The sequence below is a fragment of the Clavibacter tessellarius genome (genome assembly GCF_001618005.1).
Classification (GTDB): Bacteria; Actinomycetota; Actinomycetes; order Actinomycetales; family Microbacteriaceae; genus Clavibacter; species Clavibacter tessellarius_A.
Map to the genome: position 1 here is coordinate 112,321 of NZ_LQXA01000061.1, position 55,680 is coordinate 168,000.

Consider the following 55,680-nt stretch of genomic DNA (forward strand, 5'->3'; position numbering starts at 1 on the left):
GCGAGGCGTCGGCGATGCGCACGCGGTCGGGCGTGACGTAGTCGAGCAGGCGCGGGAACTTGTCGATGCCGTGCGCGGCGATGCCCGCGCGCTGGAGCGACGGCCGGAGCCGGTCGAAGTCGTCCGGGTGCACGGGGCCCGCGTTGGTCCACACGACGATGGGCAGGTGGCCGAAGATGCCGTCGAGGTTCAGGGTGTTCGGCGCCGCGAGCAGGTGGCTGAGCAGGTGCAGGCGGAGGTACGCGTCCGGCGTGGACGCGGGCGCGGCCTGCAGGTCGATCTCGACGGTGACGATGTCGACCGTGACGCCGCGGCGCGGGTCGGCGACCGCGAGCTCCTCGATCCACGCCGGTGCGATCCAGCGGTCGCGGCCCTCCGGCAGGGCGCCGAGCTCGGGCGCCGGGAACCACGTGTCGAGCACGGTCCCGTCGGAGGCGACCGTCGCGAGGCCGTAGCCCCACGCGGATCCTGATGCGGGCACGGCGGACGAGGGCGAAGCGGGGGAGGCCATGCGGCCAGCGTACCGATCGGCGCGCGCCGTCCCCGGGTCCTCCCCAGGACCCGCGTCGGCCCCCGACCTAGGATGACCGCATGCCGACCGAGACCCCCGCAGCGCCCGACATCGACCTGTCCGCGGGGAGCGTGGAGGTCACCCGCCGCATCTGCGACATCGCGTCGGTGTCCGGCGACGAGGCGGCGCTCGCCGACGCCATCGAGCGCGCGCTCGCGGGCTGCGCGCACCTCGAGGTGCTCCGCGACGGCGACGCCGTCATCGCCCGCACGCACCTCGGCCGCGACCGCCGCGTCGTCATCGCCGGCCACATCGACACCGTGCCCCTCAACCGCAACCTGCCCACGCGCACCGAGCACGAGGACGGCGTCGAGTACCTCTGGGGCCGCGGCACGGTCGACATGAAGGCGGGCGTGGCCGTGCAGCTGGTGCTCGCGGCCGAGCTCGCGGATCCCGCCCACGACGTGACGTGGATCTGGTACGACCACGAGGAGGTGTCCGACAGCCTCAACGGCCTCGGCCGTCTCGCCCGCACCCGTCCGGAGCTCCTCGAGGGCGACTTCGCGATCCTGGGCGAGCCCACCCGCGCCGAGATCGAGGGCGGCTGCAACGGCAACCTGCGCGTCGAGGTCCGCGCGTTCGGCAGGCGCTCGCACTCCGCCCGCGCGTGGGTGGGCGACAACGCCATCCACCGCATCGCCCCCGTGCTCGCGACGCTGGCCGCGTACGAGCCGCGCGATGTGGAGGTCGACGGGCTCGTCTACCGCGAGGGCCTCAACGCGGTCGGCGTCTCGGGCGGCATCGCGGGCAACGTGATCCCGGACGAGGCCATGGTGCACGTCAACTACCGGTTCGCGCCGAGCCGGTCCGGCGCCGAGGCCGTCGCGCACGTCACGAGCCTCTTCCCGGGCTTCGAGGTCACCGTGGTCGACCTCGCCGAGGGGGCGCGCCCCGGCCTCGACGCCCCCGTCGCGCAGCCGTTCCTCGCCGCGGTCGGCGGTGAGGCGCGCCCCAAGTACGGCTGGACCGACGTCGCCCGCTTCAGCGCGCTCGGCGTCCCGGCCGTCAACTACGGCCCCGGGGATCCGCTCCTCGCGCACCACGACGACGAGCGCGTCGACGTCGCCCAGATCGTCTCCTGCGAGCGCGGGCTGCGGGCGTGGCTGACGGCGCGCTGACCCGGCCGTCCCGGCGGCCGGCGCCCCGGGAGCGGGTCTCGGACGCCTCGGCCTCGCGCGTCCCGTGGTGGGCGGCGGTCCTCGGCGTCTACCTCGCGAGCCGCGTCCTCACCACCGTGCTGATGCTCGTCTCCGCGCGCAGCCAGATCCGCACGCCGTGGGCGAGCGCCTCCCCGTCGTACCTCCAGTTCGCCACCTTCTGGGACGCGGGGTGGTACCGCGACATCGCGACCTTCGGCTACCCGACCGTGCTGCCCGTCGACGCCGCGGGGCACGTCCAGTCGAACCCGTGGGCGTTCATGCCGGTGTACCCGGGCATCGTGCGCGCCATCCAGGACGCCACCGGCGCCCCCTTCGACGTCGCGGGCGTCGCCGTCTCGCTCGTGGCCGGCGCGGGCGCCGTGCTCGTGCTGCACCGGCTGCTGTCCCGCTTCCTCTCCCCGTCGTCGACCATGACGGCCGTCGTCATCGTCTGCGTCGCGCCGGTGTCGCCGATGTTCCAGATCGCGTACGCCGAGAGCCTGCAGACGCTGCTGCTGCTCACCGCGCTCCTGCTCCTCGTCGACCGCCGCTACGCGCTGCTCGCACCGGTCGCGGTCGTCATGGCGCTCACGCGGCCGCTCGGGCTGGCCTTCGCGCTCGCGCTCCTGCTGCACGGCGTCCACCGCCTCGCCACCGCGCGCCGCGACCCGTTCCCGCCGGCCGAGCGCGCGCGGCTCGTCCTCGCCACGATCGCGACGGGCGCCGCCGGGGTCGCCTGGCCCGTGGTCGCGTGGATCCGCACCGGCTCGATCACCGCGTACACCGACACGGAGCTCTCCTGGCGGGCCGCCTACGTCGGCTACCGCCACCTCGTGCCGTTCGAGGCCTGGTTCGACGCGGGCGACTTCTGGATCGGGGGCGTGGCCGGCGTCGTGGCGGTCCTCGGCGTCGTCGCGGCGTTCGTGCTGATGCTCACCCGGCCCTCCGTCCGCGCCCTCGGCCCCGAGCTCCGCATCTGGATCGCGTGCTACGGCCTCTACCTCTTCGCCGTGTTCTTCCCGCAGTCGAGCGTGTTCCGGCTGCTGCTCCCCATGATCCCGCTCGCCGGCGCGCTGGCCGTCCCGCGCTCGCGCGCGTACCGCGTCGCGGTGGTGCTCGCGATGGTCGCGGGGCAGTGGCTCTGGATCGACCTGCTCTGGCGGGCCACCGCGGGGGACTGGACGCCGCCGTGACGCCTCCTCCGCGCCCCGCGCCGCGCTCCCTCCACCGCCGTGCGGGGGCCCGCGCGGCCTAGCACGCCGTCACGCGTTCATCCATGTGCCTGTGCATACGGGATAATGGAGCCACATCCACGAAAGGGGAGCCGAATGGCAGCCATGAAGCCCAGGACCGGCGACGGACCGATGGAGGCCGTGAAGGAGGGCAGGCTCATCATCGTGCGCGTGCCCTTGGAGGGCGGCGGCCGTCTGGTCGTCTCCGTCAACGACGCCGAAGCGAAGGAGCTTCACGACGCCCTCGCCGCGGTCACCAGCGCGAGCTAGTCGGAACGCGCATCAGACGACACCGCCCGCCCCGTCGTCGACGGGGCGGGCGGTGTCGTCTGCACCCGGGCTCCCCAGCGGCCCCGACCGCGGGACGCGGCGCGGACGCCGCGGCGGTCAGCGCCCGGTCTTGGCTATCTGCAGCAGGCCGTCTCCGGCCGGTGACAGCGCGGCGACCACCGCTCCGGACCCGGCCGTCTCCTGCACCAGCGTGCGGAACGCCGCCGTCTGCGCATCCCGTGCCGCCGGGTTCTGCACGCGCCCGCGCCACAGCGCGTGCGGCACGAGCACGAGGCCGCCCGTGCGCGCGAGGCGCAGGCCGTGCTCCACGTACTCGATGACCTGGGCCGCATCGGCGTCCACCAGCACGAGGTCGTAGCTGGCGTCGCTCATGCGCGGCAGCACGTCGAGCGCACGGCCCGTGATGAGGCGCACGCGGTTGGCGGGCACCTCCGCGTCGGCGAGGATCTCGCGCGCCGCCTGCTGGTGGTCGAACTCGACGTCGATGCTCGTGAGGATCGCGCGCGGGGCCCCGCGGAACACGCAGAGGCCGGAGACGCCGGCGCCCGTGCCGATCTCGATGACGCTCGTGGCCCGGGTGGCGGCGGCGAGGAGCGAGATCTGCGCTCCGACGGCGGGGGAGACGGCTTCGATGCCGAGCTCGCGGGAGTGCTGGCGCGCGAGGGCGATGTGCTCGTCCTCGACGACGACGTCCTCGGCGAACTTCCATCCGGTCTCCTTGTCGGACACGCGGCACCTCCTCTTCCGGGTCCCCAGGGTATCGGCCCGGCGGTCGCCCTCCCGACCGGCGAGCGGGTCCTCGCGCCTGTCCGCGCAGCCGCGCGACGCCTCCAGCGACCCGCCCGCGGACGTGCGCCCGCGCACGGAGGGAGATCAGGTGCCGACCGACTAGCCTGTGATCATGTTCGGCCTGACGTTCGAGAAGCTGATGCTCATCGGCATCATCGCCGTGTTCCTGCTCGGCCCCGAGCGGCTGCCGGTCTACACCCAGAAGCTCGCCGACCTCGTGAAGGCGGCGCGGCGCATGGCCACCGGCGCCCGCGAGCGGATGCGCGACGAGCTCGGTCCGGAGTTCGACGAGGTCGACTGGAAGAAGCTCGACCCGCGCCAGTACGACCCGCGCCGCATCATCAAGGAGGCGCTCTTCGAGGACGAGCCGGTCGTCACGAAGCCGCGCGTCCCCGTCGAGACCACGATCGCCCGCCGTCAGCGCCTCGAGCGCGAGGCGGCCGCCGCGTCCGCGCAGCCCGCGCCCTTCGACGCCGAGGCCACCTGACCCGCACCATCCCGCCCGGCCGCCGGCTCACCCGCTGCCGCTGACGCGCGCATCTACCGGCCGCTCATCCGTTGCCGTCGACGCGCGCGTCGACTGCCCGCTCACCCTCCGCCGCTGACGCGCGCGTCCACCGCTCGCTCATCCGCTGGCGCTGACGCGCGCGTCCACCGCCCGGGCCTCCTCCCGGAGGGCGTCCACCACCGCGCGCACCGACGGTCGCTCCGCCCGATCCGGTCGCAGCAGCACGTGCAGGTGCCGCTTCGACGCGACGCCGGTGAGTCGCTTCACGACCACCCCGTCGTGCTGGCCTGCCGTGTAGCGGGGGAGCAGCGCGATGCCGTGCCCGGCCGCCACGAGCGACTCCGTGATCCGGGTGTCGCTGAACCGCTGCACCACACGCGCCGGCGCGCCGACGGCCTGCTCGATGTCGAGGAGGATCCGGTCGAAGGGCAGCCCCTGGGGCACGCCGATCCACGGCTCGCCGGTCAGGTCCGCCGGGCCCACGGATGCGCGTGCGGCGAGGCGGTGATCCGTCGGCATGGCCACGTCGAGCGGCTCCACCAGGAGCGGCACGATCACGAGGCCGAGCCCGCGCCAGGTGCCCGCCCCCGCGAGGGAGTGCGCGATGACGACGTCGAAGTCGGCGGTGAGGTCGGCGAACGCGGCGGAGGTCGGATCCCGGTCGCTGGCGCGCAGGGTGAGGTCGGGGATCCCGGCGACGCGGTCGAGCAGCCCCGGCAGGAGCATCTGCGCGGCGGTCGGGAACGTGGCGAGCGTGACCTCGCCGGACGGCTGGTGCCGGAAGTCCTCCCAGAGCGCCTCCGCGCGCGCCACCGCGACGGCGATGTCGGTGGCCGTGCGGGCGAGCGCGCGGCCCGCATCGGTGAGCACGACGCCCCGACCGGAGCGCTCGGTGAGCGGCACGCCAGCCTCCCGCTCGAGCACCTTCAGCTGCTGCGACACGGCCGACGGCGTGCGTCCCGCTGCACGGGCGACGGCGCCCACGCTGCCCCGGTCGGCCAGTTCGCGGAGCAGCTCGAGACGGCGGATGTCCATGTAGGCAGGCTACACAGCGAGGCAAGGACAATGAGCTTGTCCTGAACGGTCACGGGTGGTCCCATGGAGGTGCGGCGGAGTGCGCCGCCGTCCGTCTTCCCGCAGGAGCTCCCCATGACCGTCTTCCTCATCGCCGTCGCCGCCCTCTCCGTGTCCGCCATCGCGGGCACCGTCGTCGTCACCGCGCGCGACGGCTACCGCGCCGTGCCGACGCGCACGCACCGCAGCCACGTGTAGTCGACGCCCACGCACGACGAGGAGGACGGCAGCCCGCGGGCTGCCGTCCTCCTCGTCGTGCGGCGCCCCTCAGGCGGGGTGCGCCATGCGCTCCCGGAGCGCGGTGGCCGCGAAGCGCGCGGCCGCCTCGCTGCCGAAGGCGCGGTGGAACTCGGGATCGGCCTCGTAGCCGTCCGCGACGCCGCGCACCATCGCCGCGGTCGTCGGCACATCCCCCGCGTGGGCGGGCGTGCCGGGGATCTCCGCGAACCACGCCAGGTGCGCGTCCGCGTGCTCCCGGGCGGCGGCGGATCCGGGGGCGTGCCCCTCCTCCTGGATCTCCCGCCAGCGCATCAGCAGCCCCTCCGCCCGGGCCTTCCACGCGCGCTGCCGGCGGACGCCCATGGCGTGCCACCACCCGTGCGCGGCGTCGAAGGCGTCACGCCCCCAGCGCGCGACGACCTCGTCCTCGTAGGCGTCGTTGAAGCCCTGCAGCATCACGTCCATCCGGGGCCCGAGGCCCTGCCGCCGCATGTCGAGGGTGTGCTCCACCGCGGCGATGCGCTGCTCGAGGAGGGCACGCTCCGCGGCCAGCCGGACGAGGTGCGCTTCGAGCGCGCGGACCTCGGCCGCCGGGGTCTCCGGGGCGTCGAGCACCGCGCGGATGTCGGGGAGCGACATGCCCGTCTCCCGGAGCAGCAGGATCCGCTGCAGCCGGGCCACCGCGACGGGTCCGTAGTGGCGGTACCCGTTCGCCCCGATGCGGTCCGGCAGGAGCAGGCCGATGCGGTGGTAGTGCCGCAGGGTCCGGCCGCTGATGCCCGCGCGGTCGGCGAGCTCGGTGACGGTCCACTCCATGTCGCGCTCCTCCGTCGTCGATGCCGGGTCCAGTCTCACGCGCTCGGTGCCGGGTCGAGGCGCGGCAGGGCCAGGCGCAGGATCTCCGCCGCCGGCGTGCGCACGCTGCGCGCCGCGGTCGTCCCCGTCTCGGCCAGGTACCCCTCGACGATCCGACGCCCCACGGCGTAGCCGGCGCCCGTGGGCAGGCCGACCGACGCGATCCCCAGGCGCTCGGCCGTCGCGTCCCCGAGCACCCAGGCCGGGAAGTCGTGCATCCCGGTGCGGTCGAGCGCCGCGACGACCTTCGCGAGCACCGCGTCGTCGTCGCGCGTCGCGTCGGCCACGAAGTGGGTCCAGCCTGCCTCGCCGTGGAGCTCCGCGGCGAACGCGTCGGCGAGCCCCTCGGCGACGACGTGCTCGCCGACGGTCACGGTGGCGGGGTCCCAGACCACGCCGCCGGGGGAGTAGCGCACGTTGTGGTGGAGCTCGTGCACGGCGATGGCCTCGAGCCGGTCGAGCACGCGCGGAGTCGGCCAGAGGGCGACGGAGATGTAGCCGCTGATGCCGCCGAACGCCGACAGCCCCTGCACCTCGTCGACGAAGTGCGGATCGTCGGGGTCGCCGAGGACGAGGAGGACCGTGAGGTCCGGGATCGCCAGCGCGGGGTCGGCCTGCCGGAGCGCGCGGGCGCCGTCCGACAGGGCGCGGCCGATGCGCGACCACCCGTCGGCGGCGACGAGCGCGTCGAGGCCCTCCCGCGCGCGTCCGCTCGGGTCCTGCTCGTCGAAGCCGAAGCCCCGCCGGTGCACCTCGGCGAGGTCGATGTCGCCCGGGGCGAACCGGTACATGCCCGCCATCGGCTCCCACATCGCGCGCTCGAGGCCGGTGCGGGCGGTGGGCGGGGCGTCGAGGATCCGCCGCATGGCCGCGGCGCTGTCGATCACGGTGATGTCCATGCGTCCGAGCATGCGGGGTGACGCAGGGGCAGGGTCCAGCGGCGGGTCGGGCGCGACGCCGCTCGTCAGGAGACGGACAGGCCGAGCCGGCGGCCGGCGAGGCCGCGGCCGCGGGACGCGAGGTGGTCGGCGACCTCCTGGATCCGCCGGGCCGCCGGATCTTCGGGCGTCGCGAGGACGACCGGTGCTCCCGCGTCGCCGCCCGTTCGGAGGGCGAGGCTGAGCGGCACGCTCGCGAGCAGCGGCACGGGCGCATCCTGCCCGGCGGAGAGCCGTCGGGCGACCTCCTCGCCGCCGCCAGCCCCGAACAGCTCCAGCACGGATCCGTCGGGCTGGACGAACCCGGCCATGTTCTCGACGACGCCGACCACGCGCTGCCCCGTCTGCCGCGCGACGAGCCCGCTGCGCTCGGCGACGTCCGCGGCGGCGGGCTGCGGCGTCGTGACGACGAGCACCTCGGCGTGGGGGAGCAGCTGCCCGACCGTGATGGCCACGTCGCCCGTGCCGGGCGGCAGGTCGAGCAGCAGCACGTCGAGGTCGCCGAAGAAGACGTCGGTGAGGAACTGCTGGATGGTGCGGTGCAGCATCGGCCCGCGCCAGGACACCGCGGTGCCGCCGGTGGCGTCGGGGTCGAGGAACATGCCGATGGAGATGACCTTCACACCGTGCGCGACGGGCGGCAGGATCATGTCGCCGACGCGCGTGGGCTGGGCGGTGCGGCCGTCGGCGTCGACGAGACCGAGGATCCCCGGGATGGAGAACCCGTGCACGTCCGCGTCGACGAGGCCCACCGCGAGGCCCTTCGCCGCGAGCGCGACCGCGAGGTTGGCGGTGAGGGTGGACTTGCCGACGCCGCCCTTGCCGCTCGTGACGGCGTAGACGCGCGTGAGGCTGTCGGGGCCGAACGGGATGCCGCGCTGGGCGGCCGGACCCCGCAGGCGCTCGGTGAGCGCGCGTCGACGCTCGGGGCTCATGACGCCGACCGCGAGCTCGAGCCGCGCGACGCCCGGCACCGCGGTGACGGCCTCGCGGACGTCGCGCTCGATGCTGGTGGCGGCCGGGCAGCCGACGATCGTCAACGCGATGTCGACGTGCGCGACGCCGTCGGCCTCGACCCGCACGTCGGAGACCATGTCGAGCTCGGTGATGGGGCGGCGGATCTCGGGATCGACCACCCGGCTGAGCGCGCGCCGGACGTCGTCGGCGGTCACGGAGGGGGCGCGGGGATCGTCAGCGGCCATGCGTCCTGCGGGTGCCGACGCCGGTCGCCCCGTCGGTGCCCTCGGCGTCGTCCGACTCGGGCTCGTCCCGGCGGTCGAGCTCCTCGAGGAGCTGGCGGAGCTCGGCGCGGATGAAGTCCTTCGACGCCACGTCCTTCATCTGCAGGCGCAGCGACACGACCTCGCGCGCGAGGTACTCGACGTCGGCCACGTTGCGCTCGGCGCGCTGGCGGTCCTGTTCGATCTGCACCCGGTCGCGGTCGTCCTGCCGGTTCTGCGCGAGGAGGATGAGGGGCGCCGCGTAGGAGGCCTGCAGCGACAGGATCAGCGTGAGGGCCGTGAAGCCGAGGGCCGCCGAGTCGAAGCGCGCCGACTCCGGGCCGTACGTGTTGTAGCCGATCCACGCCACGCAGAACGCGGTGAGGCCCACGAGGAACCAGGGCGTGCCCATGCCGCGCGCGATGGACTCGGTGAAGCGGCCGAACCGGTCGCTGCTGCCGCGCGTGCGCAGCGGGAGGACGGTGGTGCGGAGGCCCTTGGGGGCGTCCAGGCGGATGTCGCGGTTACTCTGCCGTGCCACGGGGGATCCTCCGTCCTCGTACGGGTCCTGCGATGGGGATGGCGGCCGTGGCCGTGCCGTGGAACCGGGCGGTCGCGCGCTTGCGCGTCTCGCGTTCCGCGTCGGCGCTGCGCCAGTCGTCCGGCAGCAGGTGGTCGAGCACGTCGTCGATGGTGACCACGCCGACCAGGCGGTGGTTCTCGTCCACCACGGGCACGGAGACGAGGTTGTAGCTCGCCATGATCCGGGAGACCTCGGCCGCGCTCGTGTCGGCGCGCACGGGTTCGAGGCCCTGGTCGAGCAGCGTGCCGAGGCGCTCGTGCGGCGGGTAGCGCAGCATCCGCTGGAAGTGCACCATGCCGAGGAAGCGTCCGGTGGGCGGCTCGTAGGGCGGCAGCGTGACGCACACGGCCGCGCCGAGGGTGGGCGCGAGCTCATGGCGGCGGATGAGCGCGAGCCCCTCCGCGACCGTCGCGTCGCCCGAGACGATGACCGGGTCCGTGGTCATGAGGCCGCCCGCGGTGTCCGGCGCGTAGCTGAGGAGCATGCGCACGTCGTCCGCCTCCTCCGGCTGCATCAGCTCGAGGAGGGCCTCGCCGCGCTCCTCGGAGAGCTGCGCGATGAGGTCGGCCGCGTCGTCCGGCTGCATCTGGTCGAGGACGTCGGCGGCGCGGTCGTCGTCCAGGGTCGCCATGATCTCGACCTGCTGCGACTCCGGCATCTCCTCCAGCACGTCCGCGAGGCGCGCGTCGGGCAGCTCCTCCGCGACCTCCAGGCGCCGGGCCTGGGGGAGGTCGAGCAGGGTGTTGGCGAGGTCGGCCGGGAGGAGGTCGGAGTAGGCGGCGAGGAACTGCGAGGCGGACTGCGCGACGCCCTCGTCCTGCAGCTCCGCGACCTCCTCCCACGCGGCGAAGATCGTCGCGCCCTTCGCGAAGGGCGAGGGGCTCGTGCGGGGGCGGCGGCAGAACAGCTGCGCGACCTCCCACTCGGCCTGGCGGGACTCCTCGATCGCGACGTCCTCGATGACCGCGGTGCCGGATCCGTCGCGCATGCTCACGCGGCGGCCGAGGATCTCGGCGATGACGCGCACCTCGCCGCCGCGCTGCTCGAAGCGGCGCAGGTTGATGAGGCCGGTGGTGATGATCTGGCCCGAGCCGATGCTCGTGACGCGCCCGATGGAGAGGAACACGCGCCGCTTGCCCGGCACCTCGACGATGAGGCCCACGACGCGCGGCGGATCGTCCTTGCGGTAGACGACGAGCACGTCGCGCACGCGCCCGACGCGGTCGCCGGCGGGGTCGAACACGCTGCACCCGGCGAGCCGGGCGACGAAGACTCGGGAGGCGCTCACGAGGCCAATCTAGTCGCTCGCCCTGCCCCCTCCCGGCCGCCCGTGGAAGACTGCACGGGTGACCTCCCCACTGATCGGACGGACCCCCCGCGCGCGCATGCCCCAGCTCCCGAAGGGCGAGCCCGTGGCCACCTACGACACCTACGACGAGGCCCAGAAGGCCGTCGTCGCGCTCGCGGAGGCCGACTTCCCGGTCACGCAGGTGAGCATCGTCGGCAACGAGCTCACGAGCGTCGAGCGCGTCACCGGCAAGCTCACCTACGCCCGGGCCGCGGCGGCGGGCGGTGCGAGCGGCGCCTGGCTCGGCCTCTTCCTCGGCCTCGTCACGTTCCTCTTCTCACCCGTGCCCAACGTCTCGTCGGTCATCGGCGCGATCATCATCGGCCTCGGGTTCGGTGCGATCTTCGGCATCGTCAGCTACAGCATCACGCGCCGGCGCCGGGACTTCACCTCGGTCATGCAGGTCATCGCGACGAGCTACTCCGTGGTGGTCGAGCCCGACTCGCTGCACCGGGCGCGGAACGTGCTGGGTCTCGGGGCCCCGACCACCTCGGTGTACGGGGAGCCGGTCGTGACCCCTCCCGCGGCGCCGAGCCGGCCGCCCGCGTCGCGTCCGGCCGGCCCGTACGGGGAGCGCGTGCCCGAGCAGGGCGGAGGATCCGACGCCCCCGAGCCGACGGCGCCGCCGACGTCCACGGACCGACCCGTGGGGGAGCAGGGCGCGCAGGGTGCCTAGCCGTACTTCCCGGTGAGGTTGTGAACGCGTTCGGCGGGCGTCAGCCCGCCGAGTGCGGTATGGGGTCGGTGCCGGTTGTAGTGGTGGATCCAGTCGGGGTAGGTCGCTGAGCGTGCCTCATCGCTGGAGTAGAGCCGGTCGTAGGCCCATTCGGTCGCGAGGGTCCGGTTGAAGCGTTCGACCTCGCCGTTGGTCCGTGGGCGGTAGGGGCGGGTGCGGCGGTGCGTGATGGTGCCGAGCGCTGCGGCGAAGGCGCGGGATCGGTAGCAGGCGCCGTTGTCGGTCATGACTGCGGTGACGGTGAAGCCCGCGGTCTCGAAGAACGCATTCGCGCTCTGCCAGAACCCGGCCGCAGTCTCCTTGCGTTCGTCGGTGTGCTGCTCGGAGTAGACCAGCCTCGAGTAGTTGTCGATGGCGTGGTGGAGGAGCGCGTAGCCCCTGCCGTGCTTCGTGTTGTGCCTGTTCCCCACGACCCGGCCGAGCATGCGGTGCCCGCCGCCGTCTGGAATCCGACCGAGCTTCTTCATGTCGACATGGACGAGTTCCCCGGGTGCAGCAGCTTCGTAGCGGACCGGCCGTGCTCGCCGGACCGGGAGTCCGGTGGCCTGATCAAGGTGAGCGAGCCGTGGCATCCGGTACCGATTCAGGACCCGCTCGACCGTGGAGCGCGGGACGCGGAGGTGGTAGCCGATGCGGTGCGGGCTCCATCGTCGGGTGCATCTCAGCGCGACGATGCGCCGCTCCAGATGGCGACCCGTGCGCGTCGGTTGTCGACGCGGGCGAGAGGAACGATCCGTCATCGGCAACCCGGCCGCCTAGCGACGCGCCCACTTCGATGCGGTCGCTGGTGAGCACTGGAACCGCTCCGCCGCGCGCCGGACCGACCATCCGTCCTCGACGATCAACCGGGCAAGACGAAGCCTGCCCGCGGGCGTGGACGGGGCGTTAGCGTGAGTCACGAAGACCTCCGTGGAAGATGCGTGTGTGGTAACCCACATCGTCCCGGAGGTCTTCGTCATCTGCCCCTGCGTTCACAACCTCCCGAGGAAGTACAGCTAGCGGTCAACGCGACCGCGTCGCTCGTCGCTTGATTTAGCAGCTACTAAAGAACTCCCCCGAGGTCACTCGCATCCAGTGATGTTGATGCCAACTTACTTGATTTCAGCTCCGGCCTCGACGGTGCGACCGGCAAGGGGCTCGTTGAGCTTCACAAGGGCGGAGCCTTCGTAGGCGACAGTCGCGCACGCCTGTGGCGCATCGGGTAAAGTCCCTTGTCGAAGAGTGACAGTAATTGAATCATCGTATTCTTCGACCACTGTTCGGATCCCATAGCAATCAGGATTGTCGCCCGTATAAAAGACTCTTACGTGCGTGTCGTCGACAAGTTCTGAGCGCTTCCAGTCCAGAACCGACTCGTCCTTGAGGTCAGATCGAGACTGAACGTCTGCCGGGCCGGATGGGATTACATTCGGCGCTGCACCAGCACTCGAGCCAGTATTTCCACCGGAAGAACCCGAAGAGTTCATCGAGCACGACCCGAGTAGGAGTGCAGCACCGACTGTCGTCATGCAAACGGATAATGTGCGCAACGTCGTCTGGCTCATAGGCTCCGTTCTACCAGTCCTTGTCGGCCGCGCCGTACATGTCGGCTACAGCGCCCCGGGAGTGGGGCCCGTTGATGTTGGCATAGCCATCGGCGGGGCCCCAGGACGACACGGACATGATCACGCCCAGCCCAGAGGAATTGCTGTAGTCGCGCAACCAGGGTCCGCCCGATGCTCCGCCTCCCCAGTTGCAGCCCGACATGCCGTGGAAGCGGTAGAAGTCGAGGTACCGGTTCTCGCTGCCGCCCCAGCAGGCTTGCATGACCTCTCCGCTACTGACGTTCGCCGGATATCCGAAGAGCGTTGCGTCGAAAACATTGCCTGTCCACGTCATTCCGTGTCCTCCAACGGCGTTGACAACGGTTGATCCACTCGCGTTGGTATTAGTGGTGACCATTGCGAAGTCGGAGGCAAAGCCGCGTCCCGTTGCCCCGAATCCAATCCAGTCGTCCATTGTGCGGAAGTAGTTAGATGTGAAGGTGCCGTGGGGGCGGGCTCCGTTGTGATATTCGGGAACAAATGCCCAGTTCTGGTGCCAGCTACCACCGGGCCCCTTATGGACGCAATGGCCGGCGGTAGCAACAAGCCGCCTGGATGGGCTGTTCAGCGCAGAGCCTGAGCATATTTTGTTCTCGCCGGTACTAGCGTCACGAAAGTAGATCTTACCGTTTGTTGGCGAGAAGTTCGACACGGGAGTGACGGCTCGTGCTGCATCGCCGACAGCTTTCGCCGGGGCAGGCTTGACATCTTCGGCATGGACCTCTTCGTCAGCATACTGCTCGAAGTAGCGCTGCGCGTCTGCCATGGTGGCGTCGTCGACCTTCGGCATTTCTACGGGGGTCGCCTCGGCCATTCGCTCATCGGTCCAGTAGTCCAGAATCAGTTGATCGTCACTTGAATGTGAGCGCAACTCGGGCCGAGCTGTTGAGGGGTGGGCTTCGTCGACAAATACGGGAGCCTTGGCGCCGGTGCTGTGGCCCGACGTGGGAAGCGCATCCTGTCTTGATTCTGCCCCGGCAGGGCTTGCGATAGCAGTGGTTGCAATGAGGGCGACGGGTATTACCGCAGATATTGCGACTCGTTCTAGTTGTTTGATTATAGACAATGGACCCCCCTGGGGTTCGGCACAGCTCGGGTCTAACCGCAGTCTGTCGTCGACATAAGGCGCTAACCGTAGAGCCTTATTCGCCGATTTTGCTGCGGCAATTACGCAAGTCTGGCAGGTTCGATCATGCCCGTATAGGCCCCCGATACTGGGGCTCAAGCGTGGTCGGTTGGCGTTGATTTGAACGTTGTCCTGCTGGCGCGTTCGGTGGTCTATCGGCTGCAGGAGGGCCCGAGTCCGTACTACGAATAGAGGTAAGAATCAGGCGCTTTGGGTGATGGCGACCGAGCCCCTGGCGTGCCTCATGTCTCGATCCGCGTCTGCTCCTGCGCACTCCCGGTTGAGCGCGAGGTGCAGGGTGGCGTGATCGTTACGTTCGCACCGGGTGCTGGCCATTATCTGCGTCATGTCCTGAGCGCGCGCCCGATCGCGATGCCCGCACGTAAGGGGCGGCAGCCTCGCGGATGATGCGTGACTTGTTCCGGTGTCCACGGCGCTCCGCGAGCGCTTCCACCTCGGCGTCGAGCGCTGCAGTCGCGCGTACGCGCCAGAGGGGCCCGGATGTCGGCGGTGCGTCGACGCGCGGCCGCCCAAGTGCGATCTCCGCGTCGTCGTCGAGCGTGTCGGCGCCGGTCGCGGCCATGAGGTCCCCTGCGCCGGCATCCGGGTCGTCGACGTGCGTGCGCTCGGTCCCAGGAATGGGGGCCAGCTCCCCGCGCTCCGCAGCGCGCCGGATCGGCCACCCGTCCTCGATGATCAACCGAGCAAGACGAAGCCTGCCCGCGGGAGTGAAGGGGGCGTTAGCGTGAGTCACGAAGACCTCCGGTGACGACGGTGAGTGTGGTAACCCACATCTCGTCCCGGAGGTCTTCGCTATCCGCCCCCGCGTTCACGACCTCCCGAGGAAGTACAGCTAGCCGTCGGGTGCCGCGGAGCGGTCGCTAGGCGCGGCCCGCCATCCACGCCTCGACCTCGTCGGCCGTGCGCGGGATCCCGGCGGACAGGTTCTCGGCGCCGTCGCGCGTCACGAGGATGTCGTCCTCGATGCGCACGCCGATGCCGCGGAACCGCTCGGGCACCGTGAGGTCATCCGGCTGGAAGTAGAGGCCCGGCTCGATGGTGAAGACCATCCCCGCCTCCACGAGACCGTCGATGTACATGTCGCGACGGGCCTGCGCGCAGTCGTGCACGTCGAGGCCGAGGTGATGGCTCGTGCCGTGCACCATGTACCGGCGGTGGTGCTGGTTGTCCGCCTCGAGGGCCTCCTCCGCGGTGACGGGCAGCATGCCCCAGTCGGCGACCTTCCGCGCGATGACCTGCATCGCCGCCGCGTGCACCTCGCGGAAGCGGATGCCCGGGCGCACGATCGCGAGCGCCGCGTCGGCCGCCTCGCGCACGGCCTCGTAGACCTCGCGCTGCACGTCGGTGAAGGTGCCGGAGACGGGGAGCGTGCGCGTGATGTCGGCCGTGTAGTAGCTGTCGAGCTCCACGCCGGCGTCGACGAGGATCAGGTCGCCGGGGACGACGCGGCCGTCGTTGCGGGTCCAGTGCAGGATGCAGGCGTGCGGGCCGGACGCCGCGATGGTGTCGTAGCCGACCGCGTTGCCGTCGGCCCGTGCGCGCGCGTTGAAGACGCCCTCGACGACGCGCTCGCCGCGCGGGTGGGCGAGGACGGCCGGCATGTCGGCGATGACGTCGGAGAAGCCGCGCCCGGTCGCGTCGACGGCGCCGCGCAGCTGGCGGATCTCGTAGGCGTCCTTGACGAGGCGGAGCTCGGAGGCGTCGCGGGCGAGGAGCGCGTCACCGTCGAGGTCGGCGTCGGGGTCTCCGTCGGCGTCGGTCCCGATGCGCGCCGCGTCGACGCGGGCGGCGATCACGGCGTCGGCCTCGCGGATCACGCGGACGGCGCCCGCCGCGGCGATCGCGTCGTCGACGTCGGCCAGGGGCGCGGTGGAGAGGCCGAGGTCGGCGGCCACCTGACGGAGCGACGGGCGCGGGCCGATCCAGAACTCGCCGATCTCCGCGTTGGCGTAGAACTCGTCGCTGTCGCGCCCGGCGCGCTCGCGGAAGTACAGGGTCGCCTCGTGCGCGGAGCCGTCGGCCGCGGATCCGGCAGCCACGGGCTCGAGCACCAGCACGGCGCCGGGCTCGCTGTCGGCGCCCCAGCCGGTGAGGTGGGCGAAGGCGGAGTGGGCGCGGAAGGGGTAGTCGGTGTCGTTGCTGCGCTGCTTCAGGCGGCCGGCCGGGATCACGAGGCGCGTGCCCACGTGGAGCGCGGAGAGCCGGCGGCGGCGGTCCGCGGCGAAGGGCGCCTGCTCGCGCGCGGGCGGGTCGACCTCCTCGCGGTCGGCCCAGTTCGTGGAGACGAAGTCGCTGAACGCGGTGCTGGCGGGCGTCGTGCTGCGGTTCGAGGTGGCGCGCGGGACGGGGGCCGCTCCCGATCCCGCGACCGGTGCGCCGGTGGCCGGCCCGCCCGCGGGCGCGGTGACGGCGGGCGCCGGGGTCTCGGTCGTGGCGAGCGGCGCGGCCGGATCGGCGACGATGTCGTCTGGGGTGGTCTCGGACGCGGTGTCGGTGTTCTCGGCCATCCGTCGATCATCCCACCTGCTCCGCGCGTCGGCGCGGCGGGGGCAGCGCGTCGGGCGTGCACCGGGCGACGCCCGGGTCAGCGCAGCGGCGTCAGCTGGGCGACGATCGGCCGGTGGTCGCTGCCGGCGCCGTCGCGGTCCTCGACGACGCGGAAGCCCGTGACCTCCCATCCGGGCGTGGCCATGATGTGGTCGATGGGCGTGCCGAGGAGCGCCGGGACGCCGGTCGGCCAGGTGCCGACGGCCGCGTTGCCGGACGCGCGCGCCGCGTCGACGCACTGCCCGAGGTCGGTGACCTGGTCGCGCTCGGTGGGTGTGCCGCCGTAGCGGCTCATGTGGTCGAGGGTCGCGTTGAAGTCGCCCGCGATGATCACGTTGCCCTCGTCGCAGCGCTGCCCGAGCCAGGCGAGGTCGGCGCGCCAGTTGTCCATCTGCTCGGGGATGGGGGAGACGGGGTGGACGGCCATGATGACGGGCCCGTTCCCGTCGACGGGCTCCATGATGACGGTGGGCAGGACGCTCGTGGTGCCGCGCGACTCGTCGAGCCGGTAGTCGCCGTACGCCGCGCTGATGAGGATCGTGGTGGAGCGCGCCGCGGCCACGTCGTCGAAGGCGACGGTGCGGACCCACATGGGCCGACCCGCAGCGCGCATCATGACGGCGATCTCCGCGCCGGTCTCCTCGCGCGTCTCGGGCAGCGTGATCACGTCGGCCGCGGACTCGATGGCGAGGTCGGCGACCGCGCGCGGACCCGTCGCGCCGCCGAGCGTGTTCCAGGAGAGGACGGTGACGTCGGCGTCCTGCGGATCCGCGAACGCCGTGTCGCCCGCGCCGCGCGTCGCGAGGACGGCGGCGTTGGCGCCGATGAAGACCGCGAGCAGCAGCGCGAGGCTGCCGAGGAGGCGTCGGGCCGGCCGGATCGCCAGGCAGAGGAGGAGGGTCAGGGCGAGCACCGCGGCGGACGCGGCGACGAGCGCGCCGCGGATGGCGACGGCGTGGGCGACGAGGTAGCTCTGCTCGAGGCCGAGGAGCTGGGGCCACGTGATGACGAGGAGGCAGGCGGCCGTGACGAGGATGACTGCTGCTCCGACGACCCGACCCATGACCCGCTCCACACTATGGCGGCTCTCTGGGAGAGCGCCGCCGTCGGCACCGCACGGCCGGGAGGTGCTCGGGGCGGCGGATAGGATCGCAGGATGCCGGACGAGCAGCCGGGTCCCATCGACCTGCACACGCACAGCTCCGTGTCCGACGGCACCGAGACGCCCGCCGAGCTCGTCGCGCAGGCCGCGCGGCAGGGCCTCTCGGCCGTGGCGCTCACCGATCACGACTCGACCGCGGGCTGGGCCGAGGCGTCCGCCGCCGCCGTCGCGCACGGGATCACGCTCGTGCCCGGCATGGAGATGAGCACGCAGCTCGAGTACGCGAGCGTGCACGTGCTCGCCTACCTCTTCGACCCCGAGGACGCCGACCTGGCCGCGATGACCGCGCGGGTCCGCAGCGAGCGCATGACGCGCGCCGAGGCCATGGTCGGCCGCATCGCCCGGGACTACGCCCTCACCTGGGAGGACGTGCTCGCGCAGACCACGCCCGGCAGCACCATCGGCCGCCCGCACATCGCCGACGCGCTCGTCGCCCGCGGCCACGTCGCCACGCGCACGGCCGCCTTCGAGAGCATCCTGCACTGGCAGGGCGGCTACTACCGGCCGCACTACGCGCCCGATCCGATCCTCGGCGTCGAGCTGATCACCGCGGCCGGCGGCCTCGCGGTGCTCGCGCACCCCGGCGCCCGCGGCCCCGAGCGCGTGCTGTCGGACTCGCGCATGACGGCGCTCGTCGCCGCCGGCCTCTTCGGCCTCGAGGTGCGACATCGCGACAACCCGCCCGCGTCGCGCGTGCGCCTCACCGCGCTGGCGGAGCGGTTCGGCCTGGAGGTCACGGGGTCCAGCGACTACCACGGCGCGGGGAAGCCCAACCGCCTCGCCGAGAACTCCACGGAACCGGCCGTGCTCGCGCGCATCGTCGAGCGCGCGACGGGGTGGGCGCCGGTCGTGCCCATCCCCGCGGCCTGACCCGCACCCGTCCGCGGGGACGACGAGAGGGGCCGCATCCGGTGGATGCGGCCCCTCTCGCGGTGCGGTGCGGTGCGGTGCGGTGCGGTGCGGTGCGGTGCGGTGCGGTGCGGCTAGGCCGTCGCGGTCGGGCGGTCGCCGCCCGACCGACGGCGGCGGTTCCGCGAGCGCGGGCGCGTCTCGCCGTCGGGACGCGGCGCGTCGTGGCCGCCGGCCGTGTCGGGCTGCTCGCTGCCGATGACCGCGGTGGCCTCGGCGGGGGTCGACGCCGCGGAGGAGCCGCTGCGCGAGCGCGAGCGCCCGCCCGAGCGGTCGCCCTCGCGTCCGCCGGAGCGGTCGCCGCCCCGTCCGCCGTCACGGCCCCCGTCGCGTCCGCCGGAGCGGCCGCCGTCGGAGCCGCGGCTGCCGGGACGCTCGCGCGGCGTGCCGTCGGGGTTCACCGTGGGCGTCGCGCGGAGGCGGCCCTTCGATCCCGCCGGGATGTCGAGGTCGGTGAACAGGTGAGGCGACGAGGAGTACGTCTCGGTCGGCTCCGGCTGGCCGAACTCGAGGGCGCGGTTGATGAGCGCCCACTTGTGCAGGTCGTCCCAGTCGACGAACGTGACCGCGATGCCGGTCTTGCCCGCGCGGCCCGTGCGCCCGACGCGGTGCAGGTACGCCTTGTCGTCCTCGGGGATGGTGTGGTTGATCACGTGCGTGACGTCGAGCACGTCGATGCCGCGCGCCGCGACGTCGGTGGCGATGAGGATGTCCTTCTTGCCCGCCTTGAACGCGGCCATGGCCCGCTCGCGCTGCTCCTGGTTGAGGTCGCCGTGCACGGCCGCGGCGTTGAAGCCGCGGTCGTTGAGCTCCTCCACGAGGCGGGCGGCGGCGCGCTTGGTGCGCGTGAAGATGACGGTCTTGCCGCGGCCCTCGGCCTGCAGGATGCGGCCGATGACCTCGTCCTTGTCCATGTTGTGCGCGCGGTAGACGAGGTGGCGGATGTTCGCCTGCGTGAGGCCCTCGTCCGGGTCGGTCGCGCGGATGTGGATCGGCTTCGTCATGAAGCGGCGGGCGAGCGCGACGATCGGGCCCGGCATGGTGGCCGAGAACAGCATCGTGTGGCGCACGGCCGGGGTCTGCGCGAAGAGCCTCTCGATGTCGGACAGGAAGCCGAGGTCGAGCATCTTGTCGGCCTCGTCGAGCACCATCTCGCGCACGCCCTGGAGCGACAGCAGGCGCTGGCCCACGAGGTCGAGGAGGCGGCCGGGCGTGCCGACGACGATCTGCGCGCCGGCCTTGAGCTGCTCGATCTGGCCCTCGTACGCCTTGCCGCCGTAGATGGAGACGACGGTGGTGGCGCGGTTCGCGGTGGCGAGCTGGAGGTCCTCGGTGACCTGCACGGCGAGCTCGCGGGTGGGCACGACCACGAGGGCCTGCACGCCGGGCTCGGGGGTGAGCCCGAGCCGCTGGATGAGCGGGAGGCCGAAGCCGAAGGTCTTGCCGGTGCCCGTCTTGGCCTGGCCGATGATGTCCTGGCCGGCCAGCGCCAGGGGGATGGTCTGCTCCTGGATGGGGAAGGGTTCGAGGATCCCGTGGTCGGCGAGCGCCTGGACCATGTCCTCGTCGATGTTCAGTTCGGTGAAAGTCACGTTGTGCCCTGTCTAGCGGTGCGGTCCACGCCCGGTCTGCTTCTCTGCGGGCGCGATGGGGCCCTTCCGTTGAGGGACCACGGGCGAGTTTAGCGGGCGGGGGCCCGGACGCCGCCTCCCGCTCCCTTTACACTGGCCACGTGCTCAAGATGTTCGGACGCCGGTCGACGACGATCGAGGCGCCCCGGGTCAGGTCCCGCGGCGAGTCGAAGCGCCGCGCCGCCGCGCCGACCGTGAGCGTCGACGATTTCTCGCCCGACACCCTCCGCTTCCTCGGCGCCGCCGCGTACCTGCAGCTCACCGTCTTCGAGACGCTGTCGCGGGCCGTGACCGAGGCGCCCGACCTCGCCGGCAAGGAGGCCGTCTCCACGGCCGCCGGCATCGCGCTCGGGAAGCACCAGGCGCTCGCCGCGGAGATCAAGCGGCTGGGCGGCGAGCCGAGCGTCGTGATGGAGCCCCACCGCGCGGCCTTCGACCGGTTCACGGCCGTCGTCGCGGGCGCCGACTGGTTCGAGAGCCTCATCTCCGCCTACATCACCACCGGGCTGCTCGACGACTTCTTCGTGCGCCTCGCCTCCGCCCTCCCGTCCGACCAGCGGCAGCGCGTCGTCGTGCTGCTCTCCTCGGGCATCGGGCAGCAGGGCCTCGTCGACGCGGTACGTGCGGGGATCCGGCGGGACCCGCGGCTCGCATCGCGGCTCGCGATGTGGGGCCGCCGGCTCGTGGGGGACACGCTGCTCGTGGCGGGCACGGCGATGCGGGCGTCCCTCGCGGATCCGGCCGACGCGCGCGTGCACCTCGAGCCCGTGTTCGCGGGCATCATCACGGCGCACACGCGGCGCATGGACGCGCTCGGGCTCACCGCCTGACGCGCCGCGGTCCTCGACGACCGCCCCCGATGCGACGACGCCCGGCCCCTCGGGGACCGGGCGTCGCGGCGTGCGAGGCGCGGGTCAGCCGCCGATGGCGGCCAGGGCGCGCGCGTCCGCGGCGGACCGGCGCCGCCCCAGGAAGAGGTCGACGCCCGCGGCGACCAGGGCCGAGACGCCGAGCGTCGCGATCCAGATCACGCCCTGGTCCCAGCGCAGGCCCGCCCAGGTGAGCGCGACCCACGCGACCATCGCGGCGATCGTGCCCACGGCGGGCACCAGCAGCGCGCCGTGCGTGCCGCGGTGGGGGAGCGCGTAGCGCGCGACGAGGCCGATGAGGGCGCCGAACAGCGCGACGAAGAGGAGCTCCACGGTCGAGGGCGGGCTAGCGGACGAAGCCGATGCGCGGGGCGTCCGCGCTGCCGAGCTCGACGTAGGCGAGGTGGGCGGTGACCGCGAGGTGCGTCGCGCCCTTGTCGTCGGTGAAGGAGAGGAAGGGCGCGGAGTCGCGGACGGCCGCGGCGACGGTCTCCTGGACCTCCTCGGGCGTCTGCTTGGTGCTGAAGGAGAGCTCGCGGGCGGTGTTGACGAGGCCGATACGGATTTCCACGGGAGGTGCCTTTCGATGCGTCGGATGCGACGGTGCTCCCTCAGGTTAGGGCACCCGCCCGAGCGGCCCCGCGGCGTTCACTGAGGGCGGACGGGGTGCGTCGGTCGGCCGGTCGGGAGGCCGCCGGCCCGGGATCCGCCGACGTCGGGGGCCGCCGGTAGCGTGGGCGCGTGACCATCCGGGGATTCCGCCAGCCGCCCATCGCCTCCGCCCCGGGCGGCGCGGAGCCCGCCGTCGAGCTGGACCCGTCACAGCGCGCGGTCGTGGGGCTGCCCGTCGGCGTGAGCGCCGCCGTGCTGGGCGCCCCGGGGTCGGGCCGCACCACCACGCTCCGGGAGCTCGTCGCCCACCGCATCCTCGTCCACGGGCTCGACCCGTCCGAGGTCCTCGTGCTCGCGCCGTCGCGCGCGGCCGCCACACGCCTCCGCGACGAGCTCGCCCTGCGCGTCGGCGTGCCCACGCTCGGGCCGCTCGCCCGCACCGCCACCTCGGTGGCCTTCGAGGTGCTCGCCCGGCGCGCCGCCGAGACGGCGACCGCGCCGCCGCGGCTGCTCACGGGCGCCGAGCAGGACCAGATCATCGCCGACCTCCTCGCCGGGCACGAGGAGACGGGCACCGGGCCCGCGTGGCCGGATCCGCTCGGGGTCGAGGTGCGTCGGCTGCGCGCCTTCCGCACCGAGCTCCGCGAGCTGCTCATGCGCGCGACCGAGGAGCGCGTGCGCCCCGACGCGCTCGCCGATCTCGGGCGCGCGCACGGCGTGCCCGAGTGGATCGCGGCGGCCGAGTTCGCCCGCGAGTACGAGGACGTCGTCGACTCCTTCCGCGGCGACCACCTCGACAGCGCGGAGCTGCTCGCCGAGGCGGTCCTCCTCGTGGCGCGCGGGGAGGCCCTCACGGGCATCCGACTGGTCGTCGCCGACGACCTGCACGAGGCGACGGCCGCCACGCTCTCCCTCCTCCAGGCGCTCGCGGCGCGCGGAGCCGACGTGGTGGCGTTCGGCGACCCGGACGTCGCGGCCGCCACCTTCCGCGGCGCCGAGGCCGCGGCGCTCGGCCGGCTGTCCACCGTGCTCGGGCTCCCGGAGCTCGTCACCCTCGTGCTCGACCGGGTGCACCGGCAGCCGCCCGCGCTCCGGGCGCTCACCTCGGCCGTCACGGCGCGCATCGGCGCGGCAGGGGCAGGGCGGCAGCGGCAGGCGGGATCCGCGCCGGGCCTCGTCGACGACGCCGACCCGATCCAGGTCATCGAGGCGCCCACGCGCGCCATCGAGCTGGCCCGCCTCGCCCGACGCCTCCGCGAGGAGCACCTGCTCGGCGGCGTGCCGTGGGCGCGCATGGTCGTGCTGGTGCGCTCCGGATCCCTCGTGCCGCAGGTCGCCCGCAGCCTCGCCACGGCCGAGGTGCCCACACGCACGGCCGTCGCGGGGCGCGCGCTCCGCGACGACCTCGCGGCGCTCGCCCTCATCCGCGCGGTCGACGTGGTGCTCGGGCGCGTGCCGCTCGCGCCCGACATCGCGGCGGAGCTCGCCACGGGTCCCCTCGGCGGCCTCGACGGCGTGGCCCTCCGCCGCCTCCGCCTCGCTATGCGCCAGGAGGAGCTCGCGGGCGACGGGCACCGGTCGAGCGACGAGCTGCTGGTGGAGGCGCTCGCCGCGCCCGGTCGGCTCGAGACGCTCGACCTCCCGCCCGCGCGCCGGCTGGCCCGGCTGGCCCGCACGCTGCAGGGCGCACGCGAGCTCGCCGCCGCGGACGGCACGATCGAGGAACTGCTCTGGCACCTGTGGGAGGGCTCGCGGCTCGCGGGGCCGTGGTTCGAGCAGGCGCTGCAGACGGGCATCGTCGCGGACCAGGCGAACCGCGACCTCGACGGCGTCGTCGCGCTCTTCACGGCCGCGCGGCGCTTCGTCGAGCGGAACCCCGGCCGACCCGCGTCCGACTTCGTCGAGGAGCTGCTCGGCGCCGAGGTGCCCGAGGACACGCTCTCGCCGCAGCCGCTCGCCGACACGGTGCTCGTCGCCACGCCGTCCGCGGTCGTCGGCGCCGGCTACGAGGTCGTCGCCGTCGCCGCGCTCCAGGAGGGGGTCTGGCCGAACCTGCGGCTCCGCGGATCGCTGCTGCACCCGCAGCGCCTCTCCGCCGTCGCGCGCGGGCTCGACCGCGTCGACGTCGACGAGCGCGCCGAGGTCCTCTCCGACGAGCTGCGGATGCTCGCGCTCGCCGTCTCCCGCGCGTCCCGCGTCGTGGTGCTCAGCGCCACCGCGAACGACGAGGAGGCGCCGTCGCCGTTCCTCCGCCTCGTGCCGCCCGCGCCCGGTCTCGCCGAGGCGGAGGCGGGTGCCGAGGCGGGTCGGGTGGCGAAGGACGCGCCGGCCGCGCTGCGGATCCGGCCCGACCACCCGCTCTCGCTCCGCGGGCTGGTCGGCGCGCTGCGGCGGGAGCTCGCGGTCGTGCACCGCGACGCCGTGCTGTTGGAGGACGGCCGCGTCGTCTCCGGCGACCGCACCGCCCGACGGCCCGCCGACGCCACGCGCGAGCGCGGCCGCGCCGCCGCCTCGGCCCTGGCCCGTCTCGCCGCGGAGGGCGTCACGGGCGCGGATCCGGCCGAGTGGTACGGCCTGCGGGAGCCCTCCACCACCGAGCCCGTCGTCGACCTGACCGACCCGGAGGCCCGCGTGCCCGTCTCGCCTTCGCGGCTCGAGGCGTTCGAGCGCTCGCCGCTGAACTGGTTCATCGACCAGGCGTCCGGCGGTTCCACGAGCACCGCCATGGGCATCGGCACCATCGTGCACGCCGTCATGGAGGAGGCGAGCCTCGATCCGGACGCCGACCTCCGCCCGCCCGCGCTCGAGGCCCGGCTCGACGAGCGCTGGGGCGAGCTGCCCTTCGAATCGCCCTGGGTGGGCGAGCGCGAGCGGCGTCAGGCCGGCGAGCTCATCGCCGGCGTCAGCGGATACCTCCGCGACTTCGCGGGCGCCGGCGGGCGGATGCTCGCCGCCGAGGGCTCCTTCGAGCTCGAGGTGGGCGTCGCGCGGCTGCGCGGCATGATCGACCGGATCGAGCTGACGCAGGAGGGCCGCGTGGTCATCGTCGACCTCAAGACGGGGAGGCACTTCCCCACGCGTGCGGAGATCCCCGCGCACGCGCAGCTCGGCTCGTACCAGCTCGCGTTCGTCGAGGGCGCGCTCGAGCAGGTCCCCGCGGACGCGACGGCCGGCGGCGCGAAGCTGCTCTACGTCTCGGGCGGCGCGCGCGGCCTGCCGTACCGCGAGCTGCCGCAGGAGCCGCTCACCCGCGAGGAGCTCGACGGGTTCCGGGCGCGCATCGCCGACGCGGCGACCGGCATGGCGGGGGCGACCTTCGAGGGCACGCCGGACCTGGGGGAGCGGGATCCGGGGTCGGCCCGGCGCTACCGCATCCACCTCGTGCGGGCGGTGTCGGCGTGAGCGGCGTCGGCTCGACCGGCGGCGCGGCGGCGGCGGACAACGTGCCGATCAGCGCCCGCCGCATCGCGGAGACGCTCGGCCTGCCGAGCCCCACGGAGCAGCAGCGGCGCGTCATCGAGTCGCCGCTGGAGCCCGGCCTCGTGGTCGCGGGCGCGGGCAGCGGCAAGACCGAGACGATGGCGAGCCGCGTCGTCTGGCTCCTCGCCAACGGGCATGTGGGCGTCGAGGAGATCCTCGGCCTCACCTTCACGCGCAAGGCCGCGGGCGAGCTCGGCGTGCGGATCCGCGCCCGCATCGAGCAGCTGCAGCAGGCCGGCCTCGCCGCCGTCCCCGCTGACGCGTTCGCGACGCCCACCGTGCAGACCTACAACGCCTTCGCGAACGGCATCTTCCGCGACAGCGCGACGCTCATCGGCCGCGAGGCGGAGTCCGTCGTGCTCACGGAGGCGTCCGCGTGGCAGCTCGCGCGCCGGCTCGTCGTGGAGAGCACCGACCCCCGGCTGCTCGAGCTCGGCCGGGGCGTGGATCCCATCACGCAGGCCGTCATCTCCCTCAGCCGCGCGATGAGCGAGAACGTCGCCGACCCGGCCGAGGTCGTGCGACTCGCCGGGGCGTTCACCCGGCTCGAGGAGCTGCCCTTCGGATCCGCGCGCATCAGGAAGGCGCCCGCGGCCGAGGCCGTCGCCGCCGTCGGCGCGCTGCCGCCGCTCGTCGACCTCGCCGTGCGGTTCCAGGAGGAGAAGACCCGGCGCGGCCTCGTGGAGTACAGCGACCAGGTCGCGTTCGCGCTCGCCATCTGCGAGCGGGTGCCGCAGGTCGTCGCCGAGCACCGGAGGCGCTTCCGCATCGTGCTCCTCGACGAGTACCAGGACACCTCCGTCGTGCAGACCCGGCTCCTCGCCACGCTCTTCGGCGGCACGCCCGTCATGGCCGTGGGGGATCCGCACCAGTCCATCTACGGCTGGCGCGGCGCGAGCGCGGCCAACCTCGCGCGCTTCGGGGCCGACTTCGCGCCCGCGGGCGCCGCCGCGGCCGACGTGCCCGTGTACGCCCTCTCCACGAGCTGGCGGAACCCGGCGTCGGTGCTCGGCGCGGCGAACCGCATCGTCGAGCCGCTCACCGCGGCGTCGCGCATCCCCGTGGCGCGCCTCGAGCCGCGCCCGGACGCGGGCGACGGCCGGCTCGACGTGGCCTACGAGGAGACCGTCGCCGACGAGGCCGCGAGCGTCGCCGCGTGGTTCGCCGACCGGCTGCGGCAGCCCGGATCCGGCGACCGGCCCCGCTCGGCCGCCCTGCTCTGCCGGTCGCTCAAGACCATCGAGCCGTTCACGACCGCGCTCGCCGACCGCGGCGTGCCGTTCCGCGTGCTCGGGCTCGGCGGCCTGCTCGACCAGCCGGCCGTGGTCGACCTCGTGTGCGTGCTCCGCGTGCTGCACGACCCCACCGCGGGCAGCGAGCTGGTGCGCCTCCTCACGGGCGCCCGCTGGCGCATCGGCACGAAGGACGTGCACGCGCTGTCCCGCGTCGCGTCCTGGCTCATGGCGCGCGACCCCGCGCAGAAGGAGCTCGCCGCCGAGGTGCGGGCGGGCTTGCGCGCCTCCGTCGTGCCGGACGAGGTGGGTTCCGTCGTCGACGCGCTCGACTTCGTCGTCGGCGCGCCCGAGGGCCACCGCGCGCTCGAGGGCTTCAGCGCCGAGGGCCTCGCGCGGCTCCGCGCCGCCGGGCGCCAGCTCCAGGTGCTCCGCTCGCGCGTCGGGCTCGACCTGGTCGACCTCGTCACGGTCGTGCAGCAGGAGCTGCTGCTCGACATCGAGGTCGCGGCCAACGAGACGGATCCGCTCGGCCGCGCCAGCCTCGAGGCCTTCACCGAGCAGGTGGCCGGCTACCTCCAGGGCGACACCGCGGGCACGCTCGGCCCGTTCCTCGCCTGGCTCGCCGAGGCCGAGCGGCGCGACAACCTCGCGCCGCGCACGGAGGAGCCGGAGCCCGGCACCGTGCAGATCCTCACCATCCACGGCTCGAAGGGCCTCGAGTGGGACGTGGTGGCCGTGCCGCGCATGGTCGACGGCGAGCTGCCCGGCACGCTGCGGGAGAAGAAGGGCTGGGTCGCGTTCGGCGCCCTGCCGTTCGAGTTCCGCGGCGACTCCGCCGAGCTGCCGTCGCTCGCCTGGCGCGGCGTGGAGACGCAGAAGGAGTTCGCGGAGGCCATGGAGGCATTCGGCGAGGAGCTCGAGGAGCGGAACGCCGCCGAGCAGCGGCGCCTCGCCTACGTCGCCGTCACGCGCACCCGGTCCGACCTGCTGCTCTCGGGCTCGTTCTGGTCCACGCAGCAGAAGCCGCGGGGGCCGGGGGCGTTCCTCCGCGAGATCCAGGAGGTGGGCCTCATCGCGCCCGACGCGCTGCCCGACGCGCCCGAGCTGGAGGAGAACCCGCTCGAGCCCGGATCCGCCCGCGTCGCCTGGCCGCTCCCGCCGCTCGGCCCGCGCGAGGCCCGGGTGCGCGCGGCCGCGGAGGCCGTGACGATCGCGGATCCGCACGCCGAGACCGTCTGGACCCGCGACATCGACCTGCTCCTCGCCGAGCGCGACGCCCGCGCGCGCGACGCCGAGCTCGTCGACCTGCCCACGCGCATCCCGGCGTCGCGCTTCAAGGACTTCGTGAGCGACCCGGCGGGCGTCGCCGCGCGCCTGCGCCGCCCCATGCCGGAGCGGCCCTACCGCCAGACGCGGCTCGGCACGCTGTTCCACGGCTGGGTCGAGGCGCGCTACGGGCCCGCGGGCACGGCCGACGTCATCGACGCGTCCGGCGTCGAGCTCGACCAGGATCCGACCGAGCCGCCCGTGGAGCAGGAGGACCTCGACCGGCTGCGCGCCACCTTCGAGGCGAGCGAGTGGGCCAGCCGGAAGCCCGAGGAGGTCGAGGTCGAGATCCACATGGAGCTCGCCGGGCAGGTCGTCATCTGCAAGATCGACGCGGTGTTCCTCATCGACGGCCGCTACCGCGTCGTCGACTGGAAGACGGGCCGCACCCCGAAGGACGCGGCCGACCTCGAGCTCAAGCAGCTCCAGCTCGCGCTCTACCGCCTCGCGTTCGCGAAGTGGCGGGGCATCGATCCGGAGCTCATCGACGCGGAGTTCTACTTCGTCGCCGAGGGCCGCTCGCTGAAGCCGGAGCGCATCTACTCCGAGGAGGACCTCGTGGCGCTCTGGTCGGGCGCGCGCACGCCGGACGCGTCGCGCGCGGCGTCCGGGGAGACGGTGGGCTGAGGCCGGGAGTCGAGCATCTCCTCGACCTGGTCGACGTCCATCACGGGCAGCGTCTCGTGGGCGATGCGCTGGCCCTCGTCGGCGCGCACGGTGTCGACGAGCGCGCTGAGCATGTTCACGGCGTCGTCGATGATGCCCTGGTTGCGCGTGTCGGCGCCGTGCAGCAGCCAGCGGGCGATCTCGAGCTCGGCGTACAGGAGCGCGCGCTGCTTGAGCTGGCGGTCGACCGTCACGTGGTGCGCCTGGTTGTAGGCGCGGAAGACGCTCTCGGCGACGTGCTCGGCGCGGGCGCCCAGCACCCAGTGCAGGTCGTGCGCGGGGTCGGCCACGCGGAGCTCGGACCAGCCGATCATGCCGGTCACGTCGTCGCCGTCGACGAGGAACGACGAGGCCTGCACGGCGCCGTTCACGACCGCCGGCTGGAACTGCCAGAGCGACGCGTCGTCGAGCGCTTCCTCCCACCGGGAGAGCAGCAGGCTCGGCACGAGCGCGGTCGCGGCGGCCCGGTCGATGAGCGCCGCGGTCTGGCTGTGGATCTCGGCGGCCGAGAGCACGGGCAGGCCCGCATCCGCGACGAACCCGGTCGGCAGGCTGTGCACGGCGGAGACGGCGGCGCCGATGGAGCGGGCGAGGCCCTCGCCCGCGGGGATCTCGTCGAGCGAGATGATCCGGCCGGGGACGTGCTCGTAGACGAAGCCGCGGGTCGGCTTGACGGGCGCCTGGCCCAGGAACTCGGGCACGCGGAACGGCAGGCGGGAGCGGATCCCGGTGCTGAGCGCCCGCAGCGCGACGAGGTCGGCGGACTGCTCGGACTCGGACGCCTGCGTCGTGGGGACGCGCACGAGGAGCTCGCGGCCGTCCCTCGTGGTGAGGAGCGCGGAGTCGAAGTCGCCCGCGCCGCCGGCCGTGAAGGGGGTGCTGCGGACCACGTCGAGCCCCGCGACGGCCGAGGTCGCCAACGCGGCTAGAGTGAGGTGGGATCTGGCCATGCCCTACAGGTTAGGTCGCTGGGAGCCCTCCGTCTCACCGCGCCACGCGCTTCCGGCCCCACCCGCGCACCGTCGGCGGGGCCTCGGCACCGCCGTCCCGCCCCTCGGCCCGTCCGCCCTCGAAGTCGATTGGTCACCCGTGCTCGACAGCTTCCTCTCCCGTCTGCCCCTGTCCCGCGAGGGCGTCGACCGCGACGGCCTGAACCGCGACTCGCCCGCCCTCTTCGACGAGCTGTGGGCGGATCCGGCCACGCGCGTCCTGCCGATGCGCGGCCACCGCGCGCTCGGCTCCGTGGCCGACGACCGCGCGGCGCTGGAGCTCCTGCCGGTCGACCGCGTCACCGCGGCCACCGTGCGCATCTACCTCGGCCGCACGACCGTCGCGCACGAGGGCGAGCCGGCGGGCACGCCCGTCGTCGCGGCCGTCCTCACCGACGCGGCCGCCGCCGAGCTGCAGCCCGCCGAGGACCGCTGGATCGAGCTGCGCGCCACCGCCGTCCAGCTCGACGACCGCGACGCCGCGCTCTTCACCGAGGCCCTCGCCACCGCGAACTGGCACGCCTCCCACGCGTTCTCGCCGAGGACGGGGGAGCCGACCGTCGTCGAGCAGGGCGGTTGGGTGCGCCGCGCGCCCTCCGACGGCTCGCAGGTCTTCCCGCGCACCGACGCCGCCGTGATCATGGGGGTCGTCGACCGGGACGACCGCCTGCTCCTCGGCGCCAACGCCATGTGGGGCGGCGACCGATACTCGCTGCTCGCGGGCTTCGTCGAGCCGGGGGAGTCGTTCGAGGCGGCCGTGAAGCGCGAGGTGCTCGAGGAGTCCGGCGTCACGGTGGAGGACCCGCGCTACCTCGGCAGCCAGCCGTGGCCGTTCCCCGCGTCGGTGATGGTCGGCTTCCTCGCGCGGGTCTCCGCGACGAGCGGGCCCGCGACCCCGGACGGCACCGAGATCATCGACCTGCGCTGGTTCAGCCGCGAGGAGCTGCGGGGCGCGCTCGACGAGATCGCGCTGCCCGGCCCGTCGTCCATCGCGCGCGCCATCATCGAGGAGTGGTACGGCGGCCCCCTCGACGACGGCGAGCGGGAGTGGTGACCGGCCGATCGTGACCGACCAGCTCGTCCCCGGGACGCCCGGCCGCGACCCGTACGGATCCGGCCCCTCCGGCGCCCTCCCGGCGCCCGTCGCCCTCGGCCCCGTGCCCGAGGCCGTCGACGAGCCCGCGGAGGACGTCCCCACCGCCGAGTCCCTGCTCGAGGCGCTCGACGACCAGCAGCGGCTCGCCGCCGAGGCGCTCCTCGGGCCCGTCGTCGTGCTCGCGGGCGCCGGCACGGGCAAGACGCGCGCCATCACGCACCGCATCGCGTACGGGATCCAGGCCGGCGTCTACCCGCCCAACCGGGTGATGGCGCTCACCTTCACGTCGCGCGCCGCCGCCGAGCTGCGCGGCCGCCTGCGCGAGCTCGGCGCGGGGCCCGTCGCCGCCCGCACCTTCCACGCCGCGGCGCTCAAGCAGCTCAACTTCTTCTGGCCGCAGGTCGTGGGCGGCACCATGCCCCGCCTCATCGAGAGCAAGGGCCGGATGCTCGGCCACGCCGCCGAGTCCCTCCGGCTCCGCCTCGACACGGCCGCCCTCCGCGACATGGCGGCCGAGGTCGAGTGGCGGAAGGTCTCCATGATCTCCGTCGAGGAGTACGGCCTCGCCGCTCGCACCACGCGCACCCTGCCGCCGCAGCTCGACGCCGACCAGGCCGTGGCGCTCCTGCAGGCGTACGAGGACATCAAGGACCAGCGCCGCCAGCTCGACTTCGAGGACGTGCTGCTCGCCACCGCGGGCATGATCGAGGCGGAGCCGTGGGTCGCGCAGCAGGTGCGCGAGCAGTACCGCTTCTTCGTGGTCGACGAGTACCAGGACGTCTCGCCGCTCCAGCAGACGATCCTCGACCTCTGGATGGGCGACCGCCGCGACCTCTGCGTGGTCGGCGACGCGAGCCAGACCATCTACTCCTTCGCGGGCGCGAAGAGCGCCTACCTCCTCGACTTCGCGTCGCGCTTCCCCGAGGCCACCGTCGTGCGGCTCGAGCGGAACTACCGGTCGACCTCGGGCATCACCGAGGCCGCGAACCGGCTGATGCGCGGCCGGCCGGGCGCGCTCACGCTCGTCTCGGCGGACGCGGATCCCGACGGCGACGGCACGGGCGCGGCGCGGGCGAAGGGGCGCGGAGCGGCCTCCGTGCCCGGCCGCGGCGAGGGCTTCCGCGCGCCCCAGGTGAGCGCGTTCCCGTCCGACGGCGCGGAGGCACGCGCGATCGCGGGCGCCATCGCGCAGCAGATCGCCTCGGGGATCCCGCCCGAGCACATCGCCGTGCTCTACCGCATGAACGGCCAGTCGGCGGTGCTCGAGCAGGCGCTCGGCGACGCGGGCGTCAGCTACCAGGTGCGCGGATCCCAGCGCTTCTTCGACCGTCCGGAGATCAAGCAGGCGCTCCTCGCGCTCCGCGGGGCGTCCGTGTCGATCTCCGGCGAGCCGCTGTTCAAGTCGGTGAGCGACGTGCTCCGCGGCCTCGGCTGGAGCCAGCAGCCGCCCGAGCAGCAGGGCGCGGTGCGCGACCGCTGGGAGTCGCTCGACGCGATCATGGGCCTCGCCGAGCGGATGCCCGCGGGAAGCACCTTCCGCGCGTTCACCGACGAGCTGCTCGAGCGGCAGGCGGGCCAGCACGAGCCGACCGTCTCCGCGGTCACGCTCGCGACGCTGCACTCCGCCAAGGGCCTCGAGTGGGAGCACGTCTACCTGATGGGGCTCAGCGAGGGGCTCGTGCCCATCAGCTACGCGCAGACGCTCGAGGCGGTCGACGAGGAGCGGCGCCTCCTCTACGTCGGGATCACGCGCGCGCGATCCGGCCTGCGGCTGTCGTGGAGCCGGAGCGGGCCGCAGCGCTCGGGGCAGCGGGAGCCGTCGCGGTTCCTGGCAGAGCTCGACACCCGCATAACGGGTGGGGGCGCGAAGCGCGGCGGCTGACCCGCCCGGTCCGCACGTCGAGGAGCGCCTGGTGCCCGGCGAGCGGGTTCTCGCCCGTGGCGAGCAGGCGGTGCGCCGGCCGCGCGGCGAGGGCCGCGACCTCGCCCGCGACGAGCCCGTCCTCGGATCCGCTGTCGCGCCCGAGCAGCTGCGTCGCGAGGGCGGGCCACGCCGGATCCGCGTCGCGGCGGTGCAGGTCGAGGCAGTAGCAGCAGACCGTGCGTCCCGGTTGCACCAGCGGGCCGACGGCCGCTGTCCGGTCGCCGAGCACGACCGGCAGGTGCGGCACGTCGGCGCGCGCCCACCGCCCGTAGGCGGCCGGCGCGATCGCGAAGTGGGCGACGATCACGGCGAGGTCGGGCGGGTCCTCCACGGCCGCCGGCCCGGCCGCCGGCCCGGCCGCGGCCCGGACGTCGTGGCCCGCTCGGGCGAGGGCGTCGGCGATCCGGTCGGCCGTGGGGCCCGCGCCGACGACCGCGACCCGTCCCGTCGGCGTCGCCGGTCGGCCGTCATCGCCCGGCGGGAGCAGCGCGGGCCGCACCAGGTCGAGCAGCTGCGTGACCTGCGCGGGGCCGGCGCCCTCGGTCGCCGCGATCATGTCGAGCCCGCCGCGGCTCACGCCGGTGCGGAGCGCGTGGAGCAGGCGCTCATCGAGGCGGGAGACGGCCGAGAGCACCACGGGCGGGCGGTCGACGCCGAGCTGGAGGGAGTCCGGCGTGCGCCAGACGAGGGGGAGGCGGGGATCGAGTCGGATGGCCATGGGCGCGGAGAGTGCCCGACGCGCCGACGGCGCGCCGGCCGCGTCCACAGGCGCGACCGGTGCCGGCTCCGGGCGGCCGCCCGGACGGCCGAGGCCGGCGCCGGCCTCGGCGGTGGTGCGGCACGGATCAGACGGGGCGCGGATCCGTGTCGTCGTCGTCCCGGCGTTCGTCCGTCGGCGCGTCCGGCTCGGTGGCGTGACCCTGGCCGTCCTCCACGGGGCGGCCGGCGTCGGATCCGCTCAGCAGGTCCTCGAGCGCCTGGTCGACCTCGTCCGGCTCGGGCTCGCCCTGCGTGAGCCGCGCGACGAGCGCGTGGGGCGCGTCGACGTCCTCGCTCGTCGGCAGCACGTCGGGGTGCGACCACAGCCGGTCGCGCTCCTCCGCGCCGACCGCGTCGGTGACGGCCTGCCACATCGCGGCCGCCTCGCGGAGGCGGCGCGGTCGGAGCTCCAGGCCCACGAGCGTGGCGAAGGCGGACTCGGCCGGCCCGCCCGTCGCGCGGCGGCGCCGCACGGTCTCGGCGATGGCGTCCGCGCGCGGGAGCCGCACGGTGGCGGCGGCGGTGACGACGTCCACCCAGCCCTCGATGAGCGCGAGCATCGTCTCGAGCCGGCTGAGCGCCGCCAGCTGGGCCTCGCTCTTGGGCGGGATGAGGGATCCGTCGACCATGGCCTGGCGGAGCTCCTCGGGGTTCGACGGGTCGAAGCCCTCGGCGAGCGACTCCAGCCGCTCGGTGTCGATGTGCACGCCCTTCGCGAACTCCGTGATGGAGGTGATGAGCTGCAGCCGCAGCCAGCGCGCGTGGCGGAACAGGCGGGCGTGCGCCAGCTCGCGCACCGCGAGGTAGATCTCGACCTGGTCGTCGGGGACGTCGATGCCGGATCCGAACGCGGCGACGTTCTGGGGGAGGAGGGCGGCCTGCTGGTCGTCGAGGAGCGGGATCCCCACGTCGCCGCCGGAGACCACCTCGGTGGAGAGCTGCCCGACCACCTGGCCGAGCTGCATGGCGAAGAGCGTGCCGCCGAGGTTCCGCATCATGCGGCCGGCGCCCGCGACCATGCCGCGCATCTCCTCGGGCGCGTTCTGCTGCAGCACCTCCGTGAGGGAGTCGGCGATGCTGAGCGCGACGGGCTCGGCGAGCTGCGTCCACACGGGCATCGTGAGCTCGGTCCACTGCGCGCGCGTGACGAGGCGCGGCGCGACCGTGAGCTGGCTCACGGTGGTGACCTCGTCGAGCCACAGCGCGGCCACCTGGAACGCCTGGTCGAGCGGCGCGGACGCGGCGGCGGTGACCTGGGTCTGCTCGGCCGCGGCGAGCTGGCGGGCGCCCTCGCGGGCCACCTTCCAGTCGACGCCGTCGCCGCTCGCGCTGAGGGCGCCCTGCAGCTGGGCGATGAGCTGGCGCACCATCTCGGGGTCCTGCGGGAGCCCCGCGGCGCCCGCGAGCCGCTCCGGGTCGATCTGGCCGTCGCCGCCCAGGAAGCGCGCGAGCATGCGGCGGAACTCGTCCTCGGGATCGGGGGTGGGCTCGTCGGCCATGGGGGTCCTCCCGGTGGATCAGGCGCCCGATCCGCGGTCCCGCGGTCGGTGGATCCACGCTAGCCCGCGCCCACGGGAAACCCATCCGCATTCGCCTAGGCTGAGCCGTCGCGGCTTCCGCCAGCCGCGAACAGCGGCCCCTCGGGCCGCCCCGTCACCCGCCCGGCGGCCGCATCCCGGCCCGTCGCGCCCCGACCGCGAGGACCTCCGGATGAGCCTGTTCGCCCAGCACGCCCCCCGCGCACCCCGGACGCCGCGCCGTCGCCGCGTCGGCCGCGTGCTCGCCGGCGTCGGGGCCGTGCTCGCGCTCTCCCTCGGCCTCATGCCGTCCCCGTACGTGATCGAGCAGCCGGGACCGGTGTTCGACACCCTCGGCACGAGCGACCACCAGGGCGCCGAGCGGCCGCTCATCTCCATCCCGGACCGCCCCACGTACCCCACCGACGGCCGCCTCGACATGCTCACGGTGAGCGTCGTCGGCAACCCCGAGCAGCGCCCCGACTGGTTCTCCGTCGTCTCCGCGTGGCTCGACCCGAGCCGCAGCGTCGTCCCGCTGGAGGCCGTGTTCCCCGCGAACCAGACCGCCGAGCAGCGCGACGCCCAGAACCAGGTGCAGATGACGAACTCCCAGCAGGACGCCGTCGCCGCCGCCCTCCTGGAGCTCGGCATCGACGTGCCGCGCACCCTCGACGTGCAGAGCGTCCTCGCGGGCTCGGCGGCCGACGGTCCGCTGCGGGTCGGCGACGCGATCCGCACGGTCGACGGCGCCGCCGTGGTCGACCTCGCCGACCTGCAGGCGCGCGTGGCGGCCGCCGGCGCGACGACGCCCCTGTCCTTCGGGATCACGCGCGACGGGCAGGAGAGCACGGTCGAGGTCACGCCCGCCGAGCGGGACGGGCGCCCGGTCATCGGCGTCGTCACCTCCACCGCCTACGAGTTCCCCTTCGCGGTCGACATCCAGCTCGACGACGTGGGCGGGCCGAGCGCCGGCATGATGTTCGCGCTCGGGATCATGGACAAGCTCGAGGAGGGCTCCCTCACCGGCGGCAAGGCCATCGCGGGCACGGGCACCATCGACGCGTCCGGCGACGTCGGCCCCATCGGCGGGATCCGGCAGAAGCTCTTCGGCGCCGAGCGCGCGGGCGCGCAGTACTTCCTCGCGCCGGCCGCCAACTGCGACGACGTCCGCGGGCACGTGCCGGACGGCCTCCGCGTCTTCTCGGTGGGGAAGCTCGACGACTCGCTGGCGGTCCTCCACGCCATCTCCTCCGGCGGCGACCTGGACGCCCTGCCCACCTGCTGACCCGACCCCGACGGTCCGAGGACGGCCCGCACGCGAGGGCCCCCTTACCAGATGAGAGGGCGCCGTCGCTCGCAGGCCGCTGGCAAGAGGCCCGCCTAGGATGAGGACTCCGCTGTCCCCGACTCTGAGGCACACACGTGACAAGCACATCCGCCCGGCCCGCCCGACGGAGCCGAGCCCCTCTCGCCATCACCGCGGCCATCATCGCCGCCCTCGTGATCGCGTTCTTCGTCTTCGCCGGCTTCTACGCCGACGTCCTCTGGTACGACCAGCTGGGCTACCTCGGGGTGCTGCTCACGCAGTGGGGCGCGGGCATCGCGCTGTTCCTCGTCGGGTTCCTCGCCATGGCGATCCCGGTGTTCGTGAGCATCCAGGTCGCGTACCGCTCGCGGCCCGTCTACGCGAAGCTCAACTCGCAGCTCGACCGCTACCAGCAGGTCATCGAGCCGCTGCGCCGTCTGGCCATGTTCGCCATCCCCGCGGTGTTCGGCCTGTTCGCGGGCGTCTCGGCGTCGAGCGGCTGGCAGCGCACGCTGCTGTGGCTGAACCGCACGCCCTCGGGCACCACGGATCCGCAGTTCGGGCTCGATGTGTCGTTCTACCTGTTCGAGCTGCCCTTCTACCAGGCGGTCGTCGGGTTCGCCTCGGCCGTCGTCATCATCTCGATGCTCGGCGTGCTCGCCACGAGCTACCTCTACGGCGCGGTGCGCTTCACCGGCCGGGAGGTTCGCATCTCGAAGAGCTCGCGCATCCAGATCGCGGTCACCGCGGGCGTCTACTTCCTGCTGCAGGGCGTCAGCATCTGGCTCGACCAGTACTCCGCCGTCGTCAACACGGCCAACGGCGGCCTGTTCACCGGCGCCGCGTTCTCGGACGTGAACGCGGTGATCCCGGGCCGCACGATCCTCGCCGGCATCGCCGCCGTCGTCGCGGTGCTGTTCCTCGTCACCGCGGCCATCGGCCGCTGGCGCCTGCCGATCATCGGCACCGCGGGCCTCATCGTGGCCAGCATCCTCATCGGCACGGCCTACCCGGCCGTGGTGCAGCGCTTCCAGGTGGAGCCGAACGAGCGCGCGCTCGAGTCGCAGTACTACCAGCGCAACATCGAGGCCACCCGCCAGGCGTACGGCCTCGCGGACATCGAGGAGATCCCCTACGACGCCACGACGGACACCACGCCCGGCGCGCTCCGCGAGGACGCCGCGACCACGGCCAACATCCGCATCCTCGACCCCGCGGTGGTGGGCGACGCGTTCAGCCAGCTGCAGCAGTTCCGGCAGTACTACCAGTTCGGGAACAACCTCGACGTCGACCGGTACCAGATCGACGGCCGGGTCCAGGACACGGTCGTCGCGGTGCGCGAGCTGAGCCCGAACAACACCGGCACCTCGTGGGTCAACCAGCACCTCGTGTACACCCACGGCTACTCGCTCGTCGCCGCCTACGGCACGCAGCGCACCTCCGACGGCCAGCCGGTCTTCCTCGAGTCCGGCATCCCCGCCTCGGGCGACCTGGGGAAGTTCGAGCCGCGCGTGTACTTCGGCGAGGACTCGCCCGCCTACTCGATCGTCGGCGGTCCCGCGTCCGGCGACAACGTCGAGCTCGACTACCCGTCGGGCGTCGACGGCGCCGACGAGACCTACACGACGTTCCAGGGCGACGGCGGTCCGAAGGTCGACAACGTCTTCAAGCGCCTCATCTACGCGCTGAAGTTCCAGTCGGAGCAGATCTTCCTGGCCAACCAGATCAACGACCAGTCGCAGATCCTCTACGACCGCGACCCGGCGCAGCGCGTCGGCAAGGTGGCGCCGTACCTCACGGTGGACAAGGACCCGTACCCCAGCGTGGTCGACGGGCGCGTGGTGTGGATCGTCGACGGCTACACGACGAGCGACCAGTACCCGTACTCGCAGAAGAACGACATGAGCCGGCTCATCGCCGACTCGCAGCAGACGCAGCCGCTCGTGCCGACCGACCAGATCAACTACATCCGCAACTCGGTGAAGGCGACGGTCGACGCGTACGACGGCAAGGTCACGCTCTACGCGTGGGACACCGACGACCCGATCCTCAAGACCTGGCAGAAGGTGTTCCCCTCGACCCTCAAGCCGATCTCGGACATCTCCGGCGAGCTCATGAGCCACCTGCGCTTCCCGGCGGACATGTTCAAGGTGCAGCGCGGCGTGCTCGGCAAGTACCACGTCACCGATCCCGGCTCGATCTACTCGAACCAGGACCTCTGGACGACCCCGAACGACCCCACCGCCACCACGGACCCGGGCACGTCGGCGAAGCTCCAGCCGCCGTACTACCTGACCATGCAGATGCCGGGCCAGGACTCGCCGCGGTTCTCGCTGTACTCGACGTTCATCCCGCCGGCCACGCAGGACACCGCGCGGAGCGTGCTCACCGGCTACCTCGGGGTGGACTCCGACGCGGGCAGCACCGCGGGGGAGAAGGCGCCGGACTACGGGAAGCTGCGCCTGCTGACGCTGCCGAACGACGACACCATCCCGGCGCCGACGCAGATCCAGAACAACTTCAACTCGAACACGAACGTGGCGAACCAGCTCAACCTGCTGGAGCGCGGCGGACGGACCTCGGTCGTGCGCGGCAACCTGCTGACCCTCCCGGTCGGCGGCGGCCTGCTGTACGTGCAGCCGGTCTACGTGCGCTCCACGGGTGACACGAGCTACCCGCTGCTCCGCAAGGTCCTCGTGGCGTTCGGCGACAAGATCGCGTTCGAGGACACGCTGGACGCGGCCCTCGACAGCATCTTCGAGGGCGACTCGGGTGCCACGGCGGGAGACGAGGCGGTGGAGGGCACGACGCCCGCCGACCCCGCTGCCGTGGACGGCTCCGGAGGCGGGGCCACCGACGGCGGCACGGGGGCGACCCCGACGCCCGCGCCGAGCGCCTCGCCCGCGGCTCCCGCGCAGGACGTGCAGGCGGCCCTGGCCGCGGCCGGCCAGGCGCTCCAGGAGAGGGAGGCGGCCTACAAGGCCAACGACCTCGTGGGGGCGGCGCAGGCCGACAAGCGCCTGACCGAGGCGCTGAACCGGGCGATCGAGCTGGGTGCGGCCCGGAAGTAGCCCGGACGCTCCACCAGGACGGCCCCGGCGGCCCCGCGATGCGGGTGCTGCCGGGGCCGTCCTCGTCCGGCGCGGCGATCGGGGCCCGTGCGCGGCGTCGAGTGGTCATGAGCACCCGAGAGGTCTGGTAATGTATTCCTCGTAGCGCGGGGTGGAGCAGTTCGGTAGCTCGCTGGGCTCATAACCCAGAGGTCGTAGGTTCAAATCCTGCCCCCGCAACAGAACGAAGGCCCGGTCTCCTCGAGACCGGGCCTTCTGCTTTGCCCGGACTCCTTCCGGTGCCATGGGGCGGACGCCGTCCGCGTGGATCGCCGCTCGGCGGATCCCCCGCTATGGTCTCGTGACGACGCCTCCATCGTGCGCGCCGCGGCGGCCGGCTCCGAGGCCGTGACGAGCGGGGGTCGAACGTGCAGGGACCGGGCACCGCGGTGTTCCTCAACGGCCTGCCGGGCAGCGGCAAGTCCACGCTCGCGCGGCAGCTGGTGGACGCGCGGGCCGGGTGGTTCCTCCTCGACGTCGACGATCTCCGGACCTCCGTCGGCGGTTGGGCGGACGACTTCGCCGGGGCGGGGCGGACCGTGCGCCCCGTCGCGCGGTCGATCGTCCGCACCGTGGTGGCGGGCGGGGGCACGGTCGTGGTCCCGCAGCTCTTCGACGACGCCGACGAGCTGACGGCCTTCGCGGACGAGGCCAGGCGCGCAGGCGGTCGGGCGATCCACGTGCTGCTCGACGTGCCCGAGGACGAGTGCCGACGGAGGCTGGCACGTCGGCGGCGGGTCGCCGGCGAGGGGCGGGGACCGTCGCTTGCCCGGGTGGTGGGCGAGGCGCTGGACCGGGCAGGCGGTGCCGAGCACCTGGAGGTCCTCGCCGAGCGTCTGCGCCATGTCGTCCGCGGACCCCTCGCTGCGTGTCCCGTCGACGGCCGCGACGGTGGTCGTGCGCTGGTGGAGCTCGTGGAGCTCCTGGACCTCATGGCCCGCTGAGGGCGGACGCCCACCTGTCCCGCCGGGGGCGCGGTCAGCGGCGGCGGCCGGGGAGCAGCGCCTGGGCGAGCGGGATGACGGACACCACGAGGAGCACCGTGCCGAGCACCTCGTCGTCGGGGCGCACGAGCACGCCGCCCGCGAGGAGGCCGCCGAACACGAGCGCGGAGATCGCCCGGCGGAGGGTGCGCTCCAGGGCGCCCACCCGACGCTCGAGCGTGGGGTCGCTGATGGGGAGCGCGCCCTCGTCGATGCGGGTCAGCAGCGCGTCGAGGCGGCCGGGCAGGCGCGCGATCGTGCCCGCGGTGTCGGAGACGCGCGTGCCGAGGTCGCGCACCACGTTGCCGCGCTCCTCGCGGATGAGGCGCTGCGCGTACGGCTCGATGGAGTCCCAGAGGTTGAAGCGCGGATCCAGCGCGCTGCAGACGCCCGAGGTGAGCGACATGGCGCGGATGATGAGGAGGAAGTCGTCGGGCAGCTGGAAGGGCAGGGTGCGCACCACCTCCTGGAACTCCTCGGCGAAGGCGCGGAACTCCCGCGGGTCCACCTCGCGCAGCTCCGCGAAGCCGAGCCCGCCGAAGCGGGCGAAGAGGCGCGTCATGGCGAGCTCGAGCTGCGTGGTGTCGGCGGAGGGGAGCAGCACGCCGATGTCGCGGGCCGCGTCGACGAGGCCCTTCCCGTCGCGCGAGGCCGCGGCGATGAGCATCTTGCGGAGGCCCCGGCGCGTGCTCGGCGGCACCTCGCCCATCATGCCGAAGTCGATGAAGGTGAGGGTCCAGCCCTGCTGGACCGAGCCGTCCGTCACGGGCGTGACGAAGACGTTGCCGGGGTGCGGATCCGCGTGGAAGAAGCCGTCGGCGAAGAGCTGGTCGAACATGACGGCCGCGAACACCGGGGCGACCTCGACGGGGTCGATGCCCGCGGCCAGGAGTCCGGCGTGGTCGGTGATCTTGATGGCCGTGACGTCCTCGAGCGTCAGCACGCGGCGGGTGCTGCGCTCCCACACGATCTCGGGCACGGCGACGCGCGCGTCGGCGCGGAACATCTCCTGGAAGCGCGCGGAGCTGCGGGCCTCGTGCAGGTAGTCGATCTCCTTGAGGCTCGTCTCGGCGAACTCCTCGACGAGGGCGGGCGCGTCGACCCGGTCGGAGACGAGGCGGACGTGCGTGAGCCAGCCGCCGATGCGGCGGAGCGCCGCGAGGTCGATGCGGACGATGTCGTCGATGCCCGGCCGCTGCACCTTGATGACCGCGCCCGTGAGGCCGGTGTCGGCGGAGTCGATGGGGCCGAGGATCGCGCGGTGCGCCTGGCCGAGCGAGGCGGCCGCGACGGGCGTCTCGTCGACCCACGCGAACGCCTCGGAGAGCGGCATGCCGAGCTCCCGCTCCGCGAGCGCCCGGATCTCGGGGAAGGGCACCGCGGGCACCTCGTCCTGCAGGTCCTCGAGCTCGGCGGTGATCTCGGGCGGCAGCACGTCGAGGCGCGACGACATGAACTGCCCCACCTTGATCATGAGGCCGCCGAGCTCGACCGCCAGGACGCGGAAGCGCCGGGCGAACCTCTTCATGCGGCGGGTGCGCGTGCGGTCGGTGATGCGCCGGAGGCCGACGCGGGGGAGGAACAGCTCATACCACCACGTCACCGCGAGGTTCCAGGCGGCGAAGCGGAGGATGCGGCGGTAGCGGGCGCGCGTCTCCGGGGCGTCGCCCTCGGGAGCCGTCCCGGGTGCGGCGCCGGCCGTGGCCGCGGTCACTCCCGGGCGAGGATCGCGTAGAGGCGGCGGCGCACCGCGTCGAGCTCGGAGGCGGCCTCGGCGACCTGCTCCGGCGTGCCCGAGCGCTGCACCTGCGCAGCGGCCTGCGCGAGCGAGAGACCGGCCTTGGGGAGGGTGGAGCGGTCGCGGCGGTCCTGCGCGTCGTGGTCGTGCGCGTCGGGGGAGCCGGCCCACGGCGCGGTGATGCCGTCGCGCGCGACCGTCGAGCGGCCGGCCTCGGTGAGCGCCCAGACCTTGCGCCCGTCCGTGGTCTCCGCGGCGATGAGGCCCTCGTCCGCGAGGAGCTGGAGCGTGGGGTACACGGCACCGGCGTCGGGCGTCCAGGCGCCCGCGGTGCGCTCGGAGATCGCGTGGATGAGGGCGTACCCGTGCATGGGCTCCTCCGCGAGGAGGGCGAGGACCGCGTGACGCACGTCCTGCGGGCCGTGGCCGAGCCGGTGGCCGGAGTCGTGGCCGGCCGTGCCGGCATCGCGCTTCTCGAAGCGGGCGCGGAGCGACTCCATGGCCTGCCACACGCCGTCGGCGGCGTCTCCGAATGCGGATCCTGCGGTCGGGGACGATGCGGCCATGACGAGCTCCTAGCTGTGGGACGTGCGCGGTGGTTCCGACGATAGGGCGCGCACCTGGCCGCGGACCCGGGAGGGGCGGGTTCGTCAGGGAGCCGACAGGTCCGCGGCCCCGGGAGGGACGGACGCGGTCAGCCGACGGCCTGCGCGAAGCGGCGCGACGGATCCGCGAGGTGCTCGAGACCGGCCGGCAGCGCCCGGCCCTTCGCGCTCATCGACTGCGCCCACAGCCGACCGGCGCGGTACGAGGAGCGGACGAGCGGGCCGGCGAGCACGCCGAGGAACCCGATCGCCTCGGCCTCCGCCTTGATCTCCACGAACTCCTCCGGCCGCACCCAGCGCGCGACCGGCAGGTGCCGGGAGCTCGGCCGCAGGTACTGCGTGACGGTGATGATGTCGCAGCCCACGTCGTGCAGGTCGGCCAGCGCCTCCGACACCTCCTCGCGGGTCTCGCCCATGCCGAGGATGAGGTTCGACTTGGTGATCAGCCCGGCGTCGCGCCCCTGCGTGATCACGTCGAGCGAGCGTTCGTACCGGAACGCCGGGCGGATGCGCTTGAAGATGCGCGGCACCGTCTCGACGTTGTGCGCGAAGACCTCCGGCCGGGAGGAGAACACCTCGGCGAGCAGGTCGGGGTCGCCGGAGAAGTCGGTCGCGAGGATCTCGACGCCCGTGCCGGGGTTGTCGGCGTGGATCCGGCGCACGGTCTCGGCGTGCAGCCACGCGCCCTCGTCGGGCAGGTCGTCGCGGGCGACGCCCGTGACGGTCGCGTAGCGGAGGCCCATGCGCTTCACGGAGTCGGCGACGCGGCGCGGCTCGTCGGTGTCGTAGTCGGCGGGCTTGCCGGTGTCGATCTGGCAGAAGTCGCAGCGGCGCGTGCACTGGGAGCCGCCGATGAGGAACGTGGCCTCCCTGTCCTCCCAGCACTCGTAGATGTTCGGGCAGGCGGCCTCCTGGCAGACGGTGTGCAGGTCCTCCGTCTTCACGAGCTGCTGGAGCGCCTGGTACTCGGGGCCCATGCGGGCCGTCGTCTTGATCCACTCGGGCTTCCGCTCGATGGGCGTCTCCGCGTTCCGCACCTCGAGGCGGAGCATGCGGCGGCCGTCGGGCGCGGCGGCGGTCATGCGCGGGCCCCGGCGACGGGGGAGAGGGGAGCGGTGGGGGTCATGGCGGATCCGTTCGGGGCGAGGGCGCGCATCAGGTGCGGGCGGAGGAGGGGGACGACGTCGGCCGGCGTGACCGTGCGGCCGAGGATGCGGCTGATCGTGGTGACGCCGGCGTCGCGGATGCCGCAGGGGACGATCCGGTCGTAGGCGTCGAGGGAGTTGCTGCAGTTGAGGGCGAAGCCGTGCATGGTGACGCGCTCGGCGACGCGGACGCCGATGGCGGCGACCTTCTCGTCGCGCGGCGTGCCGTCGGGTGCGGCGCCGCGGACCCAGACGCCGGAGCGGCCGTCGACCCGGCGGGCGTCGACACCGAGTTCGGCGAGGAGGCCGAGCAGCGCGTCCTCGAGGCGGCGCACGTGGGCCACGACGTCGAGGGGCTCCGGCAGGCGCACGATCGGGTAGCCGACCAGCTGGCCCGGGCCGTGCCAGGTGATGCGGCCGCCGCGGTCGACGTCGACGACGGGCGTGCCGTCGCGCGGCCTGTCCGTCGGCTCCGTGCGCCTCCCCGCGGTGTAGACCGAGGGGTGCTCGAGGAGGATGACGGTGTCCTGCGCCCGGCCCGCGACGACGTCGGCATGCAGGGCACGCTGACGCTCGAGGGCCTCGATGTACGGCACGGAGTTGGCGCTTAGCCCCGTGACGACGATGTCGACCACGGGGTCAGCATAGGTGCGCGGCTCCCGCGAGGCGAGGGACCGCGCGGACCGGTCGCGTTGCGGGGGAGGCCCGCGGGGCGGAGGATCGACACCGATGACCGACACCGCCGCACCCGCCGTCCCCGACCGTCCCGCCCGCGCTCCGCGGTCGCCGCACGTGCTGGAGGTGATGCGCACGGAGCGGCTCGCACCGCACCTCGTGCGCGTGCACCTCGGCGGGGAGGGGACGCGCACGCTGCTGGCGGAGGCCGTGCCCGAGCGGCTGGCCGCGACCGACGCCTACGTGAAGCTGATGCTGCCGCAGCCCGGATCCGGCGTCACGCCGCCGTTCGACCTGCCCGCCCTCCGCGCGGTCCTGCCGCCCGAGGCGCTCCCGGCGGTGCGGACCTACACGCTGCGGCACGCGGATGCGGCGGCGGGCACCTGCGCGATCGACTTCGTCGTGCACGGCGACGAGGGGCTCGCGGGACCGTGGGCGGCGTCCGCGCAGCCCGGCGACCTGATCGCGGCGAGCGGCCCCGGAGGCATGTTCCGACCGAGCGCGGACGCGGACGTGACGCGCGTGCTCCTCGGCGACGACTCCGCCGTGCCCGCGATCGCCGCGGCGCTCGCCGCCATGCCCGCCCATGCGCACGGTGTCGCGCTGATCGAGGTCGACGGCGTCGCGGACGAGCTCCCGCTCGAGCGTCCCGCGGGCGTGGAGGTGCGCTGGATCCACCGCTCGCGACAGCCCGACGCGCTGCCCGGCGCGCCCCTCGTCGCCGCGGCGCGCGCCCTCGACCGGCCCGACGGCGAGGTCGAGGTCTTCGCGCACGGGGAGCGCGGCGCGATGAAGGAGCTGCGCGCGCTCCTCCAGGACGGCTGGGGCCTCGACCGCCGCGCCCTCTCTCTCTCCGCGTACTGGGCGCTGGGCCGCGCGGAGGACCGCTTCCAGGCCGAGAAGAGGGAGCCGGTGGGGGCGATCTTCGCGGACTGACGGCATCCCGGGTCGGCGCGTCCGACCGGCTCGGATGTGGTCTGATCCCGCGGGACATGCTCCGGTCGTGATCCCATAGGCATGGTCCCGGAGGCGAGGGCCGACTCCACGGGGTGAGGATCGGGACGATGCGGGAGACCTCGGACGCACGGGTCGGAGCGGCGGCGGGAGCGTGCCGTTCCGGGAAGGCGCGCCACTCCGCGGGTGGTGGGCCGAGGCATCTCCACGACCACCTGTCGACGGGGAAGCGTGTCATGAGGGGACGGCGGTGACGACGAGCCGGGACGGTGGGGATGATCTGGAGGACCTGGTCCGCAGCCTGCGCCCCACCCTCAGCCCGGACGTCGATGAGTGGATCGAGGATCCGGTGACATGGGTCCTCCGCGATGACGCGCACCGGCAATCGCTCTGCATCGTGGCCGTGACGGACGGCGAGTTCGACGTCACCGTCGGCGAGGAAGTGCACACGGCCCGGGGCCTCACGCGGTCCGAGCTCGAGCCCCTGGTGTCGCTCCTGGGGGTGGAGATGCTCTTCACCGCTCGGAGCGCCGCGCCGTGGAGGTGGCAGTATCTGAGTCTCGGCGACGGCACCCCGGTCCTGGCGAGGGAGGCTGCAGCGCTCGGCCCTGGTCGCACGACCAGCCCCGTCGCGGTGCCGAGTACGGCGGATCACATCGCCGCTCTCCGTTCCGAGTTCGCGCCGCTCGTGCGCCGCTCGGTGACGGAGTCCACCGAGCACGATCGCTGGCGCCTGCATGGTCGCCGACACGGTGAGGACCTGTCGATCGGCTACGGGGGCGGCTCGACGATCGAGATCGAATTGGGCGATTCCTCCACGGAGCTGGTCGACTTCCCGAAGAGGCATCTGCCGGGCATCCTCGAGCGCTTCGACGGGTCCGAGTCGTCGTGGATGCGGTCCTCGCTGATGGGGATCCCGGTCTCGGTGGGCGTGGTCTTCGCCGACGGACATCGCGTGCCGTGGGACCGATTCCACAGGGTCCTGTCGCGCATGGCGCGAGAAGAGCGCATCGACGGATCCGTCTGACCCACGGCCGGCGACCAGAGCGGGGTCGTGCGCCGGGTCGCGGATCCGGCATGCTGGGCAGGCGCGCGAGCTGGCACGACCGGTCGCACGCGTCCTCGTCCCCCCACCCCGGAGACCGCCATGAGCGCAGCCGCATCCCGCCCGAACGACCATCCCGCCGACGCGGGCGGCGTGGGGGAGGTGGCTCCGGACGAGAGCCTCATCACCGTCCCGGACACCGTCGCCGGGATCCCGCACTCCGTGATCGAGGACGTGCTCGGGATCCTCACCGGCACGTTCGTCGCGTCGTTCGGGCTGTTCCTGCTGCGCGACAGCGGTGCCGTCACGGGCGGCACCGCCGGGCTCGCGCTGCTGCTGAGCTACACGGGCGTGCTGCCGTTCGGCGTGCTGTTCTTCGTCGTGAACGCGCCGTTCTTCGCGCTCGCCGTGTGGAAGAAGGGCTGGCGGTTCACGATCCGCACGGTGATCTCGGTCGGTCTCGTGTCGCTGTTCTCGTCGCTCCACCCGGCGATGGTGACGAGCCTCGACCTGCAGCCCGTCTACGGCGTGCTCGCGGGGAACCTGCTCGTGGGGATCGGGCTGCTGGTGGTGTTCCGCCACGGATCCAGCCTCGGCGGGTTCAACATCGTGGCGCTCGTGGTGCAGGAGCGGCTCGGCTTCCGGGCCGGGTACGCGCAGATGATCCTCGACGTCATCGTGATCCTGCTGGGCCTCACGGTCGTGGAGCTCGAGAGCGTGGTCTGGTCGGCGGTCGGCGCGGTGCTGCTCAACCTCGTGCTCGCGCTCAACCACCGGCCGGGGCGCTACACCGGGGTCTGAGCGGGATCAGCCGGCGGGCGGGGCCGCGTCCGGACGCGCGTGCGCGTCGTGCGCGTCGTCCGCGTCGTCCGCGTCGTCCGCGGGGTGGCGCAGGTAGCCGCGGCGGCGCAGGCCGACCTCGAGCGGCAGCGTCGCGAGGGGCGGAATCGCCGCGACGCCCGCGAGGAGCGCGGCCTTCCAGCCCCAGCGGAGCCGGATCGCGGCCACGGCCGTGACGATGACGTAGAGCACGAACGCGGCGCCGTGCAGGCGGCCGAACACGAAGACGCCGAGCTCGGTGGTCTCCGTGACGTACTTGAGGAACATGCCCACGAGCAGGCCCGTCCAGGTCACGGCCTCCACGATCGCGACCACGGCGAAGAGGCGGCCGAGGCGCGACGGCCGGTCGGAGCGGTCGCGCGTGCCGCGGAGGAGGCGGGCGACGGCGCCGGATCCGGCGGGGGAGGACGCGGACCCCGGACGCCCGTCGGCGTCGGCGTCGGGGCGGGCGGCGTCGGCGTGCGGAGTGTGCGTCATGGGGCCTTCCGGGGCGGGGCGGCGGATCCGGTGCGGATCCCCTCGGAGCGGAGCGGGTCGTCACCAGGGTACGGATGCCCTCCGGGCGGATGCTGGGGACGCCGTCCGCCCGCGCGCCGCGACCCGTGGCGGATGGCAGGATCGAGGAGCCGGATCAGCCGGCTACCGTCACCCGCCCGAGCCCCGGAGGCCCCATGCCCGACCGCGCCCCGCACGTCGTGTTCGTCTGCGCCCGCAACGGCGGCAAGTCCCAGCTCGCCGCGGCGCTCATGCGGCACGACGGCGACGGCGCGGTGCATGTGTCGTCCGCCGGCACGGATCCCGGGACCGACCTCAACGCGCTCGCCGTGGAGTCGCTCGCCGAGCTCGGCATCGACGTGGGCGACGAGCGCCCCAAGCCGCTCACGGACGACATGGTGCGCGCGGCCGACCTCGTGGTCGTGCTCGGCGCCGAGGCGCACGTGGACGGCGACCGGGGGGTCGCGGTGGAGACGTGGATCACGGACGAGCCGTCCGAGCGCGGCATCGACGGGATGGAGCGGATGCGGCTCGTGCGCGACGACATCCGCGCGCGCGTCACGGAGCTCCGCGGCCGGCTGGGCGGCGCGGCCTAGGGGCTCAGCGCGTCGGGGCCCGGCCGCGGTCGTCGTCGGCGCGCCCCGACGGGCGCTCGGCCCGGTCGGCCCGGTCCGCCCGGTCGGCACGGTCCGCCCGGTCCGCCCGCGGCCGCGCGACGAGCGCGTCGACGTGCCGCTCCAGCAGGCGGAGCGCGCGGGCGTGCTGTGCGGGATCCGGCTCGTGCACGAGGAGCTGGAGCGCGAGCCCCGCGACGAGCGCCTGCAGGTGGTCGGCCTCGTCGTCCGGATCCGCGTCCGGCCGCAGCAGGCCGGCGGCCCGCAGCTGCGCGAGCTGGGTGAGGCAGGTCTCGCGCGCGGCGGCGTGGGCGGCCCGGCGCACCTCGCGGAGCCGGGGGTGCGATGCCGCGTCGGCGTGCAGCGCGGCTGTGACCTCGGCCTCCGCGCGGCGCTCGTCGTCGAGCGGGAGCCGCTCGGCGAGGACCTGGACCGTGCGGCGGCGGACGTCCGGCTCGGTGCGGCGGCGCGCGGTGCGGGCGGCGACCCGGCGGCCGACGAGCGCGGTCGCGTGCGCCATCAGCTCGATCCGCGTGGGGAACGAGTGCCGCAGGGACCCGGTGCTGAGGCCCGCCTCGGCGGCGACCGTGCGCACGGAGACGCCGCTCGCGCCGTGCCGGCGGATGACGCGCCAGACGGCCTCGGCGAGCTCGTCCTCGCGACGCGCGCGGTCGATCAGGCGGGGCATGGCGTCACGGTAGCACCGGCATCCCGGCTGTCCGCGGGCGGCCCGGCGAACGCGCCGCGAACGGTAGCGTCGACCGGATGCGCCCCTTCACGCCGCCCTGCGGCCCCGTGGTCGGCTGGGCCGACGGCGAGGTCGCGCGGGCCACCGGAATCCCGTACGCCACCGCCGACCGGTTCTCCCCGCCCGTCGCGCACCCCGACTGGAGCACGCCGCTCGAGGCGACGGAGTGGTCCCCGGCCTGCCCGCAGGTGCCCATGGCGGAGCTCGACGCCGTGCTCGGCGACTTCGCCGGCCTCCGGGTGGACGAGGACTGCCTCCGCGTCTCCGTCACGACGCCGCGCGACGCCTCGCCGGACGCGGGGCTGCCCGTGATGGTCTGGATCCACGGCGGCTCGTACGTCGCGGGCGCGGGCGACGTCCCGATCATGGATCCGGCGCCCCTCGTCGCGGAGCAGCGCGTGGTCGTCGTCACCGTCACCTACCGGCTGGGGCTCCTCGGCTACCTCGGCGACGGCGCGGGCCGCCCCGCGAACCTCGGGCTGCTCGACCAGCTGGAGGCGTTCCGCTGGGTCGCTCGCAACATCCGCGCCTTCGGCGGCGACCCCGACCGCGTGACGGCCTTCGGGCAGTCGGCGGGAGGCGACGCGGTCGCGCACCTGATGGCGCTGCCGGAGGCCGCAGGGCTCTTCCGCCGCGCGATCGTGCAGAGCGCACCCCTCGGCATCTCCCGCGGCCGGCGGCGGATGAACGCGGCCATGGCGCGCGCTTCCCGCGGACTCACGGCGGACATGCCCGTCGAGGACGTGGTCGCGCGGCAGCCCGCCGTCGAGCGCGTCGCCGCGCCGTACGGCCTCATCGGCGCGATGCCCTTCGGCACCCAGTACGGCCACGCGCCGCTGCCGCGCGAGTCGGACCTCGACGCGGCCTGGGACCGCGCGGCGCCCCGCGTCGACGTGCTCATCGGCCACACGGCGGAGGAGGCGCGGCTGTTCCTGCCCGACGTCCCGTGGCTCGCGCGCCTCACCCGCGTGCCCGTGGTGGGCCCGCTCGTGCGGCGGGCGGCGGTCGCGGGCGTCACGGGCATCATCTACGGCGTCCCTGGCCTCCGCTTCGCCCGCCGGCACGCGCGCGCGGGCGGCACGGCGCACTGCTACGTGATCCGCTGGTCGGCCCCCGGCAGCCCGCTCGGCGCCGCGCACACTGTCGACCTGCCGCTCCTGTTCGGCGACGAGGAGGCGTGGCGCGGCGCGGGGCTACTGGCGGGCGCGCCGTGGGAGGGCGTCCAGCGCGACGCCCGCCGGGTGCGGCAGGTGTGGGGCGACTTCGCGCGCGGGCGGATCCCGACCCGACAGCTCATCCCGGGCGTGCTGGAGCTGCGGCGCGTCGACGGCTGACGCGGGGTCCCCTGCGTGCGCCGGGCTCCCAGGGGAGGCGTCAGAGCAGGGCGGAGACGGCCGCGGCGACGACGTCCGGATCCGTCACCGGCACCATGTGCTCGGACCGCGGCGCCGGGATCCACGCGCCGTCCGCCGCGGCTGCCGCCGACGCCCGGTGCGCGCCGACGAGGTCGGCGCGTTGCCGCCGCGTGAGCGCGCCGGACGCCGTGCCGGAGATCACGCGGACGGGCACTCCGGGGAGCGTCGACGACGCCCCGGGGTGCGCGGCGAGCGCCGCGAGGCCCGGCAGGAGGTGTCGCTGCTCGGCCGAGGTGGCGCGCGCGGCCGTGACCGAGCCGGCCGCGGCGACGGCGGCCGCGAGGAGGGGCGCGGGCAGGCCCGCGAGTGCGATCCGGTGCAGCGGCGCCAGCAGGCCGAGGCGCGCGAGCGGCACGAGCATCGCCGCCTGCGCTGCGAATCCCGCACGCGCGAGGGGTCCCGTGTAGGAGCGGGCGCGCTCGTCGCTGGGGTCCACGAGCACCACGCCCGCGGTCGCGATGCCGCGCGCGATCCGCCGCGCCGCCGCCACGCGCACGACCGGCCCGCCCCAGCTGTGACCGACGAGCACGAGGCGGCGGTGCGGGAACGCGGCGATGACCGCCTCCAGGTCGTCGGCCAGGCGGTCGAGGTCGCGCGGCGCGGGATCCGGGTCGCTGGATCCGAGGCCCGCCCGGTCGTAGGCGACGACGCGGTGGGTGCGGGCGAGGATCCCGTTCACGAGGCCCCAGGTGAGGCCGCTGCCGCCGAGGCCCGCCTCCAGGACCACGAGGTCGTCGCCGGTGCCGTCGACCATCGCGCGGAGGCGGCGGCCGTCCGGAGTCGTGACCGTGGCCTCGCGCCCGAGGGAGCCGGTGGTCACGCGAGCACGGGCCACGGCTGCGGCGTCCGGTCGTCTGTCGCGAGGAGCCCCGCCAGCCAGTCGTCCTCCCGGCCCTCGCGACCCATCGCACCGAGGCGGACGACCCCCTCGAAGCGGAAGCCGAGCGCGCGGACGACCGCGGCGGATCCGGTGTTCCCGGCATAGGCGCGCCAGCCGATGCGCACGAGCCCGAGACCGGCGGACGCGTCGAACCCGTGCTCGACGACCGAGGCCGCGGCCTCGCGCATGATCCCGTGACCACGTGCTCCCGGCGCCAGCCAGTACCCGATCTCGGCCCCGCCGTCCGCGATCGCGTGCAGTCCCACGGTGCCGACGAGCGCGTCGCCGTCGAGCACGGCCCAGGTGAGGCGCTCGCCCGAGGCCCAGCCGGCGGGGCAGAACGCGGAGACGAAGGAGAGCGCGTCGTCGCGCGTGTACGGGACGGGCACGGGCACGTAGCGCTGGATCGCCGGGTCCTGGCACGCGGCCGTGATCGCATCGACGTCGTGGAGCGCGGGCGGCCGGAGCGTCAGGCGCGGGGTGCGGAGGGTGACGGCGTCCATCGCGCCACGCTAGCGGAGGGCGTGATGACGGACCGTCGCGGCGGCAGCGCGCACGCAGGGCGTGCGCTGACGCGGGTGGCGGGTCCTGCGTCATCATCTCCCTCGACGGCGCTCGGCCGTCGGGCGACGAAGGGAACGCGGTCGGGATGACGACGCGACACCGGATCCTGTTCACCACGACCCTCGTGATCGCCGCGGGGCTGGAGATCGCGGGGGTGATCCTGCTCGCGACCTCGGGCTTCGAGGACGTCCGCGGTCGGGGCCTGTGCTTCGCGGCCACGGGGATGGGGATGACCTACGTCCTCGTGCGCCTCGTCCAGCGCGGGCGGACGGACCGCTGAGGGCGACGCGCGTCGGAGGGCGCGCCTGGCGCATGCACGACGGCCCGCCCCCTGCAGCAGGGGACGGGCCGTCGCACGTGCGGACGCGGATCAGTCGCGGGGCTTGCGACCCCGGCGCTCGGGGGCCGCGCCGCGCTCGGCGGCACGGGGGCCGCCGCGGTCGGGCCGGATGTCGATCGGCCGGCCGTTGATGAGCGTGCTCGCGAGCTTGTCGAGGCGGTCCTGCGGCAGGCCGGCCGGCAGCTCGACGAGCGAGAAGTCCGGGCGGATGTCGATGTGGCCGAAGTCCTCGCGGCTGAAGCCGCCCTCGTTGGCGAGCGCGCCGACGATCTGGCGGGGCTCGACGCGGTGGCGGCGGCCGACGTCGATGCGGTACGTGGCCATGTTGCCGCTGCCGCGCGCGGGACGGGCCCGGCGCTCGCCGCGGTCGTCGCCGTCGCGGCCCGGGCGGTCGTCCCGGCGCTCGCGCTCGACGCGCGGGGGACGGAGGTCGTCGGCCGAGAGCAGGAGCGGCGTGTCGCCCTGCGCCACGATCGCGAGCGCGGCGGCCACGTCGGACTCGACGACGTCGTGGTGGTTCACGTAGTGGCCCACGATGTCGCGGAACGCGTCGAGGCGCTCGCGATCCTGGAGCGCGGCGGTGATCGCGTCGTCGAAGCGGGTGAGGCGCGTGACGTTCACGTCCTCCGCGCTCGGCATGCGCATCTCGGTGAGCGGCTGGCGCGTGGCCTTCTCGATGGCGGTGAGGAGGCGGCGCTCGCGCGGCGTGACGAAGCTGATCGCCGCGCCGCTGCGCCCGGCCCGGCCCGTGCGGCCGATGCGGTGCACGTACGACTCCGTGTCGATGGGGATGTCGTAGTTGACGACGTGGCTGATCCGGTCGACGTCGAGGCCGCGGGCCGCGACGTCGGTGGCCACGAGGATGTCGAGCTTGCCCGATTTCAGCTGCTCGACCGTGCGCTCGCGCTGCGCCTGCGCGACGTCGCCGGAGATGGCGGCGGCCGCGTATCCACGGGCGCGGAGCTTCTCGGCGAGCGTCTCCGTCTCGTTCTTCGTGCGGACGAACACGATCATGCCCTCGAAGTTCTCGGTCTCGAGGATGCGGGTGAGCGCGTCGACCTTCTGCGGGTACGACACCATCAGGTAGCGCTGCGTGGTGTTCGCGGAGGTCGTGGTCTTGTTCTTGACCGTGATCTCCTCGGGGTCCTGCAGGTACTTGCCCGAGATGCGGCGGATCTGCGCGGGCATCGTGGCCGAGAACAGCGCGATCTGCTTCGACTTCGGGGTGTCCGCGAGGATGGTCTCCACGTCATCCGCGAAGCCCATCTTGAGCATCTCGTCGGCCTCGTCGAGCACGAGGAACTTCAGCTGCGACAGGTCGAGGGTGCCCTTGTCGAGGTGGTCCATGATGCGGCCGGGGGTGCCGACGACCACGTGCACGCCGCGGCGGAGCGCCGACAGCTGCACGCCGTAGCCCTGGCCGCCGTAGACGGGGAGCACGTGCACGCCGCGCATGCCGGACGCGTAGCGCTCGAACGCCTCGCACACCTGGAGCGCGAGCTCGCGGGTGGGCGCGAGGACGAGGGCCTGCGGGGTCTTCTGCGAGACGTCGAGGTTGGAGAGGATCGGCAGCGCGAACGCGGCCGTCTTGCCGGTGCCGGTCTGCGCGACGCCCAGGACGTCGCGGCCGGAGAGGAGGGAGGGGATGGTGGCGGCCTGGATGGCCGAGGGGGTCTCGTAGCCGACGTCCTTGAGGGCCTTGAGAACGGGGTCGGACAGGCCGAGGTCGCTGAAGGTCGTGCGGGGGGCGGCGTCCGCGTCGGGGGTGGATGCGGTGTCGTCAGTGCTCATGCCTCAACGGTAGGGGGTCCGGGGGTCGTCGCGCCCCACCCGGGCGGATCCGGGGACGCGCGGTCGGCGGGGAGGGCCGGTCAGCGGGGACGGCGCCCGACGTACGCGGTGCGGGTGCCGCGGAGGCGGAGGCCCGGGATGCGCGCCAGGGCGTGCGGCCCGTCCGCGTCGAGGAGGGCGTCGAGCGCCGCGACGTCCGCGGGGGCGAGGCGGTCGGCGGAGCGGTCGCGGACGCGCGTCAGCCACGCGCGGGCGGAGGGGAGCGTCGCGGCGGCGGCGATCGGATCCGCGGGGTCGGTGTCGATGCGGAAGATGCGGGTCTTGACGTCGACGAGCCCCGCGTCCCGGAGCCACGGGGCCCAGTCCGGGTGCGACGGGCCGCCCGTGCCGCCGTGCGTGACGGCGTCGTCCAGGCGGTCGACGAGGCCCGGGCCGCCGAGCCCGGGCCCGAGGTCGACGCCGTCCGGCAGGAAGCGCGGCGGGCCGTCCATCTCCACGACGGCGACGAGGCCGCCGGGCGCGAGGCCGTCGCGGATGCGGAGGAGGAGCCCCGCGGGATCCCGCACCTCGTGCAGCACGAGCGAGGCCCAGACGACGTCGGCGGGCGGGAGCGCGGGCCAGGCGTCGTCGAGGTCGGCGAGGACGGGCCGGATCCGGTCGGCGAGGCCGTCGACGACCGCGCGCTCGGCGACGCGCGCGAGCATGGCCTCGCTCGCGCCGACGGCGACCACCTCGGCCCGGTCGAAGCGCCGGGCGAGCGCGACGGACCCCGTGCCCGTCCCGGCACCGAGGTCGACGACGACGCGGCCGGCGGTGTCGCGGGCGAGGGAGCGGACCCACGTGGTCAGCTCGAGGAGGTGGCGGTGCAGGATGCGCGCGTCGAGGTCGAGCAGGGCGGCGAGCGACGGGTCGGCGGGGGCGTGCGCGTGGTGGTGGGGCATGGACCCATGCTCGCGGGCTGGTGCTCGAAGCGCATACGATCTTGCACATGACGCAAGAGACCGACGTCGACGCCCTCGTCCGCCAGCGCATCCGGGGGCTCCGCGAGGCGCGCGGCTGGTCGCTCGACGTGCTGGCGGCGCGCTGCTTCCTCAGCCCCTCGACGCTCAGCCGGATCGAGACGGGTCACCGCCGCATCGCCCTCGACCAGCTGGTGCCGCTCGCGAAGGCCCTCGACACGACGCTCGACGAGCTCATCGAGTCCGGGGACGACGCCGACGTCGTGATCCGGCCGCAGAAGGACGTCGAGGCCGGGCGCACCACGTGGGTGCTGTCGCGCGGCGGCGGCACCGCGTCGGGCGTCTTCGTCGCGAAGATGCGCCTCACGCCGCGGCGCCCGTTCCCCGTGGAGGACCTCGGCGTGCATCCCGGGCGCGACTGGTTCACGGTGCTGTCGGGCACGGCGCGGCTGCAGCTGGGGGAGCGGACGATCCTCGTGGAGGCCGGGGACGCGGCCGAGTTCTCGACGATGGTGCCG

The 55,680-nt window shown here is 74.0% G+C and carries 49 protein-coding genes, 1 tRNA gene and 3 pseudogenes (2 of these 53 cut by a window edge); 23 read left to right on the forward strand and 30 right to left on the reverse strand.

Annotation, left to right across the window (positions count from 1 at the left end; translation table 11 throughout):
* On the reverse strand, window positions 1–511 hold the 5' portion of the coding sequence (dapD, locus tag AWH51_RS15325) for a 2,3,4,5-tetrahydropyridine-2,6-dicarboxylate N-succinyltransferase (protein ID WP_063072909.1). The gene continues 476 nt to the left of window position 1, outside the view; the window shows 511 of its 987 coding nt (coding positions 1–511); its start codon is at window positions 509–511; its stop codon lies off the left edge, out of view.
* An 80-nt stretch (window positions 512–591) separates the two neighbouring features.
* Here dapD and dapE point away from each other — a divergent pair, with 80 nt between their 5' ends.
* The 3 genes from dapE (at window position 592) to AWH51_RS15775 (ending at window position 3,212) form a co-directional block, all read left to right on the forward strand.
* The gene (dapE, locus tag AWH51_RS15330; RefSeq protein WP_063072910.1) at window positions 592–1,689 is read left to right on the forward strand and encodes a succinyl-diaminopimelate desuccinylase; all 1,098 of its coding nucleotides are present in this window, start codon (window positions 592–594) and stop codon (window positions 1,687–1,689) included.
* Window positions 1,671–2,903 carry a hypothetical protein gene (locus AWH51_RS15335; RefSeq protein WP_063072960.1) on the forward strand — a complete coding sequence of 411 codons (1,233 nt, stop codon included), beginning with the start codon at window positions 1,671–1,673 and terminating at the stop codon, window positions 2,901–2,903. The genes dapE and AWH51_RS15335 overlap by 19 nt, the downstream gene beginning before the upstream one ends.
* Window positions 2,904–3,038: 135 nt before the next feature.
* The gene (locus AWH51_RS15775) at window positions 3,039–3,212 is read left to right on the forward strand and encodes a DUF3117 domain-containing protein (RefSeq protein WP_012037866.1); all 174 of its coding nucleotides are present in this window, start codon (window positions 3,039–3,041) and stop codon (window positions 3,210–3,212) included.
* Window positions 3,213–3,329: 117 nt separating this feature from the next.
* Here AWH51_RS15775 and AWH51_RS15340 read toward each other — a convergent pair whose 3' ends face one another.
* Entirely contained in the window at window positions 3,330–3,962 is a 633-nt protein-coding gene (locus tag AWH51_RS15340) for an O-methyltransferase (RefSeq protein ID WP_063072911.1), read from the reverse strand.
* 172 nt (window positions 3,963–4,134) lie between these two features.
* On the opposite strand from AWH51_RS15340, the gene AWH51_RS15345 reads away from it, so the two are divergent.
* Entirely contained in the window at window positions 4,135–4,509 is a 375-nt protein-coding gene (locus AWH51_RS15345) for a translocase (RefSeq protein ID WP_012037868.1), read from the forward strand.
* A gap of 138 nt (window positions 4,510–4,647) precedes the next feature.
* Here the strand turns inward: AWH51_RS15345 and AWH51_RS15350 are convergent, their stop codons facing one another.
* Window positions 4,648–5,565 (reverse strand): LysR family transcriptional regulator, encoded by a 918-nt coding sequence (locus AWH51_RS15350; protein ID WP_063072912.1) that lies wholly within the window; start codon window positions 5,563–5,565, stop codon window positions 4,648–4,650.
* Between the two features lie 114 nt (window positions 5,566–5,679).
* On the opposite strand from AWH51_RS15350, the gene AWH51_RS16590 reads away from it, so the two are divergent.
* On the forward strand, window positions 5,680–5,802 hold the full coding sequence (locus tag AWH51_RS16590; protein ID WP_255414062.1) for a hypothetical protein: 123 nt from the start codon (window positions 5,680–5,682) through the stop codon (window positions 5,800–5,802).
* A 69-nt stretch (window positions 5,803–5,871) separates the two neighbouring features.
* Here AWH51_RS16590 and AWH51_RS15355 read toward each other — a convergent pair whose 3' ends face one another.
* The 5 genes from AWH51_RS15355 to AWH51_RS15375 all read right to left on the reverse strand — a co-directional run bounded on the left by AWH51_RS15355 (window position 5,872) and on the right by AWH51_RS15375 (window position 10,707).
* On the reverse strand, window positions 5,872–6,639 hold the full coding sequence (locus AWH51_RS15355) for a MerR family transcriptional regulator (RefSeq protein WP_063072913.1): 768 nt from the start codon (window positions 6,637–6,639) through the stop codon (window positions 5,872–5,874).
* A 35-nt stretch (window positions 6,640–6,674) separates the two neighbouring features.
* Window positions 6,675–7,577: a DUF2268 domain-containing protein gene (locus AWH51_RS15360; protein WP_063072961.1), complete on the reverse strand. Its 903-nt coding sequence runs from the start codon at window positions 7,575–7,577 to the stop codon at window positions 6,675–6,677.
* Between the two features lie 65 nt (window positions 7,578–7,642).
* The gene (locus tag AWH51_RS15365) at window positions 7,643–8,818 is read right to left on the reverse strand and encodes an Mrp/NBP35 family ATP-binding protein (RefSeq protein ID WP_063072914.1); all 1,176 of its coding nucleotides are present in this window, start codon (window positions 8,816–8,818) and stop codon (window positions 7,643–7,645) included.
* The gene (locus AWH51_RS15370) at window positions 8,808–9,377 is read right to left on the reverse strand and encodes a DUF1003 domain-containing protein (RefSeq protein WP_063072915.1); all 570 of its coding nucleotides are present in this window, start codon (window positions 9,375–9,377) and stop codon (window positions 8,808–8,810) included. The genes AWH51_RS15365 and AWH51_RS15370 overlap by 11 nt, the downstream gene beginning before the upstream one ends.
* Entirely contained in the window at window positions 9,361–10,707 is a 1,347-nt protein-coding gene (locus AWH51_RS15375) for a magnesium transporter MgtE N-terminal domain-containing protein (RefSeq protein ID WP_063072916.1), read from the reverse strand. Before AWH51_RS15375 ends, AWH51_RS15370 begins: the two co-directional genes overlap by 17 nt.
* A 58-nt stretch (window positions 10,708–10,765) precedes the next feature.
* Here AWH51_RS15375 and AWH51_RS15380 point away from each other — a divergent pair, with 58 nt between their 5' ends.
* Window positions 10,766–11,443, forward strand: a complete 678-nt coding sequence (locus AWH51_RS15380; RefSeq protein ID WP_063072917.1) for a general stress protein — start codon at window positions 10,766–10,768, stop codon at window positions 11,441–11,443.
* Here AWH51_RS15380 and AWH51_RS15385 read toward each other — a convergent pair.
* The 6 genes and pseudogenes from AWH51_RS15385 to AWH51_RS15405 form a co-directional block, all read right to left on the reverse strand.
* Window positions 11,440–12,402, reverse strand: a pseudogene (locus AWH51_RS15385) (IS481 family transposase). The gene AWH51_RS15380 and the pseudogene AWH51_RS15385 sit on opposite strands and share 4 nt — an antisense overlap.
* A 655-nt stretch (window positions 12,403–13,057) precedes the next feature.
* On the reverse strand, window positions 13,058–13,900 hold the full coding sequence (locus AWH51_RS16110; RefSeq protein ID WP_131798152.1) for a trypsin-like serine peptidase: 843 nt from the start codon (window positions 13,898–13,900) through the stop codon (window positions 13,058–13,060).
* Window positions 13,901–14,522: 622 nt separating this feature from the next.
* On the reverse strand, window positions 14,523–14,795 hold the full coding sequence (locus AWH51_RS15395) for a ribbon-helix-helix protein, CopG family (protein WP_175345543.1): 273 nt from the start codon (window positions 14,793–14,795) through the stop codon (window positions 14,523–14,525).
* Between the two features lie 65 nt (window positions 14,796–14,860).
* Window positions 14,861–14,966 (reverse strand): annotated as a pseudogene (locus AWH51_RS16350) (IS481 family transposase); the annotation flags it as partial.
* A gap of 127 nt (window positions 14,967–15,093) precedes the next feature.
* Window positions 15,094–16,740: an aminopeptidase P family protein gene (locus AWH51_RS15400; protein ID WP_063072918.1), complete on the reverse strand. Its 1,647-nt coding sequence runs from the start codon at window positions 16,738–16,740 to the stop codon at window positions 15,094–15,096.
* Between the two features lie 77 nt (window positions 16,741–16,817).
* Complete coding sequence (locus AWH51_RS15405; protein ID WP_063072919.1) at window positions 16,818–17,843, reverse strand: endonuclease/exonuclease/phosphatase family protein; 1,026 nt, start codon at window positions 17,841–17,843, stop codon at window positions 16,818–16,820.
* Window positions 17,844–17,936: 93 nt separating this feature from the next.
* Between AWH51_RS15405 and AWH51_RS15410 the strand changes: the two genes are divergently transcribed.
* Window positions 17,937–18,812, forward strand: coding sequence for a PHP domain-containing protein (locus AWH51_RS15410; protein ID WP_063072920.1), 876 nt, complete (start codon window positions 17,937–17,939; stop codon window positions 18,810–18,812).
* A 113-nt stretch (window positions 18,813–18,925) separates the two neighbouring features.
* Here AWH51_RS15410 and AWH51_RS15415 read toward each other — a convergent pair whose 3' ends face one another.
* Entirely contained in the window at window positions 18,926–20,443 is a 1,518-nt protein-coding gene (locus AWH51_RS15415; RefSeq protein WP_063072921.1) for a DEAD/DEAH box helicase, read from the reverse strand.
* A 149-nt stretch (window positions 20,444–20,592) separates the two neighbouring features.
* Here AWH51_RS15415 and AWH51_RS15420 point away from each other — a divergent pair, with 149 nt between their 5' ends.
* On the forward strand, window positions 20,593–21,312 hold the full coding sequence (locus tag AWH51_RS15420; RefSeq protein ID WP_254654609.1) for a ferritin-like fold-containing protein: 720 nt from the start codon (window positions 20,593–20,595) through the stop codon (window positions 21,310–21,312).
* 84 nt (window positions 21,313–21,396) lie between these two features.
* On the opposite strand, the gene AWH51_RS15425 is transcribed toward AWH51_RS15420, so the two are convergent.
* Window positions 21,397–21,684 (reverse strand): hypothetical protein, encoded by a 288-nt coding sequence (locus AWH51_RS15425; protein ID WP_063072923.1) that lies wholly within the window; start codon window positions 21,682–21,684, stop codon window positions 21,397–21,399.
* A 13-nt stretch (window positions 21,685–21,697) separates the two neighbouring features.
* Window positions 21,698–21,922, reverse strand: a complete 225-nt coding sequence (locus AWH51_RS15430; protein WP_063072924.1) for a DUF3107 domain-containing protein — start codon at window positions 21,920–21,922, stop codon at window positions 21,698–21,700.
* A 170-nt stretch (window positions 21,923–22,092) separates the two neighbouring features.
* On the opposite strand from AWH51_RS15430, the gene AWH51_RS15435 reads away from it, so the two are divergent.
* Entirely contained in the window at window positions 22,093–25,365 is a 3,273-nt protein-coding gene (locus AWH51_RS15435; RefSeq protein WP_063072925.1) for an ATP-dependent helicase, read from the forward strand.
* Complete coding sequence (locus AWH51_RS15440) at window positions 25,362–28,631, forward strand: ATP-dependent DNA helicase (protein ID WP_063072926.1); 3,270 nt, start codon at window positions 25,362–25,364, stop codon at window positions 28,629–28,631. The genes AWH51_RS15435 and AWH51_RS15440 overlap by 4 nt, the downstream gene beginning before the upstream one ends.
* Here AWH51_RS15440 and AWH51_RS15445 read toward each other — a convergent pair.
* Window positions 28,544–29,620 (reverse strand): phosphotransferase, encoded by a 1,077-nt coding sequence (locus AWH51_RS15445; RefSeq protein ID WP_063072927.1) that lies wholly within the window; start codon window positions 29,618–29,620, stop codon window positions 28,544–28,546. The genes AWH51_RS15440 and AWH51_RS15445 overlap by 88 nt on opposite strands.
* Before the next feature lie 139 nt (window positions 29,621–29,759).
* On the opposite strand from AWH51_RS15445, the gene nudC reads away from it, so the two are divergent.
* Both nudC and AWH51_RS15455 read left to right on the forward strand, forming a co-directional pair.
* Complete coding sequence (gene nudC, locus AWH51_RS15450) at window positions 29,760–30,713, forward strand: NAD(+) diphosphatase (protein WP_063072928.1); 954 nt, start codon at window positions 29,760–29,762, stop codon at window positions 30,711–30,713.
* Window positions 30,714–30,723: 10 nt separating this feature from the next.
* Complete coding sequence (locus AWH51_RS15455; RefSeq protein WP_063072929.1) at window positions 30,724–32,637, forward strand: ATP-dependent helicase; 1,914 nt, start codon at window positions 30,724–30,726, stop codon at window positions 32,635–32,637.
* On the opposite strand, the pseudogene AWH51_RS16530 reads toward AWH51_RS15455, so the two are convergent.
* Window positions 32,600–33,397, reverse strand: a pseudogene (locus tag AWH51_RS16530) (TOMM precursor leader peptide-binding protein); the annotation flags it as partial. The gene AWH51_RS15455 and the pseudogene AWH51_RS16530 overlap by 38 nt on opposite strands.
* Window positions 33,398–33,524: 127 nt before the next feature.
* The gene (locus AWH51_RS15460) at window positions 33,525–34,937 is read right to left on the reverse strand and encodes a zinc-dependent metalloprotease (protein WP_063072930.1); all 1,413 of its coding nucleotides are present in this window, start codon (window positions 34,935–34,937) and stop codon (window positions 33,525–33,527) included.
* A 211-nt stretch (window positions 34,938–35,148) separates the two neighbouring features.
* Here AWH51_RS15460 and AWH51_RS15465 point away from each other — a divergent pair, with 211 nt between their 5' ends.
* The 4 genes from AWH51_RS15465 to AWH51_RS15480 all read left to right on the forward strand — a co-directional run bounded on the left by AWH51_RS15465 (window position 35,149) and on the right by AWH51_RS15480 (window position 40,315).
* Window positions 35,149–36,240, forward strand: a complete 1,092-nt coding sequence (locus AWH51_RS15465) for a PDZ domain-containing protein (RefSeq protein WP_063072931.1) — start codon at window positions 35,149–35,151, stop codon at window positions 36,238–36,240.
* Between the two features lie 137 nt (window positions 36,241–36,377).
* Window positions 36,378–39,332, forward strand: coding sequence for a UPF0182 family protein (locus AWH51_RS15470; protein WP_175345540.1), 2,955 nt, complete (start codon window positions 36,378–36,380; stop codon window positions 39,330–39,332).
* 145 nt (window positions 39,333–39,477) lie between these two features.
* Window positions 39,478–39,551, forward strand: a tRNA-Met gene (locus AWH51_RS15475).
* A 188-nt stretch (window positions 39,552–39,739) separates the two neighbouring features.
* A complete protein-coding gene (locus AWH51_RS15480; RefSeq protein WP_063072932.1) occupies window positions 39,740–40,315 on the forward strand; it encodes an AAA family ATPase in 576 nt (191 codons plus the stop codon).
* Between the two features lie 34 nt (window positions 40,316–40,349).
* On the opposite strand, the gene AWH51_RS15485 is transcribed toward AWH51_RS15480, so the two are convergent.
* The 4 genes from AWH51_RS15485 to lipB form a co-directional block, all read right to left on the reverse strand.
* Window positions 40,350–42,068, reverse strand: a complete 1,719-nt coding sequence (locus tag AWH51_RS15485; RefSeq protein ID WP_063072933.1) for an ABC1 kinase family protein — start codon at window positions 42,066–42,068, stop codon at window positions 40,350–40,352.
* The gene (locus AWH51_RS15490) at window positions 42,065–42,658 is read right to left on the reverse strand and encodes a PadR family transcriptional regulator (protein ID WP_063072934.1); all 594 of its coding nucleotides are present in this window, start codon (window positions 42,656–42,658) and stop codon (window positions 42,065–42,067) included. Before AWH51_RS15490 ends, AWH51_RS15485 begins: the two co-directional genes overlap by 4 nt.
* Window positions 42,659–42,786: 128 nt before the next feature.
* Complete coding sequence (gene lipA / locus AWH51_RS15495) at window positions 42,787–43,779, reverse strand: lipoyl synthase (RefSeq protein WP_175345541.1); 993 nt, start codon at window positions 43,777–43,779, stop codon at window positions 42,787–42,789.
* Window positions 43,776–44,477: a lipoyl(octanoyl) transferase LipB gene (lipB, locus tag AWH51_RS15500; protein ID WP_063072935.1), complete on the reverse strand. Its 702-nt coding sequence runs from the start codon at window positions 44,475–44,477 to the stop codon at window positions 43,776–43,778. Before lipB ends, lipA begins: the two co-directional genes overlap by 4 nt.
* Window positions 44,478–44,571: 94 nt before the next feature.
* On the opposite strand from lipB, the gene AWH51_RS15505 reads away from it, so the two are divergent.
* The 3 genes from AWH51_RS15505 (at window position 44,572) to AWH51_RS15515 (ending at window position 47,317) form a co-directional block, all read left to right on the forward strand.
* Entirely contained in the window at window positions 44,572–45,453 is an 882-nt protein-coding gene (locus AWH51_RS15505; protein ID WP_063072936.1) for a siderophore-interacting protein, read from the forward strand.
* A gap of 268 nt (window positions 45,454–45,721) precedes the next feature.
* Window positions 45,722–46,498, forward strand: a complete 777-nt coding sequence (locus tag AWH51_RS15510) for a hypothetical protein (protein WP_063072937.1) — start codon at window positions 45,722–45,724, stop codon at window positions 46,496–46,498.
* A 120-nt stretch (window positions 46,499–46,618) separates the two neighbouring features.
* The gene (locus AWH51_RS15515) at window positions 46,619–47,317 is read left to right on the forward strand and encodes a YitT family protein (RefSeq protein ID WP_063072938.1); all 699 of its coding nucleotides are present in this window, start codon (window positions 46,619–46,621) and stop codon (window positions 47,315–47,317) included.
* A gap of 6 nt (window positions 47,318–47,323) precedes the next feature.
* Here AWH51_RS15515 and AWH51_RS16535 read toward each other — a convergent pair whose 3' ends face one another.
* Entirely contained in the window at window positions 47,324–47,833 is a 510-nt protein-coding gene (locus AWH51_RS16535) for a DUF3817 domain-containing protein (protein ID WP_254654605.1), read from the reverse strand.
* A 194-nt stretch (window positions 47,834–48,027) separates the two neighbouring features.
* On the opposite strand from AWH51_RS16535, the gene AWH51_RS15525 reads away from it, so the two are divergent.
* A complete protein-coding gene (locus AWH51_RS15525) occupies window positions 48,028–48,447 on the forward strand; it encodes a low molecular weight phosphatase family protein (RefSeq protein ID WP_063072939.1) in 420 nt (139 codons plus the stop codon).
* Between the two features lie 4 nt (window positions 48,448–48,451).
* Here AWH51_RS15525 and AWH51_RS15530 read toward each other — a convergent pair whose 3' ends face one another.
* Window positions 48,452–49,153: a TetR/AcrR family transcriptional regulator gene (locus AWH51_RS15530; RefSeq protein WP_081235165.1), complete on the reverse strand. Its 702-nt coding sequence runs from the start codon at window positions 49,151–49,153 to the stop codon at window positions 48,452–48,454.
* A gap of 77 nt (window positions 49,154–49,230) precedes the next feature.
* On the opposite strand from AWH51_RS15530, the gene AWH51_RS15535 reads away from it, so the two are divergent.
* Complete coding sequence (locus AWH51_RS15535) at window positions 49,231–50,547, forward strand: carboxylesterase family protein (RefSeq protein WP_063072940.1); 1,317 nt, start codon at window positions 49,231–49,233, stop codon at window positions 50,545–50,547.
* Window positions 50,548–50,587: 40 nt separating this feature from the next.
* Here the strand turns inward: AWH51_RS15535 and AWH51_RS15540 are convergent, their stop codons facing one another.
* Together AWH51_RS15540 and AWH51_RS15545 are read right to left on the reverse strand one after the other, a co-directional pair.
* Window positions 50,588–51,448 (reverse strand): alpha/beta fold hydrolase, encoded by an 861-nt coding sequence (locus tag AWH51_RS15540; RefSeq protein ID WP_254654606.1) that lies wholly within the window; start codon window positions 51,446–51,448, stop codon window positions 50,588–50,590.
* Complete coding sequence (locus AWH51_RS15545) at window positions 51,445–52,011, reverse strand: GNAT family N-acetyltransferase (protein ID WP_063072942.1); 567 nt, start codon at window positions 52,009–52,011, stop codon at window positions 51,445–51,447. Before AWH51_RS15545 ends, AWH51_RS15540 begins: the two co-directional genes overlap by 4 nt.
* A gap of 146 nt (window positions 52,012–52,157) precedes the next feature.
* Between AWH51_RS15545 and AWH51_RS15550 the strand changes: the two genes are divergently transcribed.
* Complete coding sequence (locus AWH51_RS15550; protein WP_063072943.1) at window positions 52,158–52,352, forward strand: hypothetical protein; 195 nt, start codon at window positions 52,158–52,160, stop codon at window positions 52,350–52,352.
* A gap of 90 nt (window positions 52,353–52,442) precedes the next feature.
* On the opposite strand, the gene AWH51_RS15555 is transcribed toward AWH51_RS15550, so the two are convergent.
* Both AWH51_RS15555 and AWH51_RS15560 read right to left on the reverse strand, forming a co-directional pair.
* Entirely contained in the window at window positions 52,443–54,203 is a 1,761-nt protein-coding gene (locus AWH51_RS15555; RefSeq protein WP_063072944.1) for a DEAD/DEAH box helicase, read from the reverse strand.
* An 80-nt stretch (window positions 54,204–54,283) separates the two neighbouring features.
* Complete coding sequence (locus tag AWH51_RS15560; RefSeq protein ID WP_063072945.1) at window positions 54,284–55,144, reverse strand: class I SAM-dependent methyltransferase; 861 nt, start codon at window positions 55,142–55,144, stop codon at window positions 54,284–54,286.
* Between the two features lie 47 nt (window positions 55,145–55,191).
* On the opposite strand from AWH51_RS15560, the gene AWH51_RS15565 reads away from it, so the two are divergent.
* A protein-coding gene (locus tag AWH51_RS15565) for an XRE family transcriptional regulator (RefSeq protein ID WP_063072946.1) crosses the window boundary here: on the forward strand, window positions 55,192–55,680 show its 5' portion. Its footprint extends 108 nt past the window's final position; only the first 489 of its 597 coding nucleotides appear in the window; its start codon is at window positions 55,192–55,194; its stop codon lies beyond the right edge, outside the window.

What these genes read in the sequence shown, in the direction of transcription:
- dapE (WP_063072910.1), top strand. Translation starts at nt 592, where the DNA reads ATGCCGACCGAGACCCCCGCAGCGCCCGACATCGACCTGTCCGCGGGG.
- AWH51_RS15775 (WP_012037866.1), top strand. Translation starts at nt 3,039, where the DNA reads ATGGCAGCCATGAAGCCCAGGACCGGCGACGGACCGATGGAGGCCGTG.
- AWH51_RS15345 (WP_012037868.1), top strand. Translation starts at nt 4,135, where the DNA reads ATGTTCGGCCTGACGTTCGAGAAGCTGATGCTCATCGGCATCATCGCC.
- AWH51_RS15350 (WP_063072912.1), bottom strand. Translation starts at nt 5,565, where the DNA reads ATGGACATCCGCCGTCTCGAGCTGCTCCGCGAACTGGCCGACCGGGGC.
- AWH51_RS16590 (WP_255414062.1), top strand. Translation starts at nt 5,680, where the DNA reads ATGACCGTCTTCCTCATCGCCGTCGCCGCCCTCTCCGTGTCCGCCATC.
- AWH51_RS15355 (WP_063072913.1), bottom strand. Translation starts at nt 6,639, where the DNA reads ATGGAGTGGACCGTCACCGAGCTCGCCGACCGCGCGGGCATCAGCGGC.
- AWH51_RS15360 (WP_063072961.1), bottom strand. Translation starts at nt 7,577, where the DNA reads ATGGACATCACCGTGATCGACAGCGCCGCGGCCATGCGGCGGATCCTC.
- AWH51_RS15365 (WP_063072914.1), bottom strand. Translation starts at nt 8,818, where the DNA reads ATGGCCGCTGACGATCCCCGCGCCCCCTCCGTGACCGCCGACGACGTC.
- AWH51_RS16110 (WP_131798152.1), bottom strand. Translation starts at nt 13,900, where the DNA reads ATGGCCGAGGCGACCCCCGTAGAAATGCCGAAGGTCGACGACGCCACC.
- AWH51_RS15395 (WP_175345543.1), bottom strand. Translation starts at nt 14,795, where the DNA reads ATGGCCGCGACCGGCGCCGACACGCTCGACGACGACGCGGAGATCGCA.
- AWH51_RS15400 (WP_063072918.1), bottom strand. Translation starts at nt 16,740, where the DNA reads ATGGCCGAGAACACCGACACCGCGTCCGAGACCACCCCAGACGACATC.
- AWH51_RS15405 (WP_063072919.1), bottom strand. Translation starts at nt 17,843, where the DNA reads ATGGGTCGGGTCGTCGGAGCAGCAGTCATCCTCGTCACGGCCGCCTGC.
- AWH51_RS15410 (WP_063072920.1), top strand. Translation starts at nt 17,937, where the DNA reads ATGCCGGACGAGCAGCCGGGTCCCATCGACCTGCACACGCACAGCTCC.
- AWH51_RS15420 (WP_254654609.1), top strand. Translation starts at nt 20,593, where the DNA reads ATGTTCGGACGCCGGTCGACGACGATCGAGGCGCCCCGGGTCAGGTCC.
- AWH51_RS15445 (WP_063072927.1), bottom strand. Translation starts at nt 29,620, where the DNA reads ATGGCCAGATCCCACCTCACTCTAGCCGCGTTGGCGACCTCGGCCGTC.
- AWH51_RS15460 (WP_063072930.1), bottom strand. Translation starts at nt 34,937, where the DNA reads ATGGCCGACGAGCCCACCCCCGATCCCGAGGACGAGTTCCGCCGCATG.
- AWH51_RS15465 (WP_063072931.1), top strand. Translation starts at nt 35,149, where the DNA reads ATGAGCCTGTTCGCCCAGCACGCCCCCCGCGCACCCCGGACGCCGCGC.
- AWH51_RS15490 (WP_063072934.1), bottom strand. Translation starts at nt 42,658, where the DNA reads ATGGCCGCATCGTCCCCGACCGCAGGATCCGCATTCGGAGACGCCGCC.
- lipA (WP_175345541.1), bottom strand. Translation starts at nt 43,779, where the DNA reads ATGACCGCCGCCGCGCCCGACGGCCGCCGCATGCTCCGCCTCGAGGTG.
- AWH51_RS15505 (WP_063072936.1), top strand. Translation starts at nt 44,572, where the DNA reads ATGACCGACACCGCCGCACCCGCCGTCCCCGACCGTCCCGCCCGCGCT.
- AWH51_RS15515 (WP_063072938.1), top strand. Translation starts at nt 46,619, where the DNA reads ATGAGCGCAGCCGCATCCCGCCCGAACGACCATCCCGCCGACGCGGGC.
- AWH51_RS16535 (WP_254654605.1), bottom strand. Translation starts at nt 47,833, where the DNA reads ATGACGCACACTCCGCACGCCGACGCCGCCCGCCCCGACGCCGACGCC.
- AWH51_RS15525 (WP_063072939.1), top strand. Translation starts at nt 48,028, where the DNA reads ATGCCCGACCGCGCCCCGCACGTCGTGTTCGTCTGCGCCCGCAACGGC.
- AWH51_RS15530 (WP_081235165.1), bottom strand. Translation starts at nt 49,153, where the DNA reads ATGCCCCGCCTGATCGACCGCGCGCGTCGCGAGGACGAGCTCGCCGAG.
- AWH51_RS15535 (WP_063072940.1), top strand. Translation starts at nt 49,231, where the DNA reads ATGCGCCCCTTCACGCCGCCCTGCGGCCCCGTGGTCGGCTGGGCCGAC.
- AWH51_RS15545 (WP_063072942.1), bottom strand. Translation starts at nt 52,011, where the DNA reads ATGGACGCCGTCACCCTCCGCACCCCGCGCCTGACGCTCCGGCCGCCC.
- AWH51_RS15550 (WP_063072943.1), top strand. Translation starts at nt 52,158, where the DNA reads ATGACGACGCGACACCGGATCCTGTTCACCACGACCCTCGTGATCGCC.
- AWH51_RS15555 (WP_063072944.1), bottom strand. Translation starts at nt 54,203, where the DNA reads ATGAGCACTGACGACACCGCATCCACCCCCGACGCGGACGCCGCCCCC.
- AWH51_RS15560 (WP_063072945.1), bottom strand. Translation starts at nt 55,144, where the DNA reads ATGCCCCACCACCACGCGCACGCCCCCGCCGACCCGTCGCTCGCCGCC.